The 57,671-nt window shown below is 39.9% G+C and carries 43 protein-coding genes (1 of these 43 running past the window's edge); 23 read left to right on the top strand and 20 right to left on the bottom strand.

Annotated features, from left to right (window positions below; genetic code table 11):
• The 3 genes in view from folM to folX are tightly spaced (at most 22 nt apart) and all read left to right on the top strand, a layout consistent with a single transcriptional unit that may run on beyond the window.
• A protein-coding gene (gene folM, locus L659_RS0103595) for a dihydromonapterin reductase (RefSeq protein WP_024589632.1) crosses the window boundary here: on the top strand, nucleotides 1-14 show its final stretch. Its footprint begins 706 nt before the window's first position; the window shows 14 of its 720 coding nt (coding positions 707-720); its start codon lies beyond the left edge, outside the window; its stop codon occupies nucleotides 12-14.
• Between the two features lie 22 nt (nucleotides 15-36).
• On the top strand, nucleotides 37-591 hold the full coding sequence (gene folE, locus L659_RS0103590) for a GTP cyclohydrolase I FolE (protein WP_002962341.1): 555 nt from the start codon (nucleotides 37-39) through the stop codon (nucleotides 589-591).
• A gap of 4 nt (nucleotides 592-595) precedes the next feature.
• Nucleotides 596-952, top strand: a complete 357-nt coding sequence (folX, locus tag L659_RS0103585; RefSeq protein ID WP_007377309.1) for a dihydroneopterin triphosphate 2'-epimerase — start codon at nucleotides 596-598, stop codon at nucleotides 950-952.
• A 19-nt stretch (nucleotides 953-971) separates the two neighbouring features.
• On the opposite strand, the gene L659_RS0103580 is transcribed toward folX, so the two are convergent.
• Both L659_RS0103580 and L659_RS0103575 read right to left on the bottom strand, forming a co-directional pair.
• Nucleotides 972-1,406: a YqaA family protein gene (locus tag L659_RS0103580; RefSeq protein ID WP_024589631.1), complete on the bottom strand. Its 435-nt coding sequence runs from the start codon at nucleotides 1,404-1,406 to the stop codon at nucleotides 972-974.
• A gap of 227 nt (nucleotides 1,407-1,633) precedes the next feature.
• Nucleotides 1,634-1,999, bottom strand: a complete 366-nt coding sequence (locus tag L659_RS0103575) for a DUF4870 domain-containing protein (RefSeq protein WP_007580507.1) — start codon at nucleotides 1,997-1,999, stop codon at nucleotides 1,634-1,636.
• A gap of 184 nt (nucleotides 2,000-2,183) precedes the next feature.
• Here L659_RS0103575 and L659_RS0103570 point away from each other — a divergent pair, with 184 nt between their 5' ends.
• The 4 genes from L659_RS0103570 (at nucleotide 2,184) to L659_RS0103555 (ending at nucleotide 5,916) form a co-directional block, all read left to right on the top strand.
• Nucleotides 2,184-2,885, top strand: a complete 702-nt coding sequence (locus L659_RS0103570; protein ID WP_007580506.1) for a spondin domain-containing protein — start codon at nucleotides 2,184-2,186, stop codon at nucleotides 2,883-2,885.
• Nucleotides 2,886-2,895: 10 nt separating this feature from the next.
• Nucleotides 2,896-3,630, top strand: a complete 735-nt coding sequence (locus tag L659_RS0103565; RefSeq protein WP_002962335.1) for a spondin domain-containing protein — start codon at nucleotides 2,896-2,898, stop codon at nucleotides 3,628-3,630.
• Nucleotides 3,631-3,692: 62 nt separating this feature from the next.
• Nucleotides 3,693-4,418 carry a response regulator transcription factor gene (locus L659_RS0103560; protein WP_024589630.1) on the top strand — a complete coding sequence of 242 codons (726 nt, stop codon included), beginning with the start codon at nucleotides 3,693-3,695 and terminating at the stop codon, nucleotides 4,416-4,418.
• 10 nt (nucleotides 4,419-4,428) lie between these two features.
• On the top strand, nucleotides 4,429-5,916 hold the full coding sequence (locus L659_RS0103555; RefSeq protein WP_024589629.1) for a sensor histidine kinase: 1,488 nt from the start codon (nucleotides 4,429-4,431) through the stop codon (nucleotides 5,914-5,916).
• A gap of 37 nt (nucleotides 5,917-5,953) precedes the next feature.
• Here L659_RS0103555 and L659_RS0103550 read toward each other — a convergent pair whose 3' ends face one another.
• Nucleotides 5,954-8,128: a S9 family peptidase gene (locus L659_RS0103550; protein WP_024589628.1), complete on the bottom strand. Its 2,175-nt coding sequence runs from the start codon at nucleotides 8,126-8,128 to the stop codon at nucleotides 5,954-5,956.
• Nucleotides 8,129-8,319: 191 nt separating this feature from the next.
• On the opposite strand from L659_RS0103550, the gene L659_RS0103545 reads away from it, so the two are divergent.
• On the top strand, nucleotides 8,320-8,790 hold the full coding sequence (locus L659_RS0103545) for a DUF2721 domain-containing protein (RefSeq protein ID WP_024589627.1): 471 nt from the start codon (nucleotides 8,320-8,322) through the stop codon (nucleotides 8,788-8,790).
• Between the two features lie 74 nt (nucleotides 8,791-8,864).
• Here the strand turns inward: L659_RS0103545 and L659_RS0103540 are convergent, their stop codons facing one another.
• Complete coding sequence (locus tag L659_RS0103540; protein WP_024589626.1) at nucleotides 8,865-9,398, bottom strand: S8 family serine peptidase; 534 nt, start codon at nucleotides 9,396-9,398, stop codon at nucleotides 8,865-8,867.
• A gap of 11 nt (nucleotides 9,399-9,409) precedes the next feature.
• On the bottom strand, nucleotides 9,410-11,743 hold the full coding sequence (locus L659_RS0103535; RefSeq protein WP_024589625.1) for a S8 family serine peptidase: 2,334 nt from the start codon (nucleotides 11,741-11,743) through the stop codon (nucleotides 9,410-9,412).
• A 225-nt stretch (nucleotides 11,744-11,968) separates the two neighbouring features.
• On the opposite strand from L659_RS0103535, the gene L659_RS0103530 reads away from it, so the two are divergent.
• Nucleotides 11,969-12,421 carry a c-type cytochrome gene (locus L659_RS0103530; RefSeq protein WP_007580483.1) on the top strand — a complete coding sequence of 151 codons (453 nt, stop codon included), beginning with the start codon at nucleotides 11,969-11,971 and terminating at the stop codon, nucleotides 12,419-12,421.
• Nucleotides 12,422-12,717: 296 nt separating this feature from the next.
• Here the strand turns inward: L659_RS0103530 and L659_RS0103525 are convergent, their stop codons facing one another.
• Together L659_RS0103525 and L659_RS0103520 are read right to left on the bottom strand one after the other, a co-directional pair.
• Nucleotides 12,718-15,840, bottom strand: coding sequence for an efflux RND transporter permease subunit (locus tag L659_RS0103525; RefSeq protein WP_024589624.1), 3,123 nt, complete (start codon nucleotides 15,838-15,840; stop codon nucleotides 12,718-12,720).
• A 12-nt stretch (nucleotides 15,841-15,852) separates the two neighbouring features.
• A complete protein-coding gene (locus tag L659_RS0103520) occupies nucleotides 15,853-17,031 on the bottom strand; it encodes an efflux RND transporter periplasmic adaptor subunit (RefSeq protein ID WP_007580481.1) in 1,179 nt (392 codons plus the stop codon).
• A 287-nt stretch (nucleotides 17,032-17,318) separates the two neighbouring features.
• On the opposite strand from L659_RS0103520, the gene L659_RS0103515 reads away from it, so the two are divergent.
• Nucleotides 17,319-19,826, top strand: coding sequence for a zinc-dependent metalloprotease (locus L659_RS0103515; protein WP_024589623.1), 2,508 nt, complete (start codon nucleotides 17,319-17,321; stop codon nucleotides 19,824-19,826).
• A gap of 69 nt (nucleotides 19,827-19,895) precedes the next feature.
• On the opposite strand, the gene L659_RS0103510 is transcribed toward L659_RS0103515, so the two are convergent.
• Nucleotides 19,896-20,684, bottom strand: a complete 789-nt coding sequence (locus L659_RS0103510) for a PhzF family phenazine biosynthesis protein (protein ID WP_024589622.1) — start codon at nucleotides 20,682-20,684, stop codon at nucleotides 19,896-19,898.
• A 72-nt stretch (nucleotides 20,685-20,756) separates the two neighbouring features.
• Entirely contained in the window at nucleotides 20,757-21,371 is a 615-nt protein-coding gene (locus L659_RS0103505; RefSeq protein ID WP_024589621.1) for a PQ-loop repeat-containing protein, read from the bottom strand.
• 290 nt (nucleotides 21,372-21,661) lie between these two features.
• Between L659_RS0103505 and L659_RS0103500 the strand changes: the two genes are divergently transcribed.
• Complete coding sequence (locus L659_RS0103500; protein ID WP_024589620.1) at nucleotides 21,662-22,795, top strand: PepSY-associated TM helix domain-containing protein; 1,134 nt, start codon at nucleotides 21,662-21,664, stop codon at nucleotides 22,793-22,795.
• A gap of 49 nt (nucleotides 22,796-22,844) precedes the next feature.
• Entirely contained in the window at nucleotides 22,845-24,005 is a 1,161-nt protein-coding gene (locus L659_RS0103495) for a tetratricopeptide repeat protein (RefSeq protein WP_024589619.1), read from the top strand.
• 16 nt (nucleotides 24,006-24,021) lie between these two features.
• Here L659_RS0103495 and L659_RS0103490 read toward each other — a convergent pair whose 3' ends face one another.
• From L659_RS0103490 to L659_RS0103475, 4 genes are all read right to left on the bottom strand, one after another.
• Nucleotides 24,022-26,838: a TolB family protein gene (locus L659_RS0103490; RefSeq protein WP_024589618.1), complete on the bottom strand. Its 2,817-nt coding sequence runs from the start codon at nucleotides 26,836-26,838 to the stop codon at nucleotides 24,022-24,024.
• A 122-nt stretch (nucleotides 26,839-26,960) separates the two neighbouring features.
• Nucleotides 26,961-28,508, bottom strand: a complete 1,548-nt coding sequence (locus L659_RS0103485; protein WP_024589617.1) for a PH domain-containing protein — start codon at nucleotides 28,506-28,508, stop codon at nucleotides 26,961-26,963.
• Entirely contained in the window at nucleotides 28,501-29,034 is a 534-nt protein-coding gene (locus L659_RS0103480; protein ID WP_024589616.1) for a PH domain-containing protein, read from the bottom strand. Before L659_RS0103480 ends, L659_RS0103485 begins: the two co-directional genes overlap by 8 nt.
• A gap of 36 nt (nucleotides 29,035-29,070) precedes the next feature.
• On the bottom strand, nucleotides 29,071-29,919 hold the full coding sequence (locus tag L659_RS0103475) for a D-hexose-6-phosphate mutarotase (protein ID WP_024589615.1): 849 nt from the start codon (nucleotides 29,917-29,919) through the stop codon (nucleotides 29,071-29,073).
• A 427-nt stretch (nucleotides 29,920-30,346) separates the two neighbouring features.
• On the opposite strand from L659_RS0103475, the gene L659_RS0103470 reads away from it, so the two are divergent.
• From L659_RS0103470 to L659_RS0103420, 11 genes are all read left to right on the top strand, one after another.
• Nucleotides 30,347-30,829: a MarR family winged helix-turn-helix transcriptional regulator gene (locus tag L659_RS0103470; protein WP_024589614.1), complete on the top strand. Its 483-nt coding sequence runs from the start codon at nucleotides 30,347-30,349 to the stop codon at nucleotides 30,827-30,829.
• A 99-nt stretch (nucleotides 30,830-30,928) separates the two neighbouring features.
• Complete coding sequence (locus tag L659_RS0103465; protein WP_024589613.1) at nucleotides 30,929-32,254, top strand: hypothetical protein; 1,326 nt, start codon at nucleotides 30,929-30,931, stop codon at nucleotides 32,252-32,254.
• Nucleotides 32,255-32,382: 128 nt separating this feature from the next.
• A complete protein-coding gene (locus L659_RS0103460) occupies nucleotides 32,383-32,778 on the top strand; it encodes a YbaN family protein (RefSeq protein ID WP_007580453.1) in 396 nt (131 codons plus the stop codon).
• 123 nt (nucleotides 32,779-32,901) lie between these two features.
• Complete coding sequence (locus tag L659_RS0103455) at nucleotides 32,902-33,534, top strand: PepSY-associated TM helix domain-containing protein (RefSeq protein ID WP_024589612.1); 633 nt, start codon at nucleotides 32,902-32,904, stop codon at nucleotides 33,532-33,534.
• Complete coding sequence (locus L659_RS0103450) at nucleotides 33,534-34,043, top strand: DUF2271 domain-containing protein (RefSeq protein ID WP_024589611.1); 510 nt, start codon at nucleotides 33,534-33,536, stop codon at nucleotides 34,041-34,043. The genes L659_RS0103455 and L659_RS0103450 overlap by 1 nt, the downstream gene beginning before the upstream one ends.
• A 34-nt stretch (nucleotides 34,044-34,077) precedes the next feature.
• The gene (locus L659_RS0103445) at nucleotides 34,078-34,923 is read left to right on the top strand and encodes a DUF4198 domain-containing protein (RefSeq protein WP_024589610.1); all 846 of its coding nucleotides are present in this window, start codon (nucleotides 34,078-34,080) and stop codon (nucleotides 34,921-34,923) included.
• Nucleotides 34,924-35,203: 280 nt separating this feature from the next.
• Nucleotides 35,204-37,732: a TonB-dependent receptor plug domain-containing protein gene (locus L659_RS0103440; RefSeq protein ID WP_029769812.1), complete on the top strand. Its 2,529-nt coding sequence runs from the start codon at nucleotides 35,204-35,206 to the stop codon at nucleotides 37,730-37,732.
• Between the two features lie 288 nt (nucleotides 37,733-38,020).
• The gene (locus tag L659_RS0103435; RefSeq protein WP_024589608.1) at nucleotides 38,021-40,024 is read left to right on the top strand and encodes a methyl-accepting chemotaxis protein; all 2,004 of its coding nucleotides are present in this window, start codon (nucleotides 38,021-38,023) and stop codon (nucleotides 40,022-40,024) included.
• 203 nt (nucleotides 40,025-40,227) lie between these two features.
• Nucleotides 40,228-41,121 carry a DUF4097 family beta strand repeat protein gene (locus L659_RS0103430; RefSeq protein WP_024589607.1) on the top strand — a complete coding sequence of 298 codons (894 nt, stop codon included), beginning with the start codon at nucleotides 40,228-40,230 and terminating at the stop codon, nucleotides 41,119-41,121.
• A 222-nt stretch (nucleotides 41,122-41,343) separates the two neighbouring features.
• Nucleotides 41,344-43,740 carry a PKD domain-containing protein gene (locus tag L659_RS0103425; protein ID WP_024589606.1) on the top strand — a complete coding sequence of 799 codons (2,397 nt, stop codon included), beginning with the start codon at nucleotides 41,344-41,346 and terminating at the stop codon, nucleotides 43,738-43,740.
• Nucleotides 43,741-43,903: 163 nt separating this feature from the next.
• Nucleotides 43,904-45,793: a monovalent cation:proton antiporter-2 (CPA2) family protein gene (locus tag L659_RS0103420; protein WP_024589605.1), complete on the top strand. Its 1,890-nt coding sequence runs from the start codon at nucleotides 43,904-43,906 to the stop codon at nucleotides 45,791-45,793.
• 119 nt (nucleotides 45,794-45,912) lie between these two features.
• Here the strand turns inward: L659_RS0103420 and L659_RS0103415 are convergent, their stop codons facing one another.
• The 7 genes from L659_RS0103415 to L659_RS0103385 all read right to left on the bottom strand — a co-directional run.
• A complete protein-coding gene (locus L659_RS0103415; protein WP_024589604.1) occupies nucleotides 45,913-47,868 on the bottom strand; it encodes an ATP-dependent nuclease in 1,956 nt (651 codons plus the stop codon).
• A 288-nt stretch (nucleotides 47,869-48,156) separates the two neighbouring features.
• Nucleotides 48,157-48,870 (bottom strand): hypothetical protein, encoded by a 714-nt coding sequence (locus tag L659_RS0103410; protein ID WP_024589603.1) that lies wholly within the window; start codon nucleotides 48,868-48,870, stop codon nucleotides 48,157-48,159.
• 139 nt (nucleotides 48,871-49,009) lie between these two features.
• On the bottom strand, nucleotides 49,010-50,800 hold the full coding sequence (locus L659_RS0103405; RefSeq protein WP_024589602.1) for an alkaline phosphatase: 1,791 nt from the start codon (nucleotides 50,798-50,800) through the stop codon (nucleotides 49,010-49,012).
• Nucleotides 50,801-50,811: 11 nt separating this feature from the next.
• Nucleotides 50,812-52,401 carry an alkaline phosphatase gene (locus L659_RS0103400; protein WP_024589601.1) on the bottom strand — a complete coding sequence of 530 codons (1,590 nt, stop codon included), beginning with the start codon at nucleotides 52,399-52,401 and terminating at the stop codon, nucleotides 50,812-50,814.
• Nucleotides 52,402-52,611: 210 nt separating this feature from the next.
• Nucleotides 52,612-55,047 (bottom strand): TonB-dependent receptor, encoded by a 2,436-nt coding sequence (locus tag L659_RS0103395; RefSeq protein WP_024589600.1) that lies wholly within the window; start codon nucleotides 55,045-55,047, stop codon nucleotides 52,612-52,614.
• A 205-nt stretch (nucleotides 55,048-55,252) separates the two neighbouring features.
• Nucleotides 55,253-56,992: a solute:sodium symporter family transporter gene (locus tag L659_RS0103390; protein ID WP_024589599.1), complete on the bottom strand. Its 1,740-nt coding sequence runs from the start codon at nucleotides 56,990-56,992 to the stop codon at nucleotides 55,253-55,255.
• A gap of 102 nt (nucleotides 56,993-57,094) precedes the next feature.
• Nucleotides 57,095-57,671: TIM-barrel domain-containing protein (locus L659_RS0103385; protein ID WP_029769810.1), on the bottom strand; the 577-nt coding region annotated here is incomplete at its 5' end.

Here is a 57,671-nt window from a genome sequence, read left to right as displayed (position 1 = left end):
GTCATTTAAAGTAAATATAAATAAACTGAGATATTTATGCACAATGAATTAAAAGAAAGTTACGAAAAAATCATCACCGCAGTAGGCGAAGATGCTAACCGCGAAGGCTTACTTGATACGCCAAAACGTGCTGCAAAAGCAATGGAATATTTAACGCAAGGGTATCGTCAAACGCTTGATGAAATAACTAATAAAGCGGTATTTACATCTGACGCTGACGACATGGTGTTAGTGCAAGACATAGAGCTTTACTCTATGTGTGAGCATCATTTACTACCTTTTATTGGCCGTTGCCATATTGCTTATATTCCAAACGGTAAAGTATTGGGCTTGTCTAAATTTGCACGTATTGTTGATATGTTTTCACGCCGTTTTCAAATTCAAGAACAGCTAACGCATCAAATCGCTAAAGCAGTTGAAGAAGTGACTGGCGCTAAAGGTGTGGGCGTTATTGTTGAAGCAAAACACATGTGTATGATGATGCGCGGTGTAGAAAAGCAAAATTCAAGCATGCGTACATCAGTAATGTTAGGTAACTTTAGAAGCGATCCTAAAACACGTAACGAATTTTTGCAGCTTATAAAAGGTTAACCCTATGGCTAATGCAATTATTAACGTTACTAATTTGCGCCTGCGTACGTTTATTGGCTTTAACCCCGATGAGCGTGAAAAAAAGCAAGATGTAGTGATCAACCTAGAGATTCACTACCCTGCTGATGACGCGTGTAAAACGGATGAAGTTGACCAAGCACTTAATTATAAAGTGATCACCAAAGAAGTAATTAGCTTAGTAGAGCAAGGCCACTTTTTACTGCTCGAAAAATTAGTGGCTGAAATTCTTGCGGTTTGTCACTCACACCCAAGTGTTCATTACGCTAAAGCACGTGTTGATAAACCGCATGCACTGCGTTTTGCCGACTCAGTGTCGTTAACGCTTGATTGGGCTAAATAAGGCCTTAAAAAAAACTTATTTAAAAAAGCTTTTCGAATCCTACGGCAAGGGCGATAACCGCTAAATAGCGCGCGCCTTTGCCTAGTGTTACTAACAGTAAAAAGGTGTTAAATCGCACTTTAAATATGCCTCCAATCACCGTTAATGGGTCTCCCACAACCGGTAACCAAGCAAATAACAAACTATATACACCATATTTATTAAATTGCTTTTGTGCGCTATCAAGCCCTTTTTGCGATACAGGAAACCATTTTTTATCTTTAAAACGCAGTACCTGCGTGCCTAACCAGTAATTAACGCAGCTTCCCAATACATTTCCAAGTGTTGCTACGCACCACATAAGCCATAAATTAACTTTACCTTGGGCAATCATCCCCACCATTATCACCTCAGAAGAGCTGGGCAGTAATGTGGCAGATATAAATGCGCTAATAAATAACGTGAGATAAAGCATAATGCCCTTATGGCTAAACGTAAAAACCCAGCCTATAGCTGGGTTTATAATACCAATTTTATTAAAAACATGATCATTCTAGCGTATTAAATAATTCACTAACTACGTTAAAAATTATTTATATAGAACAACTATGTATCATAATTTTAGCCTTGTTATTGAGCTATTTTCTTATCGCTATAATAGATCACTAATTTAATGCAATTGGTATAAAAATAACTGAGGTTTTATTTTATCAAATTTAAACTAAACGGGTAATTAAACTCTTTACCTTCGTTAGCTTTAATACTCGCCATTACAACCATTACAAACCCAAAAATTGCCACTATAGGTAGTAATATTAAGCCTACTGCTACAAACATCAGTAAAAAACAAACTACATATGCAATTGCCATCGTTATTTGAAAGTTAAGCGCCTTTTTACCGTGCACGTCAACAACTGGCATCTCATCTCTTTTAATTAACCACACAATTAATGGCCCAATTATTGAGCCAAACGGCACAATAAATCCGGCAAGCGCACTCAAATGGCATAACATAGCCCACATACGGTCATCTTTATTAACTGGTTCAACCTGTTGATTTTCTTCCATAACACTCTCCTTTTTGTTTTATGTATGTTGCCTCTTAACTAAACAAATGTCTACAAATCAACCAACGTATTTGTATTTAAAAATCACAGCGTAAAATCTTGTGATAAAAAAGTGATAAGTTTGTGAGAGTTTCTGGAGACGATTATTCAATACTTAACTCGAATCATCACTTACAGGAATAATAATGAAAACTTCTACATTAACAATTGCAATTCTTTTAGCGGCAGCTAGCCAATCGACTATGGCCGCAGAATTAGACCTAAAAGTTACTAACCTAACCAAGGGTATTCACTTCACTCCACTGTTAATTACAGCACACAACAGCGAAGACACACTATTTGAAGTAGCAACGCAAGCATCTACAGCATTACAAACAATGGCTGAAGGCGGCAATATTGCAGAGCTAGTTGCACAAGCAACTGCAGCGGGCAGTGATATGGCTGCAAATCCAGCTGAAGGCTTACTTGCACCAGCCGCATCTACAACGGCAACACTTACCACTACCGACGGTAACGAGTACCTATCTTTAACTGCAATGATGCTACCAACTAATGATGGCTTTGTAGGCTTAAACAGCTGGAAAATCCCAACAGAAGCGGGTACTTACACAATTAATTTAAATGCTTACGATGCAGGCACAGAACAAAACAATGAGCTTGTAGTTGAAGGCTCTGGCGCTCCAGGTACTCCGGGTATTCCTGCGGCTCCAGGTGGCGACGCTGGCACTGGCGGTACAGGTATATTAAGTGGTGATACAAATACAAGCATCCATATTCACCCAGGTAGCTTAGGTGATGACGATTTAGAAGCGGGAAATAGCGATTTAAGTAATACAGTACACAGATGGTTAAACCCAGTAGCGCAATTAACCGTTACAGTTAAGTAGGAGCATGATTATGTCATCTGCTAACAACCTTAAAAAAAGTCTACTAGTGCTTGCACTTGCAACCACACTTGCAGCGTGTAGCGATAATGATAACGACCCAGTGGTTGAAGAGCCGGTCGTTGTTGAGCCAATTGTTGTAGAACCTGTGATCAGTGAGTTTACTATTACTTTTAGTAACTTAACTGCAGGACAGCCTTTGTCACCACTCTCTGTCATTGCTTTTGAAGATGAAGCACCTTGGTCATTCGGTACCACAGCTTCTGTTGGTTTAGAAATGCTTGCAGAAAGCGGTGCAAATGAAGAATACCTCAGCTACGAAAGTGCACTTGCTGCAGTTTCAGCTGAAGGCGCTATTGGCCCTGGTGAAACCACCACAGTAATCATTACTGTTGAAGAGCAAGAAACGCTTAATTTGTCATTTGCTGCCATGCTTGGGAATACAAATGATGCTTTTACCGGTCTTAGTTCTTTAGATGTATCAACATTAGAAGTTGGCGGTTCGTTATCACGCACTACGACTGCTTATGATGCGGGTACGGAAGCAAATACAGAAACAGCTGAAACTGTGCCAGGTCCTGCCGCTAGCGGTGAAGGGTTTAACGAAATACGTGACGATACAGCCGATATAATAACAATGCATCCGGGCATTGTTTCAAATCAAGATGGATTATCTACATCAGCACTTGGTGTTGAACATAAGTTTGATAACCCAGTATCGAAAATAGTAATTACGCGCACGCAGTAACGTTCCAGCTTGTAATGGGGAAGTAAGGGAGCACGGATGCCCCCCTTTTTACGAGGTAATACATGCGTCACGAAAAAATATTAGTAGTAGAAGATGACAGAGAAATAGGTAAGTTAATTACCACGCAGCTAACGTCGCTTAACTTACATGTTGATCATGTTGTAAGCGCAGAACTTGCCTTAAAAAAAATAGCTAAGCATCCCTACGGACTTATTTTACTCGATATAAACTTACCCCAAATGGATGGTTTGAGCTTATGCCGAAAAATAAAAGAGCATTACCCAACTACCTCCGTAATTTTACTCACCGCGCTTAGTAGCGATATGGACAGAGTTATTGGCCTTGAAATGGGCGCCGATGATTATATTTGTAAACCCTTTTTTGCACGCGAATTACAAGCCAGAGTAAAAACCCAATTACGCCACAGAGCACAGCTACTCGCTAGCCAAAATAACGACAACTCCCCCGTTGATAGCGAACAAACACTAAATGTAGGCTCACTCAATATAGAATTTAGCTCGCACCAAGTGTATTTAGGCAAGCAAGTCCTTAACCTTACCGCCACCGAATTTGATTTACTCGTTTACTTTGCACGCCATCCTAATCATGTTTTTAGTCGTCAACAATTACTCGATAAAGTATGGGGTTACCAACACAGTGGTTACGAGCACACGGTTAATTCACATATAAACCGCTTACGTGCCAAGCTAGAAGAACACCAACAAGCGCCTATCATCGAAACAGTTTGGGGTGTTGGTTACAAACTAAACCCTAGCCAACTCAATTAAGACACCTATTATGAAATTATCTTTGTATCAAAAATTAGCTATATCGCTAGTCGTGATTTTTTGTTTTATTTGCGCCCTAGTTTACGGCTGGAGCAAGCAATTAGAACTGACTTCAAAACACCACGCCGAACAAAATCTGCACTTAGCGTTAGCGGAGCATTTAGTACAAGATAATCCATTAATAAAAGAAGGTGTTTACGACTACAAAGCGCTTGAAAATCTTTTTCATACCTTAATGTTATTAGGCCCGGCGTTTGAATTTTATTTTGTAGACGAAACCGGAAAAATTCTTACTTACTCAGCAAAGCCGGGGAAAGTTAAACGCACGCATATTAGTTTAACGCCTTTAAAAAGGCTGATTAACGACCCAAGCGCTGCACCTATTTATGGTGACAATCCTCGTAATAAAGAGCAACAAAAAATATTTTCAGCCGCGCCAGTATTTAATCAAGATAAGCTACAAGGTTATTTATATGTAATTATTGGTGGTGAGGCTTACGATACCTCACTAAGCACTGTAAAAAATAATGATAAGTTATGGCTAGCTGCTTTATGGCTTGGCTCTGCACTCGCATTTTTATTTATTGCGATGCTAATTTTACTACGTTTTTTTACCAACCCAATTCAGCGCTTAGCACGCGATGTTAGTAATATTGAAGCCGCTAACTACAGCCTTACCGACACCAAGCTAAGTAACTATTCAACGCAAAAAAGTAACGAAGTGCATAGTTTAGGGCGAAGTATTCAAGCCATGTTAACGCGTATTAATGAGCAGCTTAAAGCGCTTGAACAAGGCGATAAACAACGCAAAGAGTTGCTGACCCATCTATCGCACGACCTACGTACACCACTTGCTTCACTGCAGGGGTTTTTAGAAGTATTAAATCAGTCAGGCGAGCAGCTAAGTAAAAAAGAGCAGCAAGAATACTTGCAGGTATCGCTTAATAATTGCGGGCAATTAAAGCTACTCATAGAGCAAATATTTGAGCTTGCTCACTTAGAAAATGGCGAAATAAACATAAATAAAGAAACCTTTAATTTAGGTGAACTCATTTACGATTGCATGGCAAAATTTAGTTTAGCCGTTGACAAAAAAGGCATTAGTTTGTCGGTAGAACCTGCGATTTGTGATTTTCCTGTGGTTGCCGATATAGCTAAATTAGAGCGCGTGTTAAGTAACTTAATTGATAATGCAATTAGGCATACCCCTCGTGGCGGCAGCATTGCAGTACATGTAAAACGCAGTGACGATAATCAACTATTTGTGCATGTATCAGACACGGGCGTAGGCATAAAAGAAGATGAGCTGAATGCTATTTTTGATCCGCACTACCAAGCAAGTAATTCTAATAAAGAAGGGCGCCAGCAAGGTGGTTTAGGATTGGCTATTTGCAGAGGGTTATTAAAACTGATGGATAGCGAAATTTACGTACAAAGTGAAATTGGTAAAGGCACTATGTTTAGCTTTAACTTGCCACAAAATAAGGTGCTTTCTTAAAAAGCACCTTATTGAGTTAAATCTATTTAAATATTAATTACTTTTTAATACCCGCTAAATCAAGCATAAATGCATAGTTTAGCGCGGTATCTTCTAAGCGTTTAAAGCGACCCGATGCACCACCGTGCCCTGCTTCCATATCTATTTTAAACAATAACTTATTGTCATCAGTTTTATAGTCACGCAGCTTAGCAACCCATTTTGCAGGCTCAAAGTATTGAACTTGTGAATCGTGCAAGCCAGTCGTTACTAACATATTAGGATATGCTTGCTTAGATACTTGGTCGTATGGCGAGTAAGACAGCATGTAATCGTAATACGCTTTTTCGTTCGGATTACCCCATTCGCCGTATTCATTTGTTGTAAGCGGAATACTCGCATCAAGCATCGTTGTCACTACATCTACAAACGGTACCGCAGCAACCATGCCTTTATAAAGCTCAGGCGCTTGGTTTGCTACTGCGCCCATTAATAAGCCACCAGCACTGCCACCTAACGCAAATATTTCATCTTTTGCGCCATACTTTTGAGAAACCAGTGCTTTAGTTACGTCAACAAAGTCGTTAAATGTATTCTTTTTAGTTAGTAGCTTGCCGTCTTCGTACCAAGGACGACCTAGCATTTGCGATCCACGTACATGGGCAATTGCAAATACAAAGCCACGGTCTAACAAGCTCAAACGTGAGCTTGAGAACGTTGGATCCATGGTAGCGCCATAAGAACCGTAACCATATTGCAGTAGCGGGTTAGTGCCATCTTTTTTAAACGCATCTTTACGGTAAACTAAGCTTACCGGTACTTTTATGCCATCACGTGCTGTTACAAAAATACGCTCTGACGCGTAATTGTCAGCATCAAAATCACCTAACACAACCTGTTGCTTAAGAAGCGTTTTATCGCCAGTCGCTAAATCTACATCGTACGATGAGCTTGGAGTGGTCATGCTTGTGTAGTAAACACGTAACGTGCTGCTATCTATATCGTTATTGCCATAAGTACCAATTGTATAAGCGCTATCGTTAAAGCTCAGTGGTAACTCTTTACCTGTTTTTAAATTACGCGCAATCAACTTTGATTGGCCCATTTCACGTTTTTGGTAAACTAAGTAGTTATTAAATAAATCAATGCCTTCGAGTTTAATATCATCGCGCGCAGGGATCACACTTTGCCAATTAGCCTTGTCGCCTGCTTTATCAATATCAACTTTCATCAGCTGAAAATTTACAGCATCTAAGTTAGTTACAATGTAGTAAGTATTCCCTAGCTTCGAAATATCATATTCAAGCCCTGCTTCGCGCTCAATTAAGCGTTTAGGCATTGCCTTAGTATCATCAGCACTTAATACCGATACGCCTGATGCAGCCGTGCTACTGTGCCAAATATAAATCTCTGACTCATCTTTGCTTTTACTCATACCCATGTAGTAACTGGTATCAGTTTCTTCGTAAATTAGCTCATCATCAGCTTGCGATGTACCTAATGTATGACGATACACTTGGTAACCTAGTAGAGTTTGTAAATCTTTTTTAATGTAGTAAACCGTTTTATTATCGTTTGCCCACACAATGCCACCGTTGGTGCCTTCAAGTGTGTCTTCGAGTAATTTACCGGTAGTTAAATCTTTTATTTTTACGCTATAAATACGACGGCTAACAGTATCTTCGCCATAAGCCATTAAATTGCCATTAGGGCTTACATCTAAACCACTTACTGCATAATAATCATGGCCTTTAGCAAGCTCATTTACATCTAAAATAACTTGCTGATCGGTACCTGCAAAATCGCTGCTGCGTAAGTAAGTAGTGTACTCGTTATCGCCACGTGTTTGTGTTGAGTAAAAATAATCACCGTTTTTAACTGGGACTGAATCATCGTCTTTTTGAATACGCCCTTTTAGCTCTTCAAACAACTCACTTTGCAGCGTTTTAGTATGTGCGAGCATTGCATCAGTGTATGTATTTTCAGCTTCTAAATAGTTAATTACCTCTGGTGCTTTACGTTCATCATCACGCAGCCAATAGTAATCATCTATACGTGTGTCACCATGAATAGTCATTTCATGTGGCACTTTTTTAGCAACCGGGGCAACAGCTTGGACTACTTGAACCGTTTTAACTTGTGTATTACTTTTTTTGGTTTCTTCAGGGGCTTGATTACAGCCACTTAAAATAGCGAGTGATAGTGCTGCGAGTGCGAATGGGGTACGTTTCATCAGTCAAAGTCCTTGTTGTATTTTTATTTTTTATTAAGTAATTAAATATACCTAAAAATAACCTGTGTTGTGATTTAGTTTGTGAAGCTATGTAAAGTAAATCAACGTAATTCCTCTTTTCTTAATAAGCCTACATCAGGTACTCTGTAGATATATAAATCACTTTTAGGCTCAACTGATTAAGGGTAGTAATGAATAGCGAAGTAATTAACATTTTAACTATGGCAAAAGTAATTCAAACGGCCGTTGCTCCCGTATTTTTAATCACAGGTATAGCAGCAACTTTAGGTGTTTTATCTAATCGCTTAGCACGAATTACCGACAGAGCGCGCTTATTGGAGAGAAGATTAAAAGTAAATACAGATGATGATTTTAATAAGTCGCTAGCAACAGAACTCCGCGCTTTATTAAAAAGATCTCGATGTATACATATTGCTTTTAGTTTAAGTGTATTAAGTGCCTTACTTGTATGTGCTGTGGTTATGTTTTTATTCTTGTCGCACATTCAATCAATTAACTTAAGCGTGACCATTGCTTGTTGTTTTGTAGCAGCAATGGCATTACTTATATGTGCATTTATGTCGTTATTAGGCGAAGTATTTTTAGCAACGCGCAGCATGCGTCGCGGGATGATATTTGCAGATATTGATATAAACGATTAATTTTTTATAAAAAAACCCCGAGCAACTAATGTTGCTCGGGGTTTTTATTAAATAAGCTTATTTAATAAAATAACTTATTGTGCAGTATAAATCGTCTCTAGCACTTCAATTCTAGCTTCTTTAGCATAACCTGAAGCATTTAACTGCTCTGCTGCAACTAAAATATCTTGTCCATCATTCACTGCTAAAACGGCAATCTTAGTACCAGGAAATACAGACACCACTTTTAATCCAGCCGCTGCAGCAATGTCGCTAGCAGTAATACCATCTTTTAAAAGTACCGTAATATTACCTGATAAAGAACTTAAGTTATTAGTAAGAATATTACGAACTAATGACCCTTTAGTTACTACATCAGATGTACTTGCAACATTAACAACCGCCATGTCGCCTTTATGCATAACTACATGCTCATCGGCAGCAACACTTGATGGCACTAAGCGTAAATTTTTCTCTACTTTATAAGAACCAAAATCAGCTTTAGTATACTTTAAGCTAGATGCTTGCTTCTTTGGTAGTTGGAGCTCTTTATCAAAGCTTGTGTTTGCCGTAGCGCTTAAAGAAATACACGCAGCAGCACTTAATACGATTAATTTATTAACTTTCATTTTCATAATCCTTACTCTTGACCTGCGTGACCGAATGCGCGTAAAGACACACCCTCTAAAACACTTGCTGAACTATTATTGCTAATACCTACTACACCTAAACCATTGTCATCACCTTTACTAAGTGCATAGCTATCTGCGCTCGTATCTAGTAAACGAACTGTCCAAGTGCCTTTAGTCGACTCACCATAAAACGCATTTGAAAGCATTACTGCATCTTTTAGTATATAGCCAACACTCCAACTGCTAGTGAAACTATATGCTGGGTAGAATAAAGCTTGCTTAGATGACAGTAATACACTTCTTGTACCCGCTGGCGATGTAACTTCTATGGCTAAATCTGTTCCGGCTGAAGTTTGTGTACCATCGCTTAAGCCAAAGCCCATTTCAGCATTACTTACATCAAACTTAAACTGCATTGCTTCAATGCTTAGCTCTTCAGTCACTTCAATTTCTTGTGTAAGACCCGTTGCATTGTTATCTGGAATTTCTAGTGCAAGTGCGTCTTCAGCAATTACTGAACCAACACCGCTCCACTGAGTAATAACTTGTTCACCTAAAGCAACATCGTAAGCCTTTGCCATAGAAACCGCAGCTCCAGCATCAGCACGACCAAAACCATATAAGTTATTGAAGTTATAACCGGCAGAGTTTTCAATCCAACCGTCGTGAGCAACAAATTCGCCTTCACCAACTGTTAATTTAACAGCAGCATTATCTGCATCAATTAAAGTGCTAGTTGATGCAAGGATATGACGAACGTCACGCCATGTTAAATCTGGATTAGCCGAAAGAATTAACGATACCACACCCGATGCATTTGGCGCAGCAGATGATGTACCATTAAACGTTGAAGTATAGTTACAGCTTGCATTGTCTGCATGGCCTGGGTAGTTAAATGGATATTGACTTGCAGCAAACTCTTCACCATAAGCAGCAGCCCATGCTGCAATAGAACCACCATTGAAACCTGAATAACCATTAATACAAGTCATTTGATCTGTTGTTACCATTGCAGGTGCAAAACGACCATACTCACCCGCTGGAGCCGACACCATTACGTTAGAACCCGCTGTAGAATAGCTAGTATGTTTACCATTAGCATTTACTGCAGCAACACTTAAATAATAAGGGTGGCCTTGGCTTGGCTCAAAAGCGCCATTATAACAAGTTAAACCTAAGTCATTTGCACCATTGTCAGCACATAAAGAACCTTCATCGCCACCGTCTTCAAATGAGTTACCGCTAGATTTCATATTTAGCGCACCTTTACCGTCACGAAGGTTAAGGTTAGGGTAAGACTCAATTGCCTCATCTAGCTCTGAATAACCGATAAACGTAGGGAACGTAATACCGTAACTACGGTTAAAGGCTGAAATATTTTCAGACGTACTAATACCACTACCAGGGAAGCCATGAGCAAGTAAATCAGTTTGTGCTACTTTATCTCCACCAAGGTAGTTCATACCGATTAAGCCTGCATCAGGTGCAACACCACGGCCGCCTTTGCCATTCCAACCTTTTGCTGCAATTAAGCCGGCAACACTTGTTCCGTGGTCACCACTGTTTGATGTACTTGTAGGGTCTGTACGATCTAGCGCTTCAGCGTTAAGGTTTAAAGAACGATTTGGTAATACGTTATCTACTAAATCTTCGTGGCGAATTTCCATGCCCGAGTCAACAACAACAGCAGTTACACCAGCTCCTGTAACGCCTTGAGCATAAGCGGCTGTTACATTCATATCTTCACCAGCAACCAAACCTGTAGCTTCTGCATTAGCAAAACTAGCATCAACACTTGCTTGCGCTTCTTCTTCTGTATCGCCAAATAGATTTACATATAAATTAACTAAGCCCTGCTTCATTTCATCGCTTAATGAGTATGCTTTTTGGCCTATATTATTTAGGTGCCATTGTTGATTTGCTAATGGGTCACCAACAACTCCTGAAATGTTTATTTGCGCAGAAGCCGTTTTACCATTTGCGTTTACAGTGTAATCAATAACTGCATCATCATCCGTCATTGGAACATAAGTAAATGATGTTCCCTCTACAGTTAGAGTACCGTGACTAAATGTGAATACGCCATCTTCTGCAATCACTTCTTCACCGTTTTCAGTGAAGCTAAATGTAAGTGCATCGCCATCGTTATCGCTGGCTTTAAATTCTGCAGTAACAGGGATCCATTGTTTTAAGTCTACAACAACTACATCGCTCGCTTTAGGAGCTACGTCAGTAACTAATGGTACGCTACTTTTATTATCGTCATCACTACTTCCACAACCAGAAAGTGATACCACTATTGCAGCAGACAATGCTGACATTTTAAAAATATTATTTTTCATAAACTCTCTTTGTTAGTTATTTTTATGATGGGGGGGAAGTTACACAACAGGAATCAAAATAACAACGAGGTGTTTACAGTCATTAACAATAAAGACAATAGATGTAACGATAGGGTAATCGTTGTATGCTTAGTTAAAGAAACAATTATTAAGCACATATATTAACTTGAACATTCAAAGAAGCTAATATAGAACAGGATTAACAATTACTTTAAAGGGGCAAACATGAAATTAAAAAAAGTATTAGCAACAATAGCACTGGCAACGTGTGCATTTAGCGTATCGGCAAATTCTGCATTTAAAGAACCAAGTGACGCGATTGAATACCGCCAAGCTGCGTTTTCAATGATTTCAGTGCAAATTGGTGACATGGGCGCAATGCTAAAAGGTAAAGTACCTTTTGACGCAGAGCAATTTAAAATGCGTGCTAACAACGCTGCTGCACTTTCAAAAATGCCATGGGAAGCTTTTTACGAAGGAACAGATAAGGGCGACACAGCTGCACTTGCTGCTGTTTGGGCCGAAAATGCAACCTTTGTTGAAAAAGCGAATGCTTTTGCAGCAAATGCAGATAAGCTAGCGTTAGCTGCTCAATCGGGCGATAAAGCCGTAATTGGTAAAGCTTTTGGCGCATGGGCTAAAGGCTGTAAAGATTGCCATAAGCAATTTAAAGATTAATTATTGTTGTAGCCAGTTTAACAACAATAAATAGATAATAAAAATGCACTGAGCGTTAATAACGGTCAGTGCTTTTTTTATGTTTTATATTTATACCAATTCGCTTAATTAAGTGATCTATTTTGAGGCTGGAAAAGATAGCTAGGCAAAAAATTCGCTATTTAGTTGTTCTCGGCAATTGCTCCTGCATTGCTCTACCTTCTGCATCCATGCAGTCGTAAATGAGAATTTTTTAACGTAGGTAGCGACACGTTTAGCCCCGTAAAATGATTAAGTATTATTGCGAATTGGTATTATTACGAGACCTTAGCAGCTCGGCTTTTAAAAGGGCGCTTAAATAACGCACCAATATCACCCAAAATAATATATAAACACGGTACTAATATAAGCGTTATTAACGTTGCAAACATAACAGCAAAGCCAAGTGCTACTGCCATAGGTATTACAAACTTAGCCTGCAGGCTTGTTTCAAACATAATAGGCAATACACCAGCAAAGGTTGTTATAGACGTTAATAGTATTGCTCTAAAGCGGGCACAACCGGCTTCTATTACTGCATTTTTAACGCTAACACCTTCGCGGCGAACTTGGTTTACATAATCTGTCATTACAAGTGAATCATTTATAACAACACCTGCTGCGGCAATTAAGCCAAATCCCGACATTAAGCTCATATCTAAATCAAACCAGTAATGACCCCAAATAGCCCCGGTTAAACTAAACGGAATAACCGACATTACAATAAGCGGTTGTGAATAGCTTTTAAGCGGCACAGCTAGCAGTATGTATACTAAAATCATTCCGCCAATAAAAAACATTATTTGCTCATTAGCTTGAGCTTGCTGCTCTTCTATTGCGCCACCGAGCTCTGATTTAACACTTGGGAATTCTTCTATTAGCTGTGGTAGTAGATTTTCTTTTACTTGCTTAACCACTTCGCCTGGCTCAATTTGCTCTTCATCAATATTGCCATAAACATACACGGTACGGTAACCACCTTCGCGGCGTATATAGCTAATACCAGGCGTTTCTGTTAGCTCTACTACATCACCAAGAAGTACTTCTCGCCCTTGTGGGGTGGTAACAACGGTGTGTTTAAGCGATGAAAATGCCTCACGAGTCAGCTTAGGGTAACGTACCATTACGCGTACTTCTTCGCCGTTTCGGATTACGCGCTGCGCTTCGCCACCATAAAAACTGGCTCCCACTTGATTTGCAATACCTGCCAAATCTAAGCCTAAATCGTAAGCAACAGGTTTAAGGCTCATTTGCACTTCTTTGCTCGCAGGATCTATGGTTGAGCTAATATCAAACAACCCTTTTTGCTGTTGAAGTAATTGAATAAAACGACGACCCGCTTGATTTAAAGTATCTATGTCTGAGCCATACAGTAAATAGCCAAACTCGCCGCCGCCATTACCACCGCCGCCACCAACATCGTCTTGAATAGTTAACGACTTAATACCAGCAATAGTCGGCATAGCCTCACGCCACCGGCGAGAAAGTTCAAATGCATTGTATGGACGTGAATCTTCGTCAACTAATGGAGCTAGTAACTGCGACTCGGTTCTGCCTTGATTAAATACCAATACATCACGAATAATTTTTTGACCAAACTCACGTTCAGTCTCTTCATCGACTCTAAGTACCATAGCTTCTATTTCACGAATAGCAGCAATGGTTTGTAAGTCAGAAACGTTGTCGTTCATTTCTACTTGAATTTGTGGAAAGTCGTGCGGCACTTTAGGAGTTGGAACTGTACGTACTTTATTAGACGTAATAAGTGCAATACTGATTATAAACATTGCAATAAAAGCAAACAAAACAGTCCAGCGCCAATCAACACACTTAGCAATAAAACGTTTGTATGGGCCATTTACGAAACCAAAAAAGCGTGTATTGAAGCGATCGCGCCAGCCACCTTTTTTAATCGGCGAAAAGTGCGTATGAGCAATGTGAGCTGGCAGTATCAGCTTTGATTCAATCAAACTAAATACTAAACACAGCATTACCACAACGGCTATACCATAAAAGAAGGCACTTTCTGGCCCGCTCGACATTGTGAATGGTGCAAATACAGCAATCGTTGTTAACACACCAAAGGTCGCAGGGGTCGCAACTCTGTTAGCACCACGCACAACATTTTCTACACCACCGCCGCTTTTTTCAACTTCGGTGTAGGCAGCTTCCCCTATCACTATGGCATCATCCACCACTATGCCGAGCACCATTATAAAAGCGAATAACGAAATAATATTAATGCTAATGCCAAATAGTGGCATCATCATCATGGCCCCTAAAAAACAAACAGGTAAGCCAATCATTACCCAAAGCGCTAGTTTAAAACGTAAGAATAACGACAACATAATTGCCACCAAAATTGCACCTTGAAACAGGTTAGCTTTCATCATATCAAGGCGAGCATTTAGGTAGTAGGTCATATCCATTAATGGCTCTAATCGAATACCCGGCGGTAGTTGCTTATTTTTTTGATCAATAAACGCTTTAACCGAATCCGCAACGGGAATCATGTTTTGCTCTTGCGTTGCTTTAACCGATAAATACACCGCGTTTTCGCCATTAAACTTAAAGTAGCGCTCACCTTCGATAAATTGATCTTTAATCACGGCAATATCTTGCAGTAAAACTTTAGCGCCATACTCGCCAATTTTTACCGGAATTTGCCTAAACTCTTCACCCGAGTAAAACTGATTCTCGACGCGAACAGAAATAACACCTGCGTCTGTTTTTAGCTGCCCCGCCGAAAAGTTAGCTGAATAACGACGCACTGCATTCATTACATCACTAAGGGTTAGGTTATATTGACGCAGCGTATCGGGCTCTATTTCAATTGCTATTTCATCAAGAGGAACATCGTTTACCACTAACGACACGTTAGATAACTGTAGTAACTCATCCTCTATTTGGTTTGCTATAGGCTTAAGCTCTGTAAGTGGTAAGTCAGCAACGAGCGTCATACCTATTACGTCTTGCCTAAACTCAACCTGACTTATGGTGACCGGTTCCATACCCGCCGGAAAAGTCGCAATGCCATCAACACGCAACTTTACTTTATCAAGCACATCGGTAAGTTTTGCATCGGTATTTATTTCCAGGCTTGCTGTACCGCCATTTCTAAATGCGCGATACACGCCTTTTTTAATTTCGGTTATATCTTTAAGTGACTCTTCAACTTTTATAAGAATACTTTCTTCTATTTCCTGAGGAGAGGCACCTGGGTAATTAGCCTCAATATTAATGTAGTTAATCTCTACATTAGGAAACATTTGACGCTGAATCGTAAAGTAACTTATAGCCCCCATAATAATGATAAAAAACATCATTAAATTAGCGGCTACTGAATTATTAGCAAAGTAGGCAATTAGCCCTGTTTGTTTTTGTTGTATTGACTCGCTCATAACTATTACACCCTACAGCTGTTGCGTGTTTGAAGTGCTCGTTTCTGAGCTTTCAGGTTTTGCAGCTACACCTGCAATTTTAACCTGCATTCCTTTTTGCGGGTATTCAGGTAAAGTAATAACGAGTTTGTCATCGGCATTTAAACCACTGCTAATATAAAAATACTCACCCTCTTCACGAATAACCGTTACTTTACGTGGCTCTAGCTCTTGGTTTTCGTTTACTACCCACACAGTTTGGTTGTTAACCAAAGCTTGCGGTAAACGGTAAATATTATTAAGCATTGCACCTGCAAAATTCACCTGTACGTAGCTGCCAAACTTAATGGCTGGTTGTATATTCTTAAGACCGTATGGGTCTTCTATACGCACTACTAGACTGCTCATACGCGTAGCGTTATCAACAATCCCTAGGTCGCGGTCAATTACACCTTCACGCGTGAAGCTGTTTAGACCTTTTTGAATAATCGTTGCGGTAATGCCTTTAATACGTTCTGGCAAAAAAACGCTATCGAACCCTGCTATAGGAATAATCACTTCAGCAGTTTCAATATTATTGAGCTCAGCAACTTGCGAACCCATAGTGACAAATTGACCAACACCTACATTTCGGCTAATAACCAATGCATCGTAAGGGGCTGTTACTTCACAATTATCTAAGTCACGTTGTGCACGTTTTAATGCAGCTTGCGCCGACTTTACAGATGCCTGCGCACTTAACACTTGAGGCTTACGTAAAAATAAGTCGGTACGCGCTTTACTTGGAAAACGCTTTGCTTCATCTGCGGCTACTTGAGCTTGGGCCTGCTCTTCAATTAAGCCTGCTTGTGCACGAGCAATTTCTGCCTCTGCAACAAGTACTGCTGCTTCGTAGTTGTCTTTTTCGATAGTGAATAACGTTTCACCGCGAGCAACGATGCCGCCGGCTACAAAATTAGGATGCCAACTTAACACTTCACCCGACACCTGCGCCGAAAGCTGTGTACTTTCAAGAGGCTTTACTTCACCGTAGCTATTAATAATAACTTGATGATCGTTTGCAGCCACTGGCTCAACTTGCACTGTTGGACGAGTATCAATTACTTCTTTTTTTTCTGGCTCTTGTGCAATGGCATTTATTCCCATAAAGCCAACAACACCAACAATTAGCGCTACAAATGGAAAAACCCATCTAAGTGAATTTGTTTGCATATCCTATTATCCCCAAAATTCTATTAACGTCATAATACCAGAGCCATATGAAACATTAAGGTGACATTTGTAAGCAACTGTTGCAAATACATATAAACCACTGCTATTTAGGGCTATAAAAATAACTTTGCATGCAGCTCACCTCATTCGTTATATTTTGTTACAAACTTTTGTTTATTAATATCAGTTAATTAGCGTTGTACACTTAAATTTCGTCGCGAAGATGTGCGAAATTAAATTAATTTACGTACAGTCCAATTAAATTAACAAATATTAAAAGTCTCAAAATGAAATTAACGACCATCACCCTTGCGCTTAGCTTAGCGTTTGGCAGCCATGCATTTGCAGCCGATAAAAAAGACGAAAAAGAGCCAAAAACACTTAGCGAAATGATCAAAGGACAAACCGAATTTGCCGGTATATTTAGCCTTTATCAAGATGAAAAAACCGGTAAGCACCTTATGGTGATTAACGAGTCCCAACTTAATACGCCGTTTGTATATTTTACGCACACTGTCGATGGCGTTACAGATGCAGGCCATTATCGTGGTTCGTACCGTGAAACTAAGTTAATTGAATTTAGAAAATACTTTGATCGTATCGATATCATTAGCAAAACACCTCGCTATAAATTTGACGAAAACAGTGCAATTTCAAAAGCGAGTGATGCCAATATTAGTGAAGCGGTACTTGCGAGCATTAAAATAGAAAAAGAAGAAGACGGTAAAATAGCATTCAACGTAAATAAGTTATTTTTAAGCGAAGCACTTCATAAAGTATCACCTACGCCAAATCCAGCTGATAAAAACGCTAAAAAGCGCTTTAAAGTAGGCAAGTTAGACGATAAAAAATCACGCATTATTAAACAGCGTCCATACCCTAATAATTTAGACGTGGTTGTTGATTACGTATTTACTAACCCAAGCCCAACGGTACGTGGCTCAAATGCAGTAAGCGACCCACGTAGCGTATCTGTAAAAGTTCAGCACTCGTTTGTTGCTCTACCTAGCAATAACTACGCACCACGTATGGACGATGCGCGCATTGGTTATTTTACAAATCAATTTGATCAAATGACATCTACCGATTGGGCACCTTATGAAGATGTTATAAAACGTTGGGATCTACAAAAGAAAGATCCTAGTGCAGCACTTTCAGAGCCAGTAAAACCAATTACTTGGTGGATAGAAAACACCACACCTATCCAATGGCGCGATACTATTCGTGACGCTGTTTTAACGTGGAATACTTCTTTTGAAAAAGCCGGTTTTAAAAATGCCTTAGAGGTAAAAGTACAACCTGATGATGCAGACTGGGATGCGGGCGATATTAATTACAACGTACTGCGTTGGACTTCGTCACCTAAGCCTCCATTTGGCGGATACGGTCCAGCACTTGCTAACCCATTAACAGGCGAAATACTGGGCTCAGACATTATGCTTGAGTTTGTATTTATGAAAAACCGTTGGATTTACGACACACTTTTCACTCAAGGAACAATGAGCCACGGTGAAACAACAAATACCGGTGAGCTAAATTGCTCACTAGGGCATGAGATTCAACAAAATCTAATGCTTGCCAAAGGTCTTGCTAGCGGCGACAAAATTGAAGATAAAGAAATGCTTCGCCAAGGTCTAACGCAATTGGTACTTCACGAAGTTGGCCATACTTTAGGTCTTAACCACAATATGAAATCATCTATTTTGTGGGATGAAAAAGAAGTACACGACAAAAACAAAACCCAAGGCATAGTAACCGGTTCTGTTATGGATTATGCACCGGCTAACATTGCCCCAATTGGTATGCAGCAAGGTGATATTTTTCAAACAAAACCAGGTCCTTACGATGATTGGGCAATTAACTACGGCTACAGCGTAGCACTTGCAGATGAAGCTGCTGAGCAAGCTAGACTTGAAAAAATACTTGCTCGCTCAAGTGAACATGCCCTTGCCTTTGGTAACGATGCAGACGATATGCGCGCACCAGGTCGCCATATCGATCCACGTGTAATGATTGGTGATTTGTCGTCAAACCCTGCTGCCTATGGCGCAGATCGTATGGCGCTAATTAATAAACTATTTACTGAGCTAAAAGATAAAGCAACAGTTAAAGGCGAGTCTTACCAACAGCTTGTTACCTCTGCTAATAGCTTGTTTGGTCAGTACCGAGCTCAAGCGGGTGTTGTTTCTCGCCAGATTGGTGGTGTGTACGTTGAGCGTGCTGTAGTGGGTGATGCAAACGCAGATAAACCATTTACACCGGTATCTCTTGAGCGTCAAACACAAGCGATGGATATACTCGCAAAGTTTGTATTTGCACCAGACGTACTACAAAACATGCAACCTCTATATAGCTACTTGCAACTGCAACGTCGTGGCTTTAATCACTTTGGTAAAAATGAAGACCCTAAAGCACACAAAATGATTTTAGGTATGCAAAAATCTGTACTTGCGCAGCTATTACACCCAGCCGTATTACTGCGTATTTCTGATACTGCTTTGTACGGCAATGAATATAGCCTAACTCAGTTTATGCAAGATTTAACCGCTAATATTTTTGTGAAAAGCAAAGACACAAATTCTATTAGTCACAACTTACAAATTGAGTATGTTAATCAGCTAATCGCAATTGCAGGTCTTGGCAAAGCAAGTAAATACGATAACTTAGCTAAAACAGCTGCGTTATATCAGCTAACTCAAATAGCCGATACCAGTGTTGCTTGGGGTGCAGATACTGCGACTAAAGCGCATAAAAAATATATTGATCGCTTAATTGCAAAAGCGCTAGAAGCGTAAAATATCTCTGCTAATTGAGTAAACCAAGGCCACGTTTAACGTGGCCTTTTTTATAACTTAATTCACAGATCAAATATAAATAGTGCCTTTTAAATACCTTACAGCATGCCCCGTTAAGGTGACGGTTGTATCACCCACTTCACATAGTAAATGCCCGCCTCTGCTTGAAGCCTGATAAGCGCTTAACGTAGTTTTACCCAATTGCTGCGCCCAGTAAGGTGCTAAGCCAGTATGAATAGAGCCTGTTACATAATCTTCGTCGCCACCGCTTGCAGGCCAAAAATAACGAGATATAAAATCATATTCAGCACTTGGAGCAGTGGCCACTACATCAAGTGGATAAAGTGTTTTTAAAAGCTCTGAGCTAGTCTTTAATTCAAGTATTTGATCGGCGTTTTCATAAATAACAAAATAGGCTTGGCGATTTTTAAGCACTTTACTCGGTTGTATAGACAGGCCGTCAAGTAGTTGCTGAGGCACATTTTGCACTTCAACCGGTGCTTGTTTTGGAAAGGTCATTGCAAAGCTACCATCAGCGTTTTTATTAACGATTAGCTCGCCCACCGCATCAGCAATAAAGCGAATTTGCGATATGTTATGCTCTTCACATAAAACATAGGCAGCCGCAAGTGTGGCGTGACCACAAAAATCGATTTCCATTAACGGCGAAAACCAACGAATAGCAAAACTGCCATCGTCTTGCAGGCAAGTAAAAGCAGTTTCAGATACGTTATTCTCAGCGCCAATCTTTAGCATTAAATCGTCACTTAACCACGATTCTAGTGGGATCACTGCCGCATAGTTACCTTTAAATAACTCATTCGTAAACGCATCAATTTGATGAATAGCTAATTGCATTGTTTAAACTTTGTAATGATTAATAGCTTAAAACTGCCATACCTAAACTAAATTAGCACTTTTATTTTGGCTTTAAGCCATTACAGGCCGCATTCTATAATATTGCATACAACCAAATTGCACAGCATTGGTAAGCAACAGCATAATAAACATAAGTAAGTGCGCCGTGCTTGGAGCCGCTGTTGTAAGCTCAACAACTAAGCCGCAAATACCAGCAATAAACTGCAAGCTAAAGTAGCGCGCGCTTAAATTACTCACATTACCCGTACGCAATGTTTTATAAGTTTGCGGCATAACACGTACCGAACTCATCACAAGGCCAACATACGTTAAAGCGCTTAATACCGTTGCAGTATCAAGGCTTGAATTTAAAAGCAGTGAAAAAGGCAGTAACGAAAAACCTAGCATAGTAACCAGCTGTACACGTTCTCGTTTAGCTGCGTTATAACGTGCAAAAAAATATAAAATAAGCCCGCTTAACGCACCGGTTACAATAAATGGTAACGCAATATAAAAACGCTCAAAATAAATATTGTAGGTTATAAAATAAAGGCTTTGTGCTAACCCAAACGTCATCATCAATAGTGATAAACCTGAGACACTACGATTTTTTCGAATTTTGTTTAGTAATGGTAAAAAACTAAAAACCAGAATAAATGAAGACAATATAGGCAAATAATGCGCCAAAGCAACCTCGCTCGTTACATAAATGTTAATTAAAAGCAGAAATAAAAACATTTAATAAACATTTGTTTTAAAAGGCTTTTACTATGAGCGCGGCATTGTAGAGCCGCGTAAATTTAACTCAACTAAATAAGATATTCTTGTTTTAGGTACTGGCAAGCTAGGTATACAAAAACCGTAGAATTAAGTTCACGGTTTACCGGTTTAATAGAAAGCCTCACCGCTAAACTACTAAACAAAAATGATAGTTGTTATCATGCGCAAGTCATTAGCTGCTGTATATAAAACTACCTATGAGAAAAACTCTTTTTAAAATTCACAGTTGGATCGCTCTAATAGCTATCATTCCATTGATTGTTATTAGTATTACAGGGAGCGTATTAGTTTTTAAAAGTGAAATAGATGGCTTACTTATGCCAAGCAGCCACTTTGTTGTAAATGCACTGCCAGAGCGCATGCCAATCGACACGTTAATTGCCAAAACAGAGCATGCTTACCCTGAATATGTAGTAGGTAGTTGGGAAATATTTAACGATGATACAGCTGATCGGGTTTACTTAGTCAAACGCGGCACAGAGCAATGGTATAAGTTTCATTTAAACCAGTATACGGGTGACATTTTGTCTGAACCTGTTGGTACCAGCCATTATTTTACCGATTGGTTTTTAGAACTACATTACACTTTTTTACTGAACGACTTTAAAAACCTGCCAGGGCAAACAGGCACTGTACTAGGCTTCTTTTTTGCTCTGTTTTTATTGGTATTAGGTATTACTGGGCTTATTATTTATCGTAAATTTTGGCAGCGTCTATTTAGTGTGCGCTGGCGTGCAACACTGCAAATTGTACTTAGCGACATTCATAAAATGACGGGGGTTATAGGATCTCCCATCATTATTATTTTAGCTATCACAGGTGGCTACTTTAACTGGGCGGTGTGGTATCACGAAGTTATTGAACACGCAGAGGAAGAGCACTTTGTACTAACCAAAAACCTACACAGTAGCGATATTTCATTTCAACACATACTCAATGACAGTAAAAAACAAATACCCACTTTTAACGGCACGTTTTTAGTTATGCCACTCGAGCCTGACGAAAACATTACCTTATTCGGCGAAGTCGATACCGCCAACCCACTTGCTAGTGAGTATGCCAATACTGTTAGCTATAACAAGCTAACAGGCGAGCACATAGCTAACTGGGATATTCGCGAAGTAGGCGTTGGCTGGCAGGTAATTGATAGTTTTAGAAAGCTTCATTTTGGCTACTTTGCAGGGCTAATAAGTAAAATACTGTGGTGCGTAATTGGTTTAAGCCCAGTGTGGCTAGCAGGTACTGGTTTTTACTTATGGTTTACTCGCCGAAAACGTAAAAAACAATCACAAAAAAACCGCTTAAGTAAACGCAGTACAGCAAGTGCTTGATTAAAAACCCACCACATTGTAATGTAAAATTTAACAATGGAGTGGGTTTATGATGTTTTATAAAATAGCAGTCTGTATTACTTTTTTATATTTAGTTGGATGTAACACAACCAAGGTTCAGCAAGTAGAACAACAAATAGAGCTTGAACAACTATTAAACCATTCTTTGTTTAATAAACTCGACACTCCTTCTGAGTACAGTATTTTCGAGCTGCCAAATGCTGAAAAAGAAAAATTTTTAGCCTATGCCGAAAAACAAAAACAGTCTGAAATCCGTCATGACCGCATTATTTACAACTACCTCGAAAGCAACTTAGCTAACTTTAAATACCACGGCGATACACTTACTTCAGCCCAAGCCTTAAAACTTTCGCAAGGCAACTGTATTAGCTTAGCTGTTTTAACACAAAGCTATGCACAAACTCTCGGACTAGAAACGAGCTTTCAAGAAGTAACAAGTCAGCCTGTATACGCAAAAGAAAATAATGTTGTTTATGTAGCAAGCCACTTTAGAACAAGAGTATACGCCCCAAAAGTAGAGAAAAAAGATGATAATATTGTTGAATTTTTCAGAGCGGGCACCTTAATCGACTACTTTCCTACCCGTCGCAGTTTTTATTCAAGCAGTGCAGATTATAACGATTTAGTTTCGAAGTTTTACAGTAATTTAGCTGCAACAGCGCTAGCAGACAAACAGCTGGATATTGCTTACTCGCTTATTTTACAAGCAAACAAATACACTCCCAATGATCCTGAATTATTTAATATAGCGGGCATTTTGCATCGTCGGGCTGGTGATTTACAAAGCGCTAAAAACATCTATCAAACAGCACTTAGTAATAATGAAATAAGCATTAATTTAATCAGCAACTATCAGCTTTTAGCTAAAAAATTAGGCGACAAAGAGCTTGTTAAAGAGCTCACTTCACAATTAGTTAATAAAGAAAAAGACCCATACGAATTACTAGTAATCGCTAAAAACGACTTACAAGCTGGCCACGCTCATCAGGCTAAAGCACACCTTGAGCAAGCTATTACTAAAGCGCCTTACATTGCTGAGCTATACTTGGAACTCGCAAAAGTTCGCTATCAACAAGGTAATATTAAACAAACACAAACCTTACTTGAGAAAGCAATTGAACTAGAACGTGATAATCAAAAACTCGATGTATATCAAGCTAAGTTACTATCCTTGCAGATGGATAAGTAACTTAGCCAATTAATATTTATAACGAATAATAAAAGCTCAGCCAAGCACGCATTTCATCATCAAAGCTACTGCCCTCAACCCGCGACACACCCATATTAAATGTTAAATCATTTACGCCTGCAGGCCCCATTCCAAAACTAAAATCACCTTGGTATTTTAAACCGTAACTTTGTGCATATACGGTGCCGTCGAGTTGATGTTGCTTATAATAAAGCCACGGCATGCCTTCTTTAAAGCTAAAGCCGCCACCGTAGCCTTGATAGCGCTTTGCAGTTGCGCTGTAAAAAGGCAGCTCAGATGAAAGTACATATTCACTATTTTGCTGCTGATTAATAAGATTTGAGCTAAAGCCACCTAATGCAAGGCTGCCATCATCACGCTGCTTTTGATCAAAGTTTGCATAAAGAGAAATACCAAACGCTTTACCAAAAATTTTGGCGGCTAAATCGTAACCTTGCCAATTATTATTTTTGGTGCTGCCATCGTACCAACTCGCATAAAGGCTCTGGCCTATCACAAAGTCTTGACGATCATATTGCCAATTTTGAGCAACGCCTAAACGCGTCCAATTTTTATGGCTTTGCTTATAATCAGTGTAATTGTAGGCAAGCTCTGGCGTTAAACTTAGCTGCCCTAATTTAACAGGGTAATTTATTGCAGCAAAACCACCACGGGCATCCATGTCTGCATTTAGGCTTTGCTGATACTGGCGCGATGTATTTAAATTATAGTCAAACAATGCTAGTTTCAGTTTTACATCAAGCGCATTATATTTTGCCTGCACATAACCACCGTGCAGTGCTCCATCGTGTAAATCAGTGCTATACCCCGCCTGTAAGTCGAGCTGCTTTAATAAGTCGCTACTTTTAATGCTTAAATCTAACAAACTGGTAGAAGCCGAATAATACTGCGTTCCTAGTGCAAAGGTAGCGTGCTGGTCGAGTACGTTGTAATTTGTTTGCTCTGTAGTTTCGTGCTTATATATTTTAGCTTTTGGAAGTGTATGTTCGTTTACTATTAGCAGCGGTGCTTTTTTGTTAGCTGCAAACTCAGTAACTACAGTGCTTTTTATAGCTTTTGGCAGTGTTTTTACATTTGGCCCATCTGCAGTTATCGAAAAATAGAGTAACGAGCCATCGGCCATTTCAATTGGGTGGGCAACTGCCTCTTGCCCTTGGGTTAACTTGGTGAGTGTTTTACTCTCTATGTTGTAGTTATAAATATCGGTGGCGCTATTTAAACCTGCAACAAAGTAAATTGACTCGCCATTAAGACTAAAGCTCGGCTGACTTAAATATTGATACCCGTTTGGCATAGGTACTAATTGCTGCTGATTGCCGCCTACACCTTGTATATACAATTGCCAGTTTTCATTTAATGATGTTGATAAATAAACTAATTTAGTTTCGTCAGGACTGAGAATTGGGTAATCGTAAGTTGTCTCAAGGCTTTTTGTAAATAATGGTGTGATGGTTTGAGTATTGAGATCAACCTTTACTAATTCAGAGTAGCCATCTCTTATTTGCTCGCCATACAAGGTTTCACCGTTACTGGTTACGCTAAATCGTCGTATACCAGCAAGTTCGGTAAGCTGTTTAATATTTCCAGTGTCAGTGTTATAGCTAAATATGTCAGACACTTTGTTATAAATACCCGACTCTTCATTGCTGTACGCATTGAAATACAACGTTGTGCTATTTACCCATTGAGGATTTGCAATAACGGCTCGGTTAATTTGATTAAGCACTTGTTTTTGTTCGCGCTTAAATACACTTGGCGCTGTATCGGGAATGTCTTGTGCATCGTTTTCGAGTAGCTCTTTTTGCGCTTTAGTAAACTCTTCTTGCGCTTTAATGTTGTCATCAGTGCTATAAATTATAAGCTTGGTATTACTCTCTTTATCTCGCTCAACAATCGCAATTTTACTACCATCTTTTGAAAGTACTGGGTTACTTGCATATAAGTTAAGCTCAAGCCAAAGCTCACTATTAAGTAACGACTCCCCTTGCTCTATTTGCATTGCTTTATAGGTATATTCAGCTATAAATCGGCGATATAACTTGGCTGCACTTTGCCCAAACACACCGCTAAATGCCTCATCAAAATTCCGCGTTTTTACGCCTTGCATTCGCGTCCAAACACTATCGAGTGTTTGTTCTGAATAGTTTTTCTCTAACCAATTTAAAAAGCGACTACCCATTAAATACGCCATTGAGCCGCCCATAAAGCCCTGCTCGCCATTTAACTGCCCATAGGTTGGCAGTGCGCCCTGTTGAGCAAATTCTCGCAGTGTTGACTCTGAGTAGTTATCAAACAAACGTCCACGACCCGTCATTTTAGACTCAATCAATGTGGCATAACCTTCGGCTACCCAGCGCGGCGTATCACTGTAGGTTAAGTCGTATAAATCCCATATACCACGTACTTTCTGCTGCCAGTGATTGCGTGTAGGCTGTGCTAAGTGCACTAAGTGAATATATTCATGCAACACAAGCAACTGCTGCCAGCCAGAGCTGTTTGATATAACTGTGTCGGATTGTGGTGGGGTTGTAAAAAGTGCCATTACAGGGTTACTTGAGGTAGGTAGCGCAAAGCCGTTTGCTGCATTTAGGGGATCAAACACCACTACATCAACTGTTTTATCAAGTGCTCTGTTTTGCTGCTCAAGCACTTTGGTGCGTACTATTTCAAGCTCTGTTGCAGTTGATTTAGCAAAATCAGCATGCTCAACACTGTAGTGAATATTAAAATGTTCAGTATGAATAGTTTGCCAATCGGCTGCAAAGCTTGGTGCTGCTAGTAATAAAGCTGATGCGATAAGTGTTTTTTTCATGAGCGTCCCTAAAAGAATTCCTTAATACCATCTAGGGTATTATTAAATGTCTTTCATGGGCAGTAAGAAAGTGTAATAAAGCATGTGCAAATGTGTATTTACACATGTTTTATCAGGGGAGTTTACATCCAGCTGCGAGTATCTGACTCAATCTGCTTAATTGTAAAATCAATAATAAAGTCAGCATCTTGCTGCTTTATGTAGGGCATAAATGCAAACCCTGAAGCAAGTTGTATATACAGGCTTTTTAAGCCTGATTTTCTCATTAAGTACGTACTTATACTGCGTGCACTTTGCGCTTTATAAAGCTCAAAAACACGGTAATGAACGCCAATCATACCTTTGCGTACAACCATGTAAAATCGGCCATTATCCTCATGCATGTAATAACCATAACGCTGATACGATAAAGTTACCAAGCCAGAAAACACCACCAAAACACCAAGGCTTATCAAAGTATTAATATCAGCAATAAAACAAAAGCCAAACACGAGTGCACTCGGTAGCAATGAATAAAAGCCTAAATTTTTATACAAAAGCGCTCGCTCTGCGCGCTTAAAAGCGAGTTTTTTACTATTAAACCACGGGTAAATCCATTGGCATACACTATCAACTTGTTCGCTATTTAATACGGGTAATACCAAGGTTTGTTTATTTTTTTTAGCCGCAACACCGGCTGCTATTCCCCCGCTACTTGCTTGCAAGCACTCAACGGTAAATCGCTTTAGTAATCGCCCCATTAGGTTTTGCTTAATAACAATAGATTGCACTTTATCCATGCTCATTGAAAGCTGATGGCGCTCTAACAAGCCAGCAATACGTTTAAACTTTTGACCTTTAAAATAAAGCTCAAAGTTATAAAAACGAATAAGCGACATAGTCACCGATAGCATTACAGCCACCAAAACTAACAAAACAATTAAGGTGATCATCGCAAAGGTAGCAGCACTTGCCAGCATACCAAGCTCTTGTTGGTAAAAGCCTTCTACTTTCGCAATAATTTGCTTCTCTAAAAAATCAACAATCAGGTTTATAAAAGGGGCCAAAGCAGCGATTGCTAAAATAGCCATATTCGACATTAAACCAAATTTAGCTATTTCTTTATTGCTAATGCTTAGGCTGTTTTCGATAATGTCTGTTTTGCTTTGTTCAGTATTTTGTATTTCTTGCTGTTGCTGTGCTTTAAAATCAAATATTTGTTTACGCATTTGCTGTGCATAATCTTTAGTGACGCCAGGTAAAACCACTTCTTGTGACACACTGCCAGCTGCATCAAAAATACAATTAACTAAGTTTACGGGGGTAAAATAAAATGGCTCGGCAATATTAACGTTTTGCACACGACCAAATTTAAGCGTAAGTCGCTCTTTTTTAAATACACCTTTGTTAAGCAATATTTCGTTGTCGCTACTAATACAAAACTTAAAATTTAAATAATATAAAAATGAGTAAATAAGCAACGAAATTAGCGCAATCCCACCTGCAACCTGTGCCCAAAACAACTTATTTTCTACTTGAGTAACAAACACGACAAGCATAGGTAGTAAGTTTAAAAGGCCATCTTTTACAAAGCGCACACTAAAGTGCACAACAAAGTATAAAAGTGCCCAGGGCGATACTTTCTGCCAGTAAATAGGGCTCGCTTTATCTTCGATAGTTGTATTACTCATCGACTAAAGCTGCCTGAGTAGTTGCGTCGTCTTGGCGGTAGTTTTGTACAAATTGGCGCATATTTTTACAATCATCATGGGTTAGCCCACTAATTTGTAAATCGGCACTTACACCACCAGCGCTAAATAATTTAATACTCGCAAGGCTAAGTTTTCGCTCTATTGGCCCTTGGTGTATTTCCATATGCTGTACACGCGCTAAAGGTAATACCGTCACTTGTTGCCAAATAACGCCTTTTTTAAAAGCAATGTCATGATTTCGCACTGCAAAACCTCGTAACCTCACACTTATCATGTTGTACAGCATAGATACGGCCACCAAAATAGGCATACCAATTAGCAAATACGTTTGTGCATTATTAGCAAAGGCTTCATTAAAATAACAAACAGCAATAAGCGCTCCAATTAGCGGTATATAAAACAGAAGCGAGCTAAGCTGTGTATGTAATAAGGCTTTATCAGCCAATGGCTTAAAGCTAATATCACTATGCTTTGGTAAATCCATTATTTGTTGATTGTTAAACACTATTTGTCCCTATTCCTGCTTTTAATTATGACTAGCTTACCAACTAATGGTGGTTATTAAGGTGTGGCTTTGTTTTGGCTCAAGCGTTACTTTATCTGTCAGTACATTAGCAGCCTCTAAGCAGAGCATTGTTTTATATTCATCATCAGCAAAGTTAGATAAGCGTTTTGATTTTTCTATCCATGGATTCCACAGTACACACGAACTTGAGTTTTCGCGGCTCACATTAATAACACCTTCTGGCGTATTAATAGTTTGCATTGTATTTGCTTGTGTATAAACCATGTCGGTTTCGCGATTAAAGCTTACAACATCGTTTTGTACAAATGGCCCTTCGCTAAACTCAATATATTGGGCGCCTTGCAAACCATTTACATGGGTATTTGTAATGTCTGATGTAGGAAAATAGGTATGCAGCGCTTGGGTAAAGCTAAATGGCGCACTCCCTAAGTTAGTGGTCGTTAAGCTAACCTGTAATTTATCGCTTAATACAAACTCAACTTTTAATGCTGACTGATATGGCCAATACGTTGTATTAACAAGCTTCATGGGTAGCTTTAAACTAACTGTAATTTTCTCATCAGATTCGTGTACTTCATCAGCTTGCCACACGCTTGTGCGCGCAAAACCATGGGCAGGCCACCCATCATTAGCGTGTGTACCAAACCACGGCCAACAAATAGGAATACCACCTCGAATACTTGCCCCTTCTTGATAGGTTTCGTCTTGTGATACCCATATAAGTGGCTTGTTATTTTTAGGGATAAACTCGGTAATTTGCCCACCTTGCAAAAATATTTTTGCATCGCACTTTGAGCTAGCTATTTTAATAAACTCAAGACCGGTTTCGCTTTGCTCAATGCTAACTGATGGCGATAATTTCATACCTTCCCCTATAATACTGATACTAAAGATTTTTAATATTTGTGCAGAAACAATAATGCATGCTTAAAGTATACGCTATTGATATTAAATATTGATTGCTGAATTTGTTCATTGCCGATTAATACATATACAGTAAACTCACAAACAATTACTTTGTACTAACAGCTGTAAATGAATAATACTAAAGTCTATACAATAAGACTTGCCAATTATTCACAACATACGTACTGTGCGCAACTTAATGCACACAAGATGCTAAGAAAATTTACTATAATTTAAACAATATAATTTTACATTAGTTACTGCTCTAACTATTAAAAACCAATAAAAGCGGCCTAATGTGCAATATATTGTTTGAATTCAATTTATTTGATGTGTAACATTTCGCGATTACGGCAAACTACCGCCCCATCGATGAGATAAGCAAATGCAAAAATATGACGAGTTATTGGTTTCTTTACGTAAAGTGATCCGCGCGATTGACTTACATTCTAAGCAGCTAAATAAAACTTCAGGTTTAACTGGGCCACAACTGCTTATAATGCAAGAAGTTGAAAAAACCGATGGAATAACGGCGAGCCGTATAGCTCAGAACGTAAATTTAAGCCCGGCAACGGTCACCAATATTCTCGACAGAATTGAAAGCAGAGATTTAGTAACACGCGTACGCAGTCAAATGGATAAACGCAGAGTGAGCTTATACCTCACCGAAAAAGGAAAAGAGTTACTTGATAAAGCACCTCAGCCATTGCAACAACACTTTATTGAAAAGTTTTCTGCGCTTGCTGAGTGGGAACAGAGCCTTTTACTCTCATCAATGCAGCGTGTAGCCGCGATGATGGATGCAGATAAATTAGATGCATCGCCCCTTCTAGAAGTTGGTGCACTTACTCAAGCTCCTAAAGAATAAACAATAAAAAAAATACATAGTTTTGTACTTACTCTAAACGTAAGGCGTTTTTTGACGTCTTGAATTTTTTATTTTTTAATCACAAGCAGAGCGGCTATTATGACTAAACTCTCAAAATTAACACTAGCACTAGTCCTAGGTGGTGTTACAAGCACTTCTTATGCGTCTGATGATCTAGACACACTACAAAGCCAACTTAAACAGCTAAAGCAACAAATGCAATTGCTTGAAAATAAGTTAGCTGATGAAAAAACAAAACAACAGCAAATTAATAAGCAGCACGAACAACAAGTTGCAAACATCAGTAAAAAATCTGATCAAAAAGTAGTTGAAGTTGCCGCAGCTGAACCTGAGAAAAAAGATGAAGGCATTAAAGTTGGGGGAGCAATACGCTTTAATTACAGCACCAACACATACGATGAAGATACCCAAGATCGCGGTGGCGATTTTGATTTTGATATTTTCCGTATAAATGTATCTGGTGAAATTAACGATATTTCACTTAACGGTGAAGTACGTTTTTACGATTACATGACCGTTGTTAAGTATGCTTACTTAGGTTACGAGTTTGCAGATGGCTGGGAAGGACAAGCAGGTATTGCACCCGTGCCTTTTGGTAATGGCCCATACAACTCACACAGCTACTTTTTCAGTACTAATTATTACGTAGGTCTAGAAGACGATTTTGATTTAGGTGTAGTAGTAAAACGTAAACTTAAAGATAACTGGAAACTAGACCTAGGCTTTTTCAAAAATGATGAGCTAGGTGGTATAGACGGTGGCTCTTCAGATATTAACCATCGTTACTCTTACGACATTATTGGTAGTCGCTCAGCAGAGGAAGGTACATACGATGCACCAGGCTCTCGCATAGGCGAATACAATACGTTTGCCGGGCGTGCAACATACCAAATTGAGCACAGCAAAAATATAACTACCGATGTGGGTGTATCATTATTAAGTGGTGGTTTACATGACGGTAACGATCGTGCAGGTAACTACGGTGCATGGGCATTTCATGTTGATAGCACAATTAACAACTGGAATATCCAATTTCAACACGGTGAATACGACTACGACCTAGACGACAGCAGCGACCGCTTTGTTGTTGGTGCGTATGCTTATTACGACACTGTATCTAGCGAAGCAACTATGACTAACTTTAACGTTGCTTATAATTACTCGCTTGATTGGGGTCCAGTTACCGACATTCAATTTTACAACGATTACGGCATTATTTATGACAAGTCTGACGATAGTGCAGATACATGGATGAACGTAACGGGTATGAGTGTTGCTGCAGGTGGTTTCTTTAGTTACTTCGACTTTATTCAAGCACGTAACCAGCCATTTATTGGCGGAACAATTATTGGTGATGGTGATACAGAACGTCGCTTCAACATAAATATTGGTTACTACTTCTAAACTGTTAACCGCATTTATTTTTTAAAAGGGCAAACTTAGTTTGCCCTTTTTTATTGATTTTAAGCTTCGAATTAATAGCTATTTAGCCTACAATTAGAGATACCATAACACGCCTAAAAAGAGCCTAAGTGAATATAAAAGCAGTGTTTATTTGTTATAAAAACTTATGGTTTAAAGCGCTTGGCTTAATACTTGTAGCCTTGGGTATTATTGGCATTGTGTTACCGGTCATGCCTACCACTATATTTTTTATTTTAGCGCTCACCTGCTTTACTCGCTCATCACCCGCGCTTGAACAATGGCTGTTAAACCACCCTCGTTACGGTGTAACTCTGCAGCAGTGGCAAGCTCATAAAGTAGTGCCTGTTAAAGCCAAATGCTACGCCGCCATTGGCATGTTAATTGGATTTATATTTTTACTGTATTCAGCCGCCCCTATTTGGGTTATTTATCTCGTTGCAGTAATAGAAGTATCGGTAATGATTTACCTTATTTTAAGACCCTCCAGCCCCCCTAAGCATTAAATATTCATTTTTTACCTGCATACCACCTTTGTTTTAAAGTTTTTATGTAAAGATAAGTAAGTAAATTTGTAATAGCTAATGCAAATCATTATCATGTTGTAAATTTAATTTATTACTGTTTTTATGTCGTTTATTAATAAGCGGGCTTTGTATAGTACAAGCCGTGCTCTACATATTTATATTTCTACAGCTTTGTTTTTTTTGCTTATTTTATTTTGCGTTAGCGGCATTGTGCTTAATCACGTTGATTGGCTTAAAAACGATAAAAATAACGGCCAAGTAACTGCAACAATTCCAGCAGAGCTAGTTACCAAAGCAAATGAACAGCTAAATACGTTGCCAACGCTTTACCCAGAAATAGAAGCCTACTTAGCCGAGCAATATGCACTTACAAAAGTAAAAAGCATTGAGTGGGAAAAAGAAGATGCGCTAGTAATGCTCGACTACCCACTGCCTGCAGGATTTGCCTACGCAGAGCTCGACTTTACAACCGGCGAGTTAAACCTAGATTACCAAACAGGCGGCTTTTTAAGCCTCATTGGCGACTTACATAAAGGTCGCTACACCGGTGAAGTATGGAGCTGGGTAATCGATATATCTGCCGTACTAATGATTTTATTTGCCATCACCGGCATAATTATTTTGTTTCAAAATAGAAAAAAACGCTTAGCAGGAATATGGATAACCTTACTAGGAGTCGCAACTCCAATGGTTATTTATTTATGTTGGGTTCCACAAATAAAAGGAGTGTCTTAATGGTTAAATTTAAATTATTTATAAGCGCCGCATTACTGCTTGTAGCTGCGTTTTTTCAAACAACGGCGCATGCGCAAACACCACAGCTAGAGGTTGAATTAACGCTTCCCGACTTAGAAGTACAACCGTATCACCGTCCATACGTTGCAGTTTGGCTTGAAACACCAGAGCGCAAACACGTTACAACGCTTGCACTTTGGGTACAAAAAGCAGAATGGTTTAAAGACTTACGCCAATGGTGGCGTAAAGCTGGTAAAAGCGATGCCAACTTTGACGGCATTAGCGGCGCAACAAAGCGCGCGGGTACTTACACCATAAATTGGCAAGGTAATGATTTAGACGGTAACCCAGTAAAACCAGGTAAATACTTATTAAATATTGAAGTTGTACGCGAAGAAGGCGGCAGAGACTACACCCGCGTTGAGCTTGATTTAACTAAATCAGGCAAGCTGACAATTGATGGTAAAAACGAGTTTTCTAAAAGCTTCGTCACTGTAAGCACTAAGTAGCTGCTACTTAATCATTTGAATTTAAGGAAATACAATGAAAATTAATTTATTAAAAACGGCATTAATCGGCGCATTGATCTTATCTGCTTTAGTGTCAACTTCAGCAAGTGCACACGGACGTTGGTTACTACCTTCGCATACATCTTTATCTGGCGATAAAGCGCATTACGTAATGATTGACGCTAGTATCTCTAACGAAATTTTTGCACCAGACAAAGCCTTTAAACCTAAAGAAAAAGGCGCAGAGTACGACGATACGCTATTAATGGCACTTGCTCCTAATGGTGAGCCAGTATCTGAAACCATTCGTGCTTATTACTTAAAACGTAAAAGCTCAGCTGCGGTAAGCTTAACAGAGCAAGGCACTTACCACATTGCAATGACCCAAAAGCCAATGTACATGACCTTCTATAAAAACGAAGAAGGTAAGCGCAAGCGCGTATTTGGTAAAAAAACAGAAGCCGAGTTACCTAGCAATGCTAAAGATGTAACTACAACAAAGGTTGTTTCAACAGTAGATACATTTGTAAGCCGAAATGGCACCACAAAGCCAGCACAGTTAGGTTTAGGCTTAGAGCTTAGTGGCCCAACGCATCCAAACGATTTATTTGTAGGTGAACAAGCACGTTTTCAATTACTACAAGATGGTAAATCTGCTGGTGAAGGCATTGAAGTAAGCATTTTAAAAGGCGACACACGCTACCGTAACAACCGTGGCGAAGTAAAAGTAACGACCGATAAAGAAGGTATGTTTACAATTACATGGAAAGAACCAGGCCTATACCTAATCGAAACCTCTAACAAAGTTACAGTAAATGAAGAAGGCGTAGATGCAGGACGTTATGCATTATTTACAACGCTTGAAGTTGCCCCTGAATAATTTAAATTACTAAATTTAAAAAATTGAAAGGCCAAGCATTTGCTTGGCCTTTTTACGTCTTACTAACTTTTATCTAAAATCCCCTTGAATTCGCAACCATTCGACACAAGATTGCAACTACAACGATCCAAACGCCTATATCGCGCGTAAACAGTGACCTTATGTGTTAACAACTTAGAATATCTTAGATAGTTTTTATCTTTGCACTAGGGTAGTCGCTTCTATATGATGCGCTCCTTTTTAAAATCAATAGTCAGCAGCCCTCAAGGGAATCAACATCATGTTAAAGCCATTATCAGCCAAAAAAGTAGCACTTAGTCTGGCCGTTTCTTCTGCACTTAGTGCACCCTATTCTTCTGTATTTGCTGCAGAACAAGATGTTCAAGCCGAAAAAAGCATTGAAGTGATTTCAGTAACAGGTACTCGCAGAAGCTTGCGCAGTATTGCCGAAAGTACGGTACCCGTAGACATTATTACCAGCGGTGATATGCAAAGTACGGGTCAGCTAGAAATAAGCCAAATACTAGCAAACCAAGTACCTAGCTTTAACTACCCAAGTGCCACTATGGGTGATGGTACTGACCATGCAAAACCAGCTGTTTTACGTGGATTAGCACCCGATCACACATTAGTACTTATAAACGGCAAACGCCGCCATGCCGGTGCGCTATTAAACTTAGCAGGTGTTGTTGGCCGAGGATCTACAGCTGTTGATTTGAACATGATTCCAACCTCTGCAATTAAACGTGTTGAAGTACTACGTGACGGCGCAGCCGCACAGTACGGTTCTGATGCAATTGCTGGGGTAATTAACATTGTACTTAAAGATGCCTCAGAAGGCGGTAGCGTAAGCGTAACGTACGGTAAATACAATACTCAAATGGCTGGTGTATCTCAGCTAGAAAGCACCTATGCAGATGCAAACGGCGACTTAGCCTTTAATACCGGTGGCGACAGAGAAGTAAACGATGGTGCAACACGCACTGTTAGCGCAAACTCTGGTTTTGCGTTATCTGATAACGGTTTTGTAAACGTATCTATTGAGTACCGTGATAACGACTCAACTCAACGCTCAGGCTTTGACCCACGCGAACAATACAGCCGCCTTGATGATGGCAGCCTAGACCCACGCGAATTTACTATCGATCGTTACAACCACCGCTTTGGTAAAGCAGACCTTGAAGATTACGCGTTGTTTTACAACATGGGTTACGATTTAGATAACGGCTTAAACCTTTATTCATTTGGTAGCTACTCAAAGCGTGAAGGTAATTCAGGTGGTTTTTATCGCCGAGCAAAAGACAGCCGTAACGTTTTAGAAGTGTACCCAGATGGCTTTTTGCCGCAAATTGAAACAGACGTACAAGACTACTCATTTGCACTGGGCTTACAAGGCGAAACTAACGACTGGACATGGGATGTAAGTACCAACTACGGCCGCAACGACTTTGGTTTCGGTGTTGTAAATAGTATTAACACATCACTAGGTGCCGACAGCCCAACCGAATTTGACAACGGTGCATTGGTTTACGATCAGTTTTTAGTAAACGCAACGGCCAATACCACACTGGATTTAGGCTTACCTGATGACGTATTTTTTACCGTAGGTACTGAATATCGCCACGAAAGCTACAAAATAGAAGAAGGCGAAGAAGCGTCTTACATCACCGCACTTGATAGCGATGGTAACCCAATTGCAGCCGGTGGCGCGCAAGTACTTGCTGGTTTTGGACCAGAAAGTGCGACTGACGAAAGCCGTCATAACATCGCTTTATTTGTTGAGTTTGATACCTACTTAACAGAAAAATGGAACGTAGTTTTAGCGGGTCGTTATGAAGATTACAGCGACTTTGGTGACACGTTTACCTCTAAACTTGCCTCGCGTTACAGCATTACTGAAAACCTATCACTGCGCGGAGCAATTAGCACAGGTTTCCGTGCGCCATCTTTAGCGCAAAGCTCGTACCGCCAAATATCAACTGTACTTGAAAACAACCAACCATTTGAAGTTGGTTTATTCCCAACCGATTCTGCAGCAGCGCAAGCACTCGGTGCTCAGCCGTTAGATGCTGAAGAGTCAGTAAACGTTACTGCGGGCTTTATGTACACGCAAGGCAGCTTTAGCTTAACTGTTGATGCGTACCGTATTGATATTGATGACCGTATTGTATTGTCTGAAAACTTAGAGGGCGATGCCGTAGTAGAAATACTACAAAATGCCGGTGAGCTAAACACCGAAAGCGTACGTTACTTTACCAACGCTATCGACTCACGTACGCAAGGTGTAGATATAGTTGCCACTTATAACCTAGATTTAGACAACTTAGGTGATTTACGCCTAAACGTAGCTGCTAACTTTAACGACACCGAAGTAACACACGTAAACGACAACCCAGCACAGCTTAACTCACTAGGTGACGACTACGTAGTGTTTGCACGTCGTGAAGTAGGTCGCTTTGAAGAAGGCACGCCAGATAGCAAATGGAACCTATCAGCAGTGTGGAACTTTAACGAATGGCAAACAACGCTTCGTGCCACACGTTATGGTGAAGTCGCTGATATATCAACTACAGCTGATCGCGATGAATACCTAGACCCTAAATGGATCACCGACTTAGAAGTGGCATACCGTCCAGACGAATATTGGAAATTTGCCGTTGGCGCAAACAACTTATTCGATCAATACCCACAAGCCACCGTGGATAACATTGGTTACTCTGACTTTGGTCAAATATTCCCTTACACACCGTATGCACCTTACGGATTAGACGGGCGTTTCTTATACGGTAATATTACTTACAGCTTTTAATTTAAATTTAAATTTAATGAGTTAAATTAAAATCCGATATGGCATGCCATATCGGATTTTTTATATTTAAAAAATAGTAATAAAAATAACCATCCTAGCTATAATCAAATAAATTCAGCAATAACACCTTCAACATAAATTGCTAACTTTTTATTATTATTAAATTTTTTTTATATGATAAATTGATTATTAGGTTAATTTAGTTGCTAGTAAGTCATCAAAAAACAACTTAAAACGCCTATAATTAAACTAAGTACGCATAAATACCGTCTTTCTTTGGAGTGAAGTATGAGCTATAAAAACTGGTCAATATCAAAACAAATTGGTGCCCTAGCATTCACTTTAACGTTATGTATTTTTAGTTTAGTGGGACTATCTACCTATTTAATCTCGGCTAATACACTTTCTGAAAAAAGTGAAACTGCGATTAAGTCTGAAATAACCGCTATTTCAGATCTTTTAAAACTCCAATACGACAGCCTACTTGCAATAGCAAAACGCAATGCGACCGTATTTAAAGGTATGTACCCTGGTGAATTTAAAAAAAGCGATCAAAAAGTAATGGTCGTAGATACTATGGTTCCTATTCTTTTACATGATGGTGAACAGGTTAATAACAATATCGATATTGTTGAAAATTACGCTAAATTAACCGGAGGTAACGCCACGGTATTTATGCGAGATGGGGATGATTTTTTTCGTATTACTACCTCTTTAAAAAAGAGTGATGGGCAACGGGCTATTGGCACATACCTAGGAAAAAAACACCCAGGCTATCAGCCTCTTATGAACGGTCAAAGCTATGAAGGTTACGCTAAATTATTCGGCAACGAGTATATGACTGTTTACCAACCAATTAAAAATAAACAAAACCAAGTAATTGGTATTTTATACATAGGTTTTAATATAAACGATGCACTGGCATCGCTGAGAGAGTCTGTTAATAAAATAGTAATTGAAGAAAGCGGTAACTTATTTGTTTTCAGAAATACAAATGATGTAGTTATAGCGGGTAAAGAGGCCGCAGTTGACTCAAAAGTGAACTCCAAAGCACTTGATGGGCTTAATCTAGAGGCAATTAAAAAGGGTCTGTCATTAAAATACAATAGTGAAAATAACACCCCGATGTTTGCTTACAGTAAAACGGTACCTGGGTGGGATTGGACCTTACTTGGTCGTGTAAAAGAAAGCGAACTCACTGAAGAAAGCATAAAACTAATGGTAGTTAACAGCATAACGTCTGTTGGGGGGATCCTTGCTATCTCAATTTTACTTTTTTGGGTGCTAGTAAAAACACTTAAACCATTAAGACAGTTAACACGTAGCGTTGATGCATTAGGTAAAGGTGATTTGTCACAACATTTTTTAAATACCAACACAAATAGTGAAAATGAAATAGACCAAATTACCGCGAGTGTAAGCAGCATGTCGGTTGAACTCAAAAAACTAATACTCGCCTTACAAAACTCTGTAGTTGAGCTGGAAAAGCAAGCGGGCATCTCCAAAAAAATTGCACTCACTAACGGCAAAGAAGCACATGCAATGATGGGGCAAACAGATCTAATAGCCACCGCCATCGAAGAAATGTCAGTATCCATTAAAGATGTAGCCAATAACGCAAATGAAGGCGCTCAACGAACCCAACAAGTTGATGCAGAAGCTCAATTAGGTCGAACACAATTAACCCAAGTTGTTAATGATTTAATGCAACTAAGCCAACAGTTAAATGATAGCCATAACTCTGTAGAAAAAGTAAACACCGCGAGTAACGAAATAAGTAAAGTAACCGAAGTAATTAATGGGATTGCTGAGCAAACAAACTTACTAGCACTTAATGCAGCAATAGAAGCGGCAAGAGCTGGCGAACAAGGTAGAGGGTTTGCAGTTGTAGCCGATGAAGTTAGAACATTAGCGCAGCGCACTCAAAAATCAATTTTAGAAATTAGCCAAACAATTGAACAGCTACAAATACAAGTTACCGCCGCAACTAAACAAATGGAACAAAGCCGTCAGTTGGGTATTAAATCAGCTGAAGAGGGCGAAAAAACAGGAGAGCAACTTAACTTAATCACTCAAAGTATTGGTGATCTAACTCGCTCATCAAATAATATAGCTGAGGCAACAGATCAACAAAGCACCGTTGCAGCAGAGATTACTCAAAATTTACACTCTATAAGCCAACTCGCTAAAGAGGGTGAGTCTCGCACGCAAAGTACTGTAAATTCGGCAAGTGAACTAATGACATTAGCTGAAAAAATTAAGCAACAAATAAGCTACTTCAGAGCACATTAATACCACAGTTAAAGTTTCTAAATTAAACAAAGGATGCATCGCGCATCCTTTTTTATTAATAGTTAGTTACTTTAACCACTTATTAGTATTTCAACTTTCATAAAAAAACACCACCCTATATAAAACAATAACTTACATTTCGGCCTCATTTTTGCTCTATATTGTTTATATAAATACAAACAATAAATACCAAAGGACTAAACATGAGCTCATCAACACAATTAAGTATTGCAAAACCACTTTCACTTATTGGCGGCATTTTATTATTAAGTGGCTGTGTATTTCATATATCGCCAAGCGTTGCGTCGGTAAAACAAACTAAACAGCTATCACTGCCAAGTAATAATTTAGAATATTTAAATGTGTTAAGCGGCGCAGGTAGCCTTGAAATAAAAGGCTCAAAAACGGCCACCAGCATCAGTGTTGATGCCACTATTTACACAGCCGACATTGAAGACGAATACGAGCTAACGCTCGAGCAAGACGGTAAACAGGCAAAGCTTGTTGCCCAAAATAAAAGCCGTAATGGTATTAGCTTTTACAGTGGTCAATCTCCAAGTATTAATTTAGTGGTTACTGTGCCAAGTAATCTAAATTTAGATATTGATGATGGCTCTGGCGACATTTTAATAAATGCTATGCAAAGCAATATTGATGTAAAAGACGGCTCAGGAGATTTAACAATAAGCGGTGCTAAAAACCTAACTGTTGACGATGGCTCAGGTGAAGTAAACCTTGAAAACATCGCAGGTAATTTAGAACTAACCGACGGCTCTGGCAGTATTCATATAAACAACGTAACCGGCAATGCAACTATTGACGATGGTTCTGGCGAAATGCACGTGAGCAACATAAGCGGTTCGCTAAACGTTGAAGATGGATCGGGTGATATAACAATCAATAATATAAGCGGTGCTGTTAATGTTGATGATAACTCTGGCGACATGATCATTGAGCATATTGGCTCAAGCGTAACAATTGAAGACGGTTCGGGTGATATTCGCGTTAATCATGCAAAGGGGCTGACTATTACTGAGTCGGGCTCGGGCGATGTAAGTATCGATAATATTAGCGGTTCAGTAAAAGTAGCAGACTAACTTTATTTAAGCGTTATTCAACTGCCATTTAATATACTTTATGCCCTCTCAATCTGGGCATAAAGCACTCCTCTCAAAGTATAAGTTATTTAAAAGCAGCACTGTTTCACGTTAACTATTTCCTAAAATAATATAAAAAGTACTTATTTGATTTATTTTTTTGCTTTATAGCTAATTTCGGTACATATTAGTATTCGACTTTATTAAAAGGATATTAATACTATGAAATGGAAGCTCTTAATTCTAATCACGACTCTATTCACGCTTGTTGCATGTGGCTCTGGTGGTTCAGACTCCAAAACAGTAACTAAACCGCTCAGCACTAACACAAAGCCTGTTGCGGTTATCACCACCGAGCAATCGGGGTTTAAAGTAAATACCACCCTCGTTTTTAGCGCAGCACAAAGTAGCGACCCCGATGGCGATGCACTCACCTATCAATGGCAATTAACCAGCAAAAACGAACAAGTAGAAATACCGATTACGGTTAATAACGAAAGTACCGTTGAGTTTTCGGTATCTGAAGCACAAGAGTACCAATTAGTATTAACCGTGAGTGACGGCAAGCTTTCAAGCACACCTGCACAAAAACAACTCACCGTTACTGCAAATACCCAACTAATTGCTAACGCAGGTAGCACACAAACCGTTAAACAAGGTGATGTTGTGCTTTTAAATGGCGCGCAAAGTAGCACAACCAGCGGCGCCATTAATCAATACAAATGGCAATTTATTACCAAGCCCGTAGCAAGTAATGCAACGCTTGAAAATGCGACTCAAGTAAAAAGCCAGTTTGTTGCCGACGAAATAGGCGAGTTTAAAGTTGAGCTTACCGTTACTGATTCACAAGGTGATACGGCAAGCACTGTCGTACTCATAAAAAGTGAATCACTTAATTCTAACTCATCGCCACAAGCGGTTATAAACGTAGAAAATCAAACAATTGCCCCAAATGAAGTTGTTACACTTTATGGTAACCAAAGTACTGATCCCGATAAAAACGATACGCTTAGTTATGCCTGGGCAATTACATCAAAACCCCAGGGCAGCACGCCAGCTCTTTCAAACATGCAAAATCATACCGCTGGGTTTTCAGCGTCAACAGCTGGAGATTACACGCTTTCACTCACCGTTACCGATCAACAAAACGAAAGTGATACCGCATCAGTTACTTTAACTGTTACCACAAGTAATAAAGCCCCAGTTGCAACACTTGAATCCGAACGTGATATTACGTTAAACGAATCAACCACTTTGCAGTGCCAACAATGCAGCGACCCAGACGGAGATACGCTGAGTTATAACTGGCAGTTACAAGCCAAGCCTGTAAATAGTGCATCGCAACTGACTAACAACACATCAACAACGCCCTCTATTGTTGCCGATAAAGAAGGCGACTACGTTGTAGTGCTTACAGTGTCTGATGGGCAATTAAGCTCAAACCAAGCAACCTCAGTACTGCACGCCAGTAGTAATAAAAAGCCTATTACTTTGGTAACTTATGCAACCTCCATAACGGTTGATGAACAAGTTTTACTTGATGCCTCAACTAGTTACGATCCAGAGGGCCAGCCACTAAGCTACCAATGGGAAATCATTTCGTCGCAAGGCCAAGCAACGCTTAGCAGTAATACAATATCAAAACCAACGTTTAGCGCATCAGTAGAGGGACAAGTGGTTATTTCGTTACGCACTAACGATGGCGTGCAGTTCTCTGACACAAAAACCCTAACAATTGATGTAATACAAAACGCATTGCCAGTAATTAGCTTCACGGGGGAGCAATCACGCTACGATGTAGTGGGCAATGCAGTTACATTTGATGTAAGCCAAAGTTACGACCCAGAGGGAACCTCTCTCGATTACGCTTGGACGCTATCAGCCCCTTCAGGCTCGAGCACCGGTTTAAGCAATACAAACCAAAGTATTACCGAATTTATCGCCGATATGACAGGTAGTTACACGCTAACCGTTGTCGCAACTGATGCTGATGGCTTTTCAAAAAGTGTGCAATTTTCAATTACAGTAACTAACTCTGCACAACTTACCGGTCGCATTAAAGGACAACTCACTAATGTGCAAAAAGCGGCTATAAGCAATGCACAGCTAACAATTAATGGACAACAGTACAGCACCAACACAAATGGCTTTTTTGATGAAGAGGTTAATTTAGCGCAAGGTGAAAAAATAACGATAAAAACAGCAGATCAAAGGATTGCAGTTGGGGAATATAACTCTGTAGCAATTACGCAAAGCAACTTTACTGTGGATATAGGCCAAAATAGCATGCCCGTTTTACAAGCTGTTGAGGTTTCGGTATTTGTGTGTGCTGAGTTTTCAGGCCCCGACACAGTTAACCTACGCTTTAACATGGTAGATACACTTTTAGCGTCAGATAGCTTTCAATTTAGCTTTGATCAAACAAAACCACTTACTTTGCAAAAAAGCGGAAGCACTTACCTCGATAGCGAATTAGATATCGACCTACCTGCATCAGCCGAATTTGAAGTAACAGTAATTGAAACAAACGTTGAAAATACAATCAGCTCAAACATTACTATTTACCATTCTGATTCAGGCCAACCAAGCTCAGCAATTATAAGTATTTGTAATATTTAGCCCCCAAATAAGCCCTTTAACATAAGGTGCTATTTTTAGCCCAGTAGTTATAACCATTAGTGTTATAACTACTGATAAATAAGCAACTTTGAGCCATATAATCCATTGTATTTTATAAGCAGCTAAGCCATTCTAAAAGCCTTGATGTTATTAGGATAAACGCGTGTTAGAAATTGCTTTAATTTACTTAGCAGCAGCCATTGTAGCTGTCCCCATTGCAAAACGAGTCGGACTGGGCTCAGTGTTAGGTTATTTAATTGCCGGCATACTCATTGGCCCTTATGCGCTGGGTGTTGTGGGCGATCAAACCGATGTAATGCACTTCGCTGAATTTGGCGTAGTAATGATGCTGTTTTTAGTGGGCCTTGAGCTACAACCTTCGCGTTTATGGACATTACGCCACTCTATTTTAGGGCTTGGCGGCTTACAGGTTGTGTTATCGGCAGCGGCTATATTTGCATTTTGTTATTGGTTTTTTGCCATGCATTGGCAAACCGCACTCGCCATTGGTTTAATGCTCGCGCTCTGCTCTACCGCTATTGTACTGCAAAGCCTTGAAGAAAAAGGTTGGCTAAAGCAAGAAGCCGGACAAAACGCTTTTTCGGTATTGCTGTTTCAAGACATCGCAATTATCCCTATTTTAGCCCTATTGCCACTGCTCGCATTTGCCCCGCAAACTAGCACAAAAGAAATCAGCGATTCGATTATTGCAAGCTGGCCTGTATGGCAACAAGTATGTGTATCGGTTGCGGTTATTGCCGCTATTATTGCCGGCGGTAAATATGTATCGGCGCCGTTATTTAGATACATTGCCCAAACGCACATGCGTGAAATATTTACTATTTTTGCACTGTTTTTAGTGGTCGCTATTGCACTGGTTATGCAAAGTATTGGTTTATCGCCTGCATTGGGAACTTTTTTAGCAGGCGTTGTACTTGCCGAGAGTGAATTTAGACACGAATTAGAAGCCGATATAGAACCCTTTAAAGGCTTACTTTTAGGATTGTTTTTTATAACTGTTGGCGCATCAATTAACTTTGAACTGCTATTTAACGAGTTTAGTACTGTTATTGGCTTAGTGGTTTTACTTATTGTAGTTAAAGCCTGCATTTTATTTGCCCTTGCCGTTACCTTTAAAATTAACAGTAAACAGCAGTTATTATTTGCCTTAGCGCTTGCCCAAGGGGGTGAGTTTGCCTTTGTACTTTTAAGCGTAACCACCACCTTAAGTATTTTAACGCCCGAGCAAACCAGCCTTGTTACCTTAGTTGTAGCGGTATCAATGCTAATAGCGCCGTTACTACTTATGGTTTATGAGCAAATACAAAAACGCAGCAGCAGTGCTCCGCCTGAGTTTGATAAGCCAGAGCAAATTAGCACCGCTAAGCACGTAATTATTGCGGGCTACGGACGTTTTGGCCAAATTATGGGGCGTTTACTGCACGCGCAAGGCTACGAAATTACCGTACTTGATCACAGCCCTAGCCAAATAGAATTACTACGCCGTTTTGGCAATACTGTATTTTATGGCGATGCAGCACGCCAAGAACTCCTTGAAGCCGCAGGCGCGCACACAGCGCAAATGCTAGTAATTGCAATTGATAACCCCGATAAAACCATTGAGATAATTAAACTAGCGCATAAAAACTACCCGCAACTTAAAATTGTTGCTCGCGCAATCGACCGCCGCCATGCGTATCAGTTACTTAATTTAAAAGTAGATGCGTTTAACCGCGAAACAGTCGACTCAGCTATTAACCTTGCCGTAGAAGCACTCGAGTTACTAGGTAACACTAAACAAGATGCAGAGCGCGCAGGTAAGCTGTTTAGAGACCACGACCGCGCTGCAGTACTGCAACTTGCAGAGCTGTGGGGCGACGACGCCAGCTACGGCGTAGCCGTGCGCCAACGTATGGAAGATTTAAAACAAGTGCTGCAACAAGATAAACAAGCACAAAGCGATTTAAATACCTGCGACAGCGGCGATTGCGAAAACGGTTTAACAGAAGTAGCGAGTAAACCTAAAAAGCCTGATGATGCTCATCTTGAGTAGTGTCTAAAAACTGATATGTGTTATTGACGTGAGTTAATAGCACCGCTCAGAATGAAATATGGTTGTCTAAAATTAATGATGATGAAATAGAACCTACGTTTTTCAATTTAGAGAATACGTTATCTGCCATCTATGAAATTAGCTAGTTGCTGCCAAGAATCTATATGAATTGAGTTATCATAATAATTAAGTAAATACTCAAATACTGACAATGGCGTGTAATCAATATCCAACCCAAAGTGCTCAAAAATCTTATTGGTTATTTCAGATAAATCATTTTTTCCCATCATATGCGTGCAACAATTTCTTTGTAATAAAGGTCTTGCATAGCTTTGATAGTTAATTAGATGGTTTTGAACTCCGCCAGGAAATAAATTATTAATACCAACACAGGAGCTCCACTTCTGATTTCTATTTAAAATTTGGCCTGATATTTTTCTTTGCAGCTCCTCATTTTCATTAAGTAAGCCTAATGTTTCTATACAGTGTTGATTTACAATTCGAGTAACTTCTTGGCTCACAACTCCGATTTCTATGTTAGCTCCATTTTCAAGCAGCGCCCTATGAATTAATTCACAAAATGCGTTTATATTTGAAAGTATAGATGCCTCAATCGTGTACTCACCCCAAATGAATGAAGGCAAACTAACCCTCTGATTTAATTGTAAATGCAAGTTTTCCCTCTGACTTTGAGTCATATAATCAGCATCAATAACTGAAATTGTTTTACTCCACAAATCATGACCATTTGCAATAATCTGGAAAAAGCCTTTGTAGTGGTTTATGCACTCGATGAATGTATCTAAACCATTTAAAGACCAAAATACGTAATCATCTAAAGACTTATTTCTTACCTTTTCATATATATTCCTAATAAAAAGGGCATCATCTTCACCTTCCACAAAAACAATTTTTTTTGCCTCTAAACAGTCTAGGATATCTAGTGAATCACTGTTACCTAATGCCTTAATAACTTTAGATTTTCCAGATGGTTGAATACCGACTTTTAAACTTTCAGGATTGCTATCATTAATGGGCTTAATTTCTAAAGTATTTAAACCATCACCAGAATCACTAATATGAAATATATTTTTAGGTTTGGTAGCTCGAATCAAGCTTTCATTATGTGTGGTAAGAAAAACTTGTGCCTTCAATGCATTACGAACCAATACATCAATAAGTCTTTTTTGAATATCTCTATGAATGTGCGAATCAGGTTCATCTAACATAATTAAATTCAGGTCAGATCTTTCTTCATAAATAGCTAACATCAGCTCTATTATTTGTAATGTCCCACTACCAAGTAAAGAAATATCTTTTGCCGTACTTTGATTTCCAAAATACACATTCACATTTACTTTAACGTCTTGATTTATGTCACCAACAACTTCAAATACAACACTATGTTGAGATTCAAACAAAATATATGAAACGTCATTTTCAAAATCTTTATAATTAGGATATGGCGTTAATTTAGCAATTCGATTTCTTAATACTAAAAATGATTTTCTCGATAGTATCTGTTGGTTAACTTGCGGATGTGTAACATATTTTTCATCTGAAACTAGTGTAGCAACAGGCGAAGCATAGATTGCTGTAAAAGGAGTCGGCAAATTTAGATTAGAATTAAAGGTCGGAAAATCGAATTCATCATGCCGATCAAGATAAATTAGATAATTCCCACCATTCGCTGACTTTATACGAATAGGAATTTTTAACTCAAAATTATCACCAACAAGCTTTACAGAAATTACAATTTGATTAGTTACATCCATCTCATAAAAAATATCTTCATACCTAGAAGTTCTAACAGATGTAATAGAACGATGATCAATATAATTATTGTTTTTCTTGCCTAATCGAAAATCACCTTTTCTTATATCATTTTTGGAGTCTGCTTTTTGTGCTTTAGTTATTAATGCTCTGAAACATTCATTCCATAGAGCTAGCGCCTCAAGAACTGTTGTTTTTCCCGCATTATTTGTACCAGTGAAAACGTTTAATTCATTATTTAAATGAATTTTAACCTTTCTCAGAGTTTTAAAATTATCGATATATATTTCACTAAAGTACATAAATTTCCATTTGTAGCGCTGAGAGTATTTTTAGTCGTAGAACAACAGGACATTTTCTTACTTCCACAAAACGTCCCTATTGTGTGAACTTCTATTAATATCAAATAGTATAAGTTAATACCAACTATAAATATTATGCGGCTGATAGTGTGTGTTTTATAAAAATAGGGAAGCGTTTGTTGTATTACTTGGTTGGGAATGGCTTAAATTAATCTACTTTTGAATACTAACTTGTAGCTCATAGCCGCCTGTCATTCTTTCAGCTATGAGCTACAACATTTAAAAAACCTAGTGGTGATGTCCGCCTTGAATAGCCTCGCCCTGCTGGTTATAAAAGCCAGTTGCGCCGTGCTCTATAAAACCAAGGTTTATCATTTTAGCTAAAAATGGGTCGCCTTCGTTATCGCCAATGTCGGCGTAGTCGGTGGTTTGAAAGCGATCCCACTGTGCAAATTGAGCACTAATTAATGGCTCATTAGTGTTTACATTATTAAGGCTTAGCAATGTACTTGTTTGGCTTTTTTTATTACTAATACTAAATGTTTTAACTAATTTTGAATGCGTAATAAAGGCAAGGTTAAAGTCGTTGCCATTTTCGCTCAGTGTATAGTTTTTTACTTCATCGCAGCCTTTGCCTTGTGTGCTTACTAAGGTCATTTTTTCGATTAAGTGGTTATCCACCAGCTGACTTTTAGCACTCCAATTTTGTACGCCGCGTACCTCAGATGGTTGATATTCAATACCGCGTTGCTGGGCATTAAAATAACGTATTGGTCGTATTTGATTATTGGCTAAGTGCTGCCAAAGCTCGGTTATTACTTCACTTTGATGCGCTACTTGCTGGTTGTTTCGCCAAAGGGTAAGTGACTCGCTACTTTGCTGCGCTTTATGGCTGTTGGTAATTTTATAATCCGCTTTTAATTGCTTGGCATCAATATCACATTGCGAGGCAAAGCTACTTGTACTTACAAGCGTGGCAATTATTAATAACGCTTTTTTCATTTAGCTATCTCTTATTTATATTTCAAGTTTATGGCAATAACATAACGATTATAAATGTCAGTTTAATGACAAAAACCCCGCACAGTAGGCGGGGTTTTTTATTTAGATATATTTAACTAAATTTATAACTAGGCGGTATTTATTGCGCTAGTTTTTCGTCTGCTGTTTTTACAAAGTCAGCGGCAAAGTCCATTACATGGAATAAAAAGCTTTGCTCGTTTGTGCCTGTTACCAAGTGTGCACCTGGCCCCATTGCATAAACGCCTACGTCTTCACCGGCATGTGTTTCTGAGCCCATTGGTACCAGTGCTTCTTGATGAAAACCAGGTGTTGTTGTATCAACATCAGTTAAATCAACACGCCCTGTAACAGGTGCAAACGCGTAACCTGCATCGGCATCAGTCTCGCTACCTAGGTTTCTAAAACCACCACCATTGGTGTAACCAACCGTTGTATAAGGCATATCGTCGGCAGCTAAGCTTGGCTCAGTAGCGCCTACTGCAACCACTTTACCTAAAATTGGGTTACCGCGTTTAGGGTAACCGGCAATGGTAAATACATGGCTGTGATCGGCAGTTACAACTATTAATGTTTCTTCTGGGTTGGTGTTTTCCATCGCCACTTTAACGGCTTTGGCAAGCTCAATAGTGTCGTTTAACGCGTTATAAGCGTTACCCGCATGATGCGCGTGGTCAATTCGACCCGACTCAACCGTTAAGAAAAAACCTTGCTCGTTGTTATCAAGCACGTTTATTGCTTTTTCGGTCATTTGTGAAAGCGAAGGTTCGCCTGCAACATCGTTTGCGCGGTCAGCTTCGTACTGCATGTGGGACTCGTTAAATAAGCCAAACACTTTAGTGGCATCGTCACTTATTGCATCAAAACCGGTTTGATCCATTACGTAAGTGCCATTTGGATATTGCGTTTTCCACTCTGCGGTTAAGTCGCGGTTATCTGTTCGATCCCCTTCAACAGCGCTTACTGCATCGGCTGAATTAAACGCGGCATCTTTTGGTAAAAAGTGACGACGACCGCCGCCCATTACTACGTCAATACCGTCTACATCAACACCACTAAAGCGTGCTTCTAAGTTGGCTTCAAAGTTAACCAGTTGCGATGCAATGTCTTCACACGTTGCAGCACTTTCTGGCATATCGGAGATATCTTCCCAGTTACGCTCTGCCGATTTAGCATACGTTGCAGCTGGTGTTGCGTGAGTAATACGCGCTGTAGAAATAATCCCTGTTGCTTTGCCTGCAATTTCAGCAAGCTCTAACGAGGTAACAAGTTCGTGCCCTTTGCCTGATGCACAATTACCACGCTCAACCGCTTCATCAATACCAATAACGCCTGCGTCGGTTTTAACACCCGATGCCATTGCGGTCATAGTGCCTGCCGAATCTGGCGTTTGCGCATCTACGTTGTATGTTTTTACAAAGCCTGAAAAAGGCATAGTTTCAAAGCTTAACTGGTGATCTTCACCCATTTCGCCCTCTAACTGACCCGCTAAAATACGTGCTGCGGTTATGGTAGAAATACCCATACCATCGCCCACAAATAAAATTACGTTTTTAGCTTTGCCTGATTCAGTAACAATATTGCTACTGGCTGTTTGTGCAGCACCTAATTTTGTTTGTGCTTCACTAAACCACGTATTGCTAGTGAGCGAGGCTAACTGCTCGCTTGTTAACGACGTTGCAGGTGCATTACACACTAAATTAGTTGAGTTAACTTCGTCGCTGTCTAGCACGTCGTTATTATTGGTATCTGTGCCTACTTGCGTCTCTACACCGCCATTAATGCACTGCTCAGAGCCTACTGCAATAGCGTTATCTACTGCGATAATATTGTTTTCATTTTTGTTATCGTCACTCGAGCAACCTGCTAGCGCGACCATTACTGCCAAAGAAAGTACCGTTAATTTGTTCATGTTAGCCGCCATTATTGCTGAGTTAGTTCAAGAGCTTGATTAATTAAATGAAATACAACGTTTTGTTCAATTACGCCCTGTGCTAGCTGAGCACCAGGACCTTTAGCATGTAAAGATATGTCTTCACCTGCGTGTGTTTCTGAACCCATTGGTACAGTTGCTTCTTGATGAAAGCCTGGGGTTGTTGTATCAACGCCATTTAGCTCAACACGCCCTGCTACAGCAGCACTTGTGTAACTTGCATCGGCATCGGTCTCACTGCCTAGATTTCTAAAACCTAAGCCATTTGCGTAACCTACGGTGGTGTACGGCATATCGTCGGCGGCTAGGCTTGGTGTTGTTGCACCTACTGCAACTACTTGACCTAATATTGGATTACCACGCTTAGGGTAGCCTGCAATAGTAAATACATGGCTGTGATCGGCGGTTACTAAAATAAGGGTTTCTTCTGGATTGGTGTTATCTACCGCTGCTTGCACGGCTTTAGCAAACTCAATGGTGTCGTTAAGCGCGTTGTATGCATTACCCGCGTGGTGCGCGTGGTCAATTCGACCCGACTCAACCGTTAAGAAAAATCCGTTATCGTTTTTACCAAGCACTTCAATTGCTTTAGTGGTCATATCGGTAAGTGAAGGCTCGCCCGCTACATCGTTTGCGCGGTCAGCTTCGTACTGCATGTGGGATTCGTTAAATAAACCAAATACTTTAGTGGCGTCGTCTGCTATTGCATCAAAGCCTGTTTGATCCATCACGTACGTAGCATCTGGGTATTGTGTTTGCCACTCAGTCACTAGGTTGCGCTCGTCTGTACGGTCGCCTTCTATAGAACTTACTGCATCTGTTGAGTTAGCTGTTTCGTCTTTTGGTAAAAAGTGACGACGACCGCCACCCATTACAAAATCAAGGCCGTCTACGTCGGTACCTACAAATCGTGCTTCTAGGTTTTTTTCAAAGTTAACCAGTTGCGATGCAATGTCTTCACAGCCACCTGTTACTGCATCTTCTGGCATATCTGATACGTCTTCCCAGTTACGGTCAGCCGATTTAGCATACGTTGCAGCAGGGGTTGCATGAGTAATACGTGCTGTAGAAATAATACCGGTAGATAGCCCTTTAATTTCAGCCAATTCGGTCGCGGTAATTAGCTCGTTACCTGCTACTGTTGAACACACGCCGCGTTCAATATCTTCGTCTACACCAATAACGCCCACATCGGTTTTTACACCCGAAATAATAGCCGTCATCGTGCCTGCTGAATCGGGCGTTTGAGCATCTACGTTATATGTTTTAACTTGTGCAGAGTATGGGAACTCTTCAAAGCTTAAATAACCTTCTTCGCCAGATTGGTTATTACGCTGCCCTTGTAAAATACGCGCAGCGGTAAGAGTAGATATACCCATGCCATCGCCCACAAATAAAATGACGTTTTTAGCTTTAGTGGCTTGTGTAGCCTGCGCTTGTGCTGTTTTTGTTGTTAGTTTAGTTTGCGCAGCGCTATACCAGCTGCTGTCTTTTTGGCTTTGCGGTAGTACATCAGCATGGCTAACTGCGCTAAACGCAAATGTTAGCGCGATTGCTGCAGCGACTTTTTTAATTTTCATCCGTAATTCCCATTGTTTAGTGGTTATTTTTTGAAATGTGTAAACACAAAAAAGATCAACCGCTGCACTATAGAAAACAGATGTGACTGATAAAGGTAATTTTGATGAAAGTAAGATGACTAAACTATTACAAAAATAAGTCACAAAAAAAGCGCAACGTGTTAAACGTTGCGCTTCTAAGGGAAATTATTGAGGGAATTATTGAGGGAATTAAAAACGTGCTTTAAACGATACCCCAAAGTAGCGCTCTGCATCGCGCGGTATTTGGTAACGGAAGTTATCGCCACTGTAGGTAGTTACGTAGCTTTCGTCGGTTAAGTTTTTAGCAATAAGCGATACTCTAAACGCGTCATCTTTAAACGATAAACCCACACTTGCATTTAAAATACCGTAATCTGGTAATAAAGCAGCTGGATTAAATTCGCCTACGTTGTCTGGTAGGTCTGAGTATTGCTCATCGGTGTAAATGTATGAGCTGTTTATGTGTACGTTAAAACCATGGTCGGTTTCAATAAAGTAATCAGCCGTTAGTGAATATTTAAGATCTGGCGAAAATGGGACATCTAAACCTGAGCGGTCAGTACACGAGCCAGCGGCTACCTCTGCCGGACAATTAAACTCGTCAATTTCAGCTTTAATGTAAGCAACACCACCGGTAAGCGTTAGCGACTCTGTTGCAGCCCACATAAAGTCAACTTCAACACCTTGTGTACTTACGTCGCCCGCATTGGTTAAGCGGGTAATACAGGTGCCGTCTGAACAGTCAAAGTTGTTAGCTTGAAAGCCTTCAATTTCGGTTCTGAAAAGAGCCATGTTAAATACAAATTCGCGGCTTGCGTATTTGTAGCCTATTTCATAAGCGTCTGACTCTTCAGGTGCTATTTCGCGGCTGTCGTTATCTGGATTAAAGTTATAATAAATATTAAAACCAGGGCCTTTGTAACCTTGCGAGTAAGTGCCGTATACCATTTGGCCATCGCCTAAATCGTATTGCATACCTAAACGACCCGATACGTTGGTTTCTTCGGCTTTGCCTTCATCATCTGTATTAAGTGTTGCTGGGCGCACGCCTACACCGGTGCGGCCATATACATCGTTACTTACACGGCGATGCGTGTAAGACACTTCATCGTCGGTGTAACGAATACCAAATAAAACGCGTAAATCTTCAGATAAATCGTAGGTACCATCGGCAAAGGCTGCCCAGTTATTAAATTCTGTGCTCATAAAAGCGGTGGCCGATACAATATCGTTTGCGTTACAGCTAATGCCTAGGCCTTGTGTGTAACCTTCTAAATCAGCAAGTGCTGTATCAAGCTCAGCGCCCGATAAGTTATTTTGCGCGTAAAAAGCCATTGCGCTATCAAGCTGGCCAGCATTATTTTGGCAACTTGCATCGCGAGTAAAGTTACGTTGTGAATCCATGTTCCAATAAAATAAGCCGGCAACATAATTAAATGGCCCAGCTAGGTTTGATGTAACTCTAAACTCTTGTGAAAACTGATCCCATTGCTGTGCACCAATATCATGTAACTGAAACGGCGCGCCAAATACCGGCTCACTGCTGTCGCCAGCAATAGAGGTAAAGTCGCCTTCGCGGTATTCTGTGTTATCCCATGAACGCTGTGCAGTAATTGAAGTATACGTATAGTCGCCAATTGTTTTATCAACTTGCACCGAAAATGCGCTATGTTCGTCAATTGTGCGCGACTCGTAGTCATGGTCAACTTTGCGCTGGTCTAGGTCAATATCGGCTACACCATCCACAATGCCGTTACTGTTTGGCGCTGCTTTTGAATCAGGATTACGACCACTTGGCAGGGCTTCTAAATCGGCACAACAGTCGTCATCTGCGTTATAAAACTCAGCTATAAATTTTACGCTTAAGTCGTCCTCTGGCTCATATTTAAATACAGCACGTGCACCTTCGCGGTCATAACCGTTTACTTTTTCGTTGTTGTAAACGTTATCAATGTAACCGTCAAACTTGCCTTTAAATACCGTTAAGCTAGCGGCTAAATCGTCGGTTAAACCGCCGCTTATAACACCTTTAAAACGGTATTCGTTATCTTGATAAAACGAGGTTTCTACGCTGCCGGTTGTGTCGTACGACGGATCTTTAGTGGTAATATTTACCACACCTGCTGAGGCGTTTTTGCCAAATAACGTACCTTGTGGCCCGCGTAATACCTCAATGCGGTCTACGTCGTATAAATCGGCAAATGCTTGACCCGAGCGGCCAAGTACCACGCCATCAACAACAGTTGCCACACTTGGTTCGGCAGCAATACTAAATGAAATAGTACCAATACCGCGCACTGTTAGCGCTGAGTTACGTGTTGTGGTGCCTTTTCTAAAGCTAACCGAAGGAACAAGTGACTGTAAGCCTTCCATGTTATTAGCAAAAGCTGAATTAATTTGATCGCTATTAAGCACCGATACCGCAACAGGTACTTCGTTTAAACTTTGCGTTCTTTTTTGTGAAGTAACGACTATTTTTTCAAATGTATCGTTTTTAGCTGTTTCTGTTTTTTGTTGTTCTTGTTCGGTTTGCTCTTGCTGTGCATGTACCTGCGCGCTAAGCGCTAAACCGGTTGTCATTGCTAACGTGACTGCCAAGCTTAAGACGGACTTTTTAGCTCTCATGTCATTCTCCATATTGTGCGTGTGCTGTGTGGTACCGCGCTAGCAATTGTGTGAGTTGCTAAAAAGCGGTGTCAGTGTGTGATGCTTTCCTTAAAGCTCTTATATCTTATATAAGAGCTTTAAATTTAAACAAACTATCTTACTAATGCAAACATTATGTGAATTAAATGTGATTTAAGTTTGGTATACAGAATATAGCCGCACGTTATGCGGCGTTTTTAGCCCCAATACGCGCCAAGCTATTTTCGTAACGAACCTGCCAACGACGTACACTCCACCAGCTAAGCACTAAAACAGTAGACCAAACAGCAACTAAACTTGGTACAAAGTACACACTGGTTCCACCCACTAATCCGAGCGGCGAAAACAATATATACAAGCTAACAATCAAGCCTACTAATACAATTGCGCAAGGTAATGCGTATTTCCAAGGATTAAGGTCTACCTCGGCTTTGCGTGTAAATTGCCATGGTGTTTTAAGTGGTTTGTAGTAACCAATACCCAGCATTATTGCCAATTCAATTAAGAACAAAATGGCGTAAATATGAATAAAGTTAATGTCTACATCCCATACAAATTTAAGCAAGGTGTAGGCAATAATATGGAATATAATCGCGACTTTAGCGCCCAGTGCAGGCACTTTTCGAGTAAATAAACCAACCAATACAATTGTGATGACCGGAATGTTGTAGAAACCTGTAAACACACGAATAATGTGCCATAAACCTTCAGGCGCAAACATCAATAATGGCGCAGTTATAAACGACAATATGGCAATAACAATACTGGTAATTTTGGCTACTTTTATAAGTTGGCCGTCTGTTACTTTATTTTTTTTCATTGGCTTATAAACGTCTAAGCAAAATAAGGTCGCCGCGCTATTGAGCAATGAATTAAATGAGCTAAATACAGCACCTAGCAATACGGCCAAAAAGAAGCCAGATAAATACTGTGGAAGTACTTCTTTTACCAAATGTGGGTAAGCTAAATCGATAGTTGGCAGGCTTTCGTGTTTATAAAGATGGTAAGCAATAACGCCTGGGATCATCATCATAAACGGTACTAGCACTTTAAAGTACCCTGAAAACAACACCCCTTTTTGACCTTCAACTAAGTTTTTAGCGCCCAATGTACGCTGGATCACATACTGATTAGTGCCCCAATAAAACAAATTAGCTAAGATCATCCCTGTAAAAATAGTGCCAAATGGCACGGGATCATCGCTACTACCAATAGCATTGAGCTTTTCTGTGTCGGTGTTTACTAGGGTGCTTAACCCTTCTGAAAAACTACCATCACCCAATGCAATTAAGCCCAGTGTTGGCACTAAAATACCAATAATTAATAACCCAACACCGTTAATGGTATCTGATACCGCAACCGCCTTTAAACCACCAAATACAGCATAAATAGCCCCAACTGAACCCACTGTAATAATGGTCACAATTAGGCTTGCTTGGTAGCTCATATTTAATAAGGTGGGTACATCAAAAAGTCTAAGTACGGCAATTGATCCTGAGTACAAAACAGAAGGGATCGTTATAAAACAATACCCTACCATAAATAAGATCACCGTCATGCGTCGTACGGTATCGTCAAAACGATCCCGTAAAAATTCAGGTAAGGTAGAAAACGCGCCCGCTAAATAACGAGGCAAAAAGATCAACGCCATAATAATGGTTGAGATCCCTGCGGTTACTTCCCACGCCATTGAGCTTAGGTTGTAACCATAAGCTGAGCCATTAAGGCCAATTAGTTGCTCGGCCGATAAGTTAGTGAGGATCATCGACCCTGCTATAAATGTACCTGTTAACCCACGACCCGCTAAAAAGTAGCCATCTTGGGTGTTAACTTCCCCTTTGGTTTTTTGGTACGAGATATATCCCACCAGCGCCATAAACGCCAAGCACGATAGCAGTGTCATGGTAATGTTCATACCTTCCATCTTGCGCCCCTTTTAGCTTACTTTACTCGGTAAAAAGTAAGCTAATATCTTTATTATTGTGTGTTGTATATGTGTTGTGTGTGTTTTTTATTAAGCCGAGTTTTATTTAGGCCATGCTGTTAATTGGCTCATGTCTTGTTCTGTGTGTTGAACCTCTGGGCCAAGCATTAGGCTGTCGCCTTCGCGTACAAATACTGCCATTTCTTCAAGTGCGAGTGTGTGCTCGTAGTACTTACTCCCTTCGTAAATTTGTTTATCGGGGAAGCGAATCCAATTGCCTTGCGGTAAATAAAACTTAACTTTACCGTTTGGTACTACACACGGCACAACCAGTAATTTTTCACCGCACATAAATTGCTGATCAAAACTATGTGCCAGTACATCATCAGGAAATGCCAATGCCATGGCACGCTGAATCGGCAAGCCTGTTTGCTGCGCTTGCTCTGCACATGTTTGTAAGTACGGAATTAACTGGTAGCGTAATTTAAGTGCTGCAAATACCGCATCACTTGCTTGCTCGGTGTAAGACCACGGTTCGCGAGGACCAATACCGTGTAAGCGCATATGTGCGCTAAATACCGACGCTTGTGCCCAGCGCACGTAAAGTTCTGCGTCGCGGGTGTCTTTGTAAAAACCACCAATGTCAGTTGCAAAAAATGGCCCACCCGACATACCCCAC

Source organism: Pseudoalteromonas sp. S8-8 (genome assembly GCF_000497875.1).
GTDB classification, from domain to species: Bacteria; Pseudomonadota; Gammaproteobacteria; order Enterobacterales; family Alteromonadaceae; genus Pseudoalteromonas; species Pseudoalteromonas arctica.
This window is presented reverse-complemented; position numbering and strand designations above follow the sequence as displayed.

Bases quoted from the DNA above. Each gene is read 5' to 3' on its own strand.
- folE (WP_002962341.1), top strand. From the start codon at position 37: ATGCACAATGAATTAAAAGAAAGTTACGAAAAAATCATCACCGCAGTA.
- folX (WP_007377309.1), top strand. From the start codon at position 596: ATGGCTAATGCAATTATTAACGTTACTAATTTGCGCCTGCGTACGTTT.
- L659_RS0103580 (WP_024589631.1), bottom strand. From the start codon at position 1,406: ATGCTTTATCTCACGTTATTTATTAGCGCATTTATATCTGCCACATTA.
- L659_RS0103575 (WP_007580507.1), bottom strand. From the start codon at position 1,999: ATGGAAGAAAATCAACAGGTTGAACCAGTTAATAAAGATGACCGTATG.
- L659_RS0103570 (WP_007580506.1), top strand. From the start codon at position 2,184: ATGAAAACTTCTACATTAACAATTGCAATTCTTTTAGCGGCAGCTAGC.
- L659_RS0103565 (WP_002962335.1), top strand. From the start codon at position 2,896: ATGTCATCTGCTAACAACCTTAAAAAAAGTCTACTAGTGCTTGCACTT.
- L659_RS0103560 (WP_024589630.1), top strand. From the start codon at position 3,693: ATGCGTCACGAAAAAATATTAGTAGTAGAAGATGACAGAGAAATAGGT.
- L659_RS0103555 (WP_024589629.1), top strand. From the start codon at position 4,429: ATGAAATTATCTTTGTATCAAAAATTAGCTATATCGCTAGTCGTGATT.
- L659_RS0103550 (WP_024589628.1), bottom strand. From the start codon at position 8,128: ATGAAACGTACCCCATTCGCACTCGCAGCACTATCACTCGCTATTTTA.
- L659_RS0103545 (WP_024589627.1), top strand. From the start codon at position 8,320: ATGAATAGCGAAGTAATTAACATTTTAACTATGGCAAAAGTAATTCAA.
- L659_RS0103540 (WP_024589626.1), bottom strand. From the start codon at position 9,398: ATGAAAGTTAATAAATTAATCGTATTAAGTGCTGCTGCGTGTATTTCT.
- L659_RS0103535 (WP_024589625.1), bottom strand. From the start codon at position 11,743: ATGAAAAATAATATTTTTAAAATGTCAGCATTGTCTGCTGCAATAGTG.
- L659_RS0103530 (WP_007580483.1), top strand. From the start codon at position 11,969: ATGAAATTAAAAAAAGTATTAGCAACAATAGCACTGGCAACGTGTGCA.
- L659_RS0103525 (WP_024589624.1), bottom strand. From the start codon at position 15,840: ATGAGCGAGTCAATACAACAAAAACAAACAGGGCTAATTGCCTACTTT.
- L659_RS0103520 (WP_007580481.1), bottom strand. From the start codon at position 17,031: ATGCAAACAAATTCACTTAGATGGGTTTTTCCATTTGTAGCGCTAATT.
- L659_RS0103515 (WP_024589623.1), top strand. From the start codon at position 17,319: ATGAAATTAACGACCATCACCCTTGCGCTTAGCTTAGCGTTTGGCAGC.
- L659_RS0103510 (WP_024589622.1), bottom strand. From the start codon at position 20,684: ATGCAATTAGCTATTCATCAAATTGATGCGTTTACGAATGAGTTATTT.
- L659_RS0103500 (WP_024589620.1), top strand. From the start codon at position 21,662: ATGAGAAAAACTCTTTTTAAAATTCACAGTTGGATCGCTCTAATAGCT.
- L659_RS0103495 (WP_024589619.1), top strand. From the start codon at position 22,845: ATGATGTTTTATAAAATAGCAGTCTGTATTACTTTTTTATATTTAGTT.
- L659_RS0103490 (WP_024589618.1), bottom strand. From the start codon at position 26,838: ATGAAAAAAACACTTATCGCATCAGCTTTATTACTAGCAGCACCAAGC.
- L659_RS0103485 (WP_024589617.1), bottom strand. From the start codon at position 28,508: ATGAGTAATACAACTATCGAAGATAAAGCGAGCCCTATTTACTGGCAG.
- L659_RS0103475 (WP_024589615.1), bottom strand. From the start codon at position 29,919: ATGAAATTATCGCCATCAGTTAGCATTGAGCAAAGCGAAACCGGTCTT.
- L659_RS0103470 (WP_024589614.1), top strand. From the start codon at position 30,347: ATGCAAAAATATGACGAGTTATTGGTTTCTTTACGTAAAGTGATCCGC.
- L659_RS0103465 (WP_024589613.1), top strand. From the start codon at position 30,929: ATGACTAAACTCTCAAAATTAACACTAGCACTAGTCCTAGGTGGTGTT.
- L659_RS0103455 (WP_024589612.1), top strand. From the start codon at position 32,902: ATGTCGTTTATTAATAAGCGGGCTTTGTATAGTACAAGCCGTGCTCTA.
- L659_RS0103450 (WP_024589611.1), top strand. From the start codon at position 33,534: ATGGTTAAATTTAAATTATTTATAAGCGCCGCATTACTGCTTGTAGCT.
- L659_RS0103445 (WP_024589610.1), top strand. From the start codon at position 34,078: ATGAAAATTAATTTATTAAAAACGGCATTAATCGGCGCATTGATCTTA.
- L659_RS0103440 (WP_029769812.1), top strand. From the start codon at position 35,204: ATGTTAAAGCCATTATCAGCCAAAAAAGTAGCACTTAGTCTGGCCGTT.
- L659_RS0103435 (WP_024589608.1), top strand. From the start codon at position 38,021: ATGAGCTATAAAAACTGGTCAATATCAAAACAAATTGGTGCCCTAGCA.
- L659_RS0103430 (WP_024589607.1), top strand. From the start codon at position 40,228: ATGAGCTCATCAACACAATTAAGTATTGCAAAACCACTTTCACTTATT.
- L659_RS0103425 (WP_024589606.1), top strand. From the start codon at position 41,344: ATGAAATGGAAGCTCTTAATTCTAATCACGACTCTATTCACGCTTGTT.
- L659_RS0103415 (WP_024589604.1), bottom strand. From the start codon at position 47,868: ATGTACTTTAGTGAAATATATATCGATAATTTTAAAACTCTGAGAAAG.
- L659_RS0103410 (WP_024589603.1), bottom strand. From the start codon at position 48,870: ATGAAAAAAGCGTTATTAATAATTGCCACGCTTGTAAGTACAAGTAGC.
- L659_RS0103405 (WP_024589602.1), bottom strand. From the start codon at position 50,800: ATGAACAAATTAACGGTACTTTCTTTGGCAGTAATGGTCGCGCTAGCA.
- L659_RS0103400 (WP_024589601.1), bottom strand. From the start codon at position 52,401: ATGAAAATTAAAAAAGTCGCTGCAGCAATCGCGCTAACATTTGCGTTT.
- L659_RS0103395 (WP_024589600.1), bottom strand. From the start codon at position 55,047: ATGAGAGCTAAAAAGTCCGTCTTAAGCTTGGCAGTCACGTTAGCAATG.
- L659_RS0103390 (WP_024589599.1), bottom strand. From the start codon at position 56,992: ATGGAAGGTATGAACATTACCATGACACTGCTATCGTGCTTGGCGTTT.